The organism is Rhodoferax sp. ZS1R25 (assembly GCF_056521335.1).
This window is the reverse complement of the sequence record NZ_JBWMAZ010000001.1, coordinates 1,069,630-1,125,618: the sequence shown is the minus strand read 5'-3', so window position 1 is coordinate 1,125,618 and position 55,989 is coordinate 1,069,630. Positions and strand designations below refer to the sequence as shown.

The window sequence follows — 55,989 nt, the reverse complement described above, 5'->3', positions numbered from 1 at the left end:
AGCAGGCTGAGCTCCAGGCGCAGGGCATCGTCCAGCGTTCCCCCCCCCCAACTGCGCGAGCTGCAGGTCGGCCACGCCCACCGTGGCCAGCGTGCGGCGCAACTGGCTGGCCTGCACCATCACGGCCGCCATACCCTCCCGCCGCGCGTCGCTGAGCGACAGCGCCTGCAGCGCGGGGCCCGGCCACTCCGACACCGTGGCATTGATCTCCTGCAACCGGCCTACCGGATCGGCCAGCAGCTCCAGGCCTTCGCCCGTGAGTTCGCTCTGCGGGCGCAGGTGCTGCTGCACCCGCGCCACCATGCCAGCGTCGTAGCGGTGCTTGTTCATGCGCAACTGAACCCACAGCCGCATCTCGGGCGCATCGCGCCCGGACTCCAGCATGGAGGTCACCAACTCGCCCAGCGACAGAATGCGCCCCAGCGGGCCAATCGCGTCGCCCTGCAGGTTGCGCGGGTAGCCCGAGCCATCCAGAAATTCGTGGTGCTCTTTCACAGCCCGCACCAGCTCGCGCGGGTACTCGTGGTGGCGCTCGATCAACACGGTGGAGACCAGCGGGTGCGAGTACAGCTGGCGCCGCTGCTCGCGGGTGATGGCGTCTTCGGGGTTGAGCAGCAGTGGGTCCAGATGCAGCATGCCAATGTCGTGCAGCAGCCCGGCGGCGGCGGCCAGCCCCAAGTCGTAGCGCGACACCAGCACGGTCAAGCTCATCCAGGCGGCAAACAGCGCCATCTGCACCGAGTGGCGAAACAGCGCGGGCCGCACCTCGTTGGCCAGCAGCAGCTGGAAGGCCATGGGCTCAGGCAAGGTGAGCTTGTCCAGGCTGTCCAGCAGCAGGCTGCGGTGCTTGGGGTCGGCACCAATGCGTTCGAAAAAAGGCACCTCGCGCATGGCCTGCTCGGCGTGCTCGCGCAACACGGGGCCGGTAATGGTGTGGGGGCTGCTGACCGATTGCTCGATAGGGACCGGCAGCTTGTGCGCGATCAGGCGTTCGTAGAGATTCGCGTTGACCGCCACGCCTTTCTCCAGAATCTTCACGCCGCGGTCGTTGAAGATCGCCTCCGTGGTCACCACCGGGCATTTCTCGCCCAGCTCGGTCACAGCCTTGGTGAAGTGGTTGGCGTCAGCGCCTGCTTCGCTCATGCCATGTTTGTACCAGAGTCCCCTGCGCTTTCCCAGTACCCCAGGTCAAACCTACGTGCAAAAGGACCACGCCACACGCTATGATTTCAGGAGCTACTCGCGCAATGCGGACGGGGGCTAGCGCACTAAAACGAGCGCAGTCCCGAGTACGGTGCAGGCCGCGCCCCACCAGGCCCCGCGCGCTGGTGCACGCCCTAGGTGCCACCACAGCAGCGGCAGCACCAGCACGGGCGACACCGACGAAAGGATACCGACCATGCCCACGTCGCCATAGCGCAGGGCCAGCAGGATCAGGCTCATCCCCAGCCCCATGCCGATCATGCCGCTCAGCGCCACCCAGGCCAGCACGCGGGCGGAGAGCGCGTTGTGCGTGCGCGCCACACCTACGCCAGCCCAGAGCAACACCAGGTGCGCCACGCAGGTCGCGCCCACGCGCACCACCGTGGCGGTCACCGGGTCCACGCCCGAGGCCATGATGGGTTTGGCAATCAACGAGCCCAGCGCCTGGCACAGCGCGGCCAATAGACCCAGCGCCACCCCCAGAGGCCAATGGCCCCGGGTGACCTCCAGCGCATGCGATTCATTCTTGTGCGCGCCCAGCGCCACGGCCATCATCACGCCGCCCACCACCAGCGCACCACCTAGCAAGGCCTGTGCGCCCATGCGTTCGTCCAACACCATGAAGCCCAGCAAGGCACTGAAACAGGCGTGGGTGGCAAACAGCACACCAGTGCGGCGCGGGCCCAGCCGGTTCATGGAAGCGAACAGCGCGGTGTCCCCAACAAAAATGCCAATCAGCCCGCTGAACGCCAGCACACCCAAAGTGGCCCAGGACAGCGTGTGCCAGCCTCCGCTGGCCACCACCACGGGCAGCAGCATGAGGAACACCAGCCCCATGCGCCAACGCGTAAATGCAAACGCGCCCAGATGGCGCGCTTGCGGGGCCGACAGCAGCCCGGTGACGGCCCAGCAGGCCGCGGCCCCCAGGGCCAGCCAGTCGTACGACAGGGTCACGGTGCGGTCAAAAGAAGGGCCTAGGAGCTGAACAGGAAGTTCATCACGTCGCCATCCTTGACGACGTATTCCTTGCCTTCCGCGCGCATCTTGCCCGCATCCTTGGCGCCCTGCTCGCCCTTGTGGGCGATGAAGTCGTCAAACGCGATGGTCTGGGCGCGGATGTAGCCCTTCTCGAAATCGGTATGAATCACGCCAGCCGCTTGGGGCCCGGTGTCTCCCACATGGATCGTCCAGGCGCGCACTTCCTTCACACCGGCGGTGAAGTAGGTTTGCAGACCCAGCAGCGTGTACGCCGAGCGGATCAGGCGGTTCAGGCCGGGTTCAGATTGGCCCAGCTCTTGCAGAAATTCGAGCCGGTCGGCATCTTCCATTTCCGACAGTTCGGCTTCGATCTTGGCGCAGATGGCCACCACGGGCGCGTTCTGCTTGGCGGCAAAGGCTTTCAGGCGGTCCAGGAAGGGGTTGTTCTCAAAACCGTCTTCGGACACGTTGGCCACAAACATCGCGGGCTTGGCCGTGATCAGGAAAAACTGCTTCAAAAGCGGCTGCTCTTCCTTGCTGAAGTCCAGCGTGCGCACAGGCTTGGCCTCGTTCAGCGCGGCCTGGCATTTCTCCAGAATCGCCACCAGTTTGATGGATTCCTTGTCGCCCGAGCGGGCCAGCTTGGTCACGCGGTGCAGGGCTTTCTCCACCGCGCCCAGGTCGGCCAGGCACAGCTCGGTCTGGATCACTTCGATGTCGGCGATCGGGTCCACCTTGCCGGCCACGTGGATCACGTTGTCGTCTTCAAAGCAGCGCACCACATTGATGGTGGCATCGGTCTCGCGGATATGGGCCAGAAACTTGTTGCCCAGGCCTTCGCCGGTACTGGCACCGGCCACCAGGCCGGCAATGTCCACAAATTCCACGATCGCCGGCACGATGCGCTCGGGCTTGACGATGTCAGAGAGCTGTTGCAGCCGCGTATCGGGCACTTCCACCACGCCCACATTGGGCTCGATGGTGCAAAACGGATAGTTTTCTGCAGCAATGCCCGCCTTGGTCAGCGCGTTGAACAGGGTACTTTTCCCTACATTGGGCAGGCCTACAATGCCACACTTCAAACTCATAAAAAAACCTCTAAAAACTGGGTGACAAGTGTATGCCATACCTGCTTTCGCGCCCGCTGCTGGCCCTGGCACTATGGCTCGCCACCACTCTGACACCAGGCTGGGCGGCCACAACGACCAGCATGGACGCCCTGGTTCTGGGCAATGGCAATACCCAGTTCGAACTCGATGAACCGGTGCCCACCTGGCTGGACAACGGCCAGCGCACCACGGTGCAAGAGGTGTCCCGCAACCCCAAAAACTTCGTCCCCACGCCCGCGCTGCAGCGCCATGCGCTGACTGCGAACAACAGCCTCTGGATTCACCTGCGCCTGGTGCGCGCAGCCGGCAACACCGAGCGCTGGACGCTGAACATTCCCCTGCCCTTTGTGGACCAGGTGACGCTGTACCAGCGCCGCGCCGACGACAGCTGGGCGCCCCAGTCTGCGGGCGACCAGTTGCCCCAATCCGCCTGGGCCAAGCGCGGTCTGTACCCCGAATTTGATCTGGACCTGCCCAGCGGCGTGCCGCAAGACCTGTACCTGCAGGTGCGCAACTTCAAGCACCTGAGCATCCCGTTGCGGCTGGCCACCAGCCCCGAGCGCGAGGCCCAGCGCCTGCTGGAAACCACCAGCTTGGGGCTGGTGCTGGGGACGCTGATCACCCTGGCGGCGTTGTCCACCATCCGCTACCTGGAGTACCGCAACCGCTTTGACAGGACCGCCGCGCTCTACAGCCTGCTGATTGCCGCTTCAGTGGCGCAAATCAACGGCGTGCTCAACGCGCTGCTATGGAACAACATGACCACCTGGGCCGACTACGCGAACAGCGTGATGCCGGCCCTGGCCGTGGGCGCCTCGCTGCTGTTTGTGCGGCGGCTGTATGCACTGTCCACCCACTTTCACCATTACGACAAGGCCCTGGGTTTTCTGGCCTGGACCACGCTGGGTTCGGTACTGACCTTTGTGGTGCTGGACCGCCCGCTGGCCGACCAGTTGGGTGCCGCGGTGCTGTTTGTGGCTACTACCGCCGGGCTGGGCGCCACCATTCTGAGTTGGCGCGGCGGCTCGCAGATCGGCACCTGGCTGCTGTTGGCCTATGTGCCGCAGTTTCTGGTGCTGCTGCGCCTGGTGGCCGAGGCCTTTGGCCTGGTTCCCACCTTTTGGCAGCTGCGCTACCTGATGTCCATGGGCGTGGCGCTGTCGGTGCCCACGCTGATCTACGCCCTGAGCCGCGCCACCCACGACCGCAAGGAACTGGCTCTGCGCGCCGAACAATTGCCTACGCAGGATGCATTGACTGGCCTGCTCACCGAGCAGACCTTCCAGTCCCACCTGGAGGACGCCTACCAGCGGGCGGTGGACAACCGCGAACCCACCGCGCTGGTGCTGGTGAGCGTGATCAACCTCGAGCACATACGCGCCAGCATGGGCGACCCGATTGCCGAGCAGTGCCTGCTGCGGGCGGTGATAAAGCTGCACCGCATCCTGCGCGATGTGGACCCGGCCGCGCGCATGGGCACAGACCGCTTTGCCATGCTGCTCGAGGGAGTGTCCAACCGCCAGGCGCTGACCGAACGCCTGGTCAAACTGGTGGCATCCGGGTTGGTGCCGCTGCAGGGCTTGCAGCCCGAGGTGACACTGCAATTCCAGGCGGCCTGCGTGCTGCTGCATGACAACCCGGTGCCGGCCGATCGGGTGATGCAGGACCTGTCCGAAGTGCTGGCCGGCATCTCCCCGCGCACACGCCGCCCCATCCGTTTTCTGGAACCCGTGCCGACGCTGGCCGCCCCCCTGGGCAACCTGCCCGAAACCGCATGACCCTGTTCTTCCACGCCGCTCCCGCCCTGCGGGCCTTGCTGTTGACGACCCTGCTGGGGCTGCTGGCCGCAACGCCCTCGCTGCATGCCGCCGCCCCGTCGGGGAGCGACGGCGCAGTGCTGCCATTGAGCGGCACAGACCCCACGCCACAAGTGGGCGGCACCCTGGATGTGCTGATGGAGGCCGCCCCCAGCATGGGCATCGACGCCGTGGCCCGCAAAACACGCGGCAGCTTCTCACCCGCCCCGGCCGACACCGTGTTTGCCCTGAGCGAAGGCAAGACCCTCTGGATACGCCTGCGCCTGCAGCGCGACAGCATGGCCACGCCCGACTGGACGCTGCATGTGCCCCTGCCTTACCTGGACCACGCCGCCCTGTACCAGCTGGACCGCCGCGGCAGTTGGGTCGCGCAGATCGCGGGTGACACCAACGCCGTGGAGCGCTGGACCCGTCCCTCGCTCTACCCCGACTTCAGCATCAACCTGAGTGAGCCCGGCGTGCAGGAGCTGTTCTTAGAAGTGCGCAACTTCAAACCCATCGCGCTGCCCCTGCTGCTGGCCACCACCGCCGCGCGCGACCGCCAGCACGAGGTGGAATACGTGTGGCTGGGTGTGATGATGGGCGCGCTGCTGATGCTGATTGGCGTGTGCGGCATCCACTACCTGCAGGGCCGCAGCCGGGCCGAGGGCTGGTACACCGGCTACGCCACCCTGGTACTGCTGGTGGTCAGCACCACCACCGGCCTGGCGGGCATGTGGCTGTGGCCCAGCTCGCCCATGTGGGCCAACTACGCACACATGGCGCTGCCGATCGTGGGCGTGGGTGCCACCGTGCTGTTTGTGCGCCATATGTCGTCGCTGGACGTGGGCTTTCCGCGGCTGGCGCGCGCGTTGTATGCGTTTGGCCTGTCCGGCCTGCCCCTGGCGCTGCTGTGCGCGGCCATCGACCGGCGGATGGCCGACCATTTCAATGCGGCCTACCTGGCGGGCGGCCCCATCCTGGTGGTGACCGCCACCGCACTGGCCTGGCGGCGCGGTTACGCAGTGGGCAAATGGCTGTTCATGGCCTACCTGCCGCAGGGTTTGGCCGTGCTGTTCATGGCGGCGCAGGTGTTGCATCTGGTGCCTGCCTGGTGGGAGGCCCGCAACGTGATGGTGTTTTGCATTGCGCTGGCCGTGCCGCTGCTGCAGCAGGCGCTGCACACGCGTGCCCGCGAGCGCCGCGAGGCACAGGACCGTGCCGAGGCCCTGCCCACCCAGGATGCGCTGACCGGGCTGTTGACCGCGCCGCTGTTCCTGCAGCAGGTGGAAACCGCGCTGAACCGCGCCAGGCATGACCGCGAACCGTCGGCCATCGTGTTGGTGGATGTCGTGAACTTCAAATACCTGCGCGATTCGTATGGCGATGCGGTGGCCGAGCAATGCCTGCTGCGTGCTGCCGTCAAGCTGCACCGCGTGCTGCGCGATGTGGACCCGGCGGGCCGGGTGGGCACCTCACGCTTTGGCATGGTGCTGGACGGCGTGAGCAACCGCCAGGCGCTGACCGAGCGCATGGTGCGCCTGATTGCCTCGGGGTTGATTCCGCTGCCGGGCCTCAAGCCCGAGGTCACATTGCAGTTCCATGTGGCCTGCGTACTGTTGACCGAGGTGATCCCCGACAGCCAGCGCATCCTGGACGAGCTGGGTGAGGTGCTGAAAGGCATTTCGCCGCGCACCCGCCGCCCCATCCGCTTTCTGGATCCGGCCATGACCTCACCCTCGCCGCTCAGCACGCAGATGGGCCCAGCCAGCGAACAGCCAACTTAGCCGAACGCGTACCCAGCCTGCACCGCCTGGCCCACGCGCAGCACGGTGCCCGCGCCCTGGGTGACGATGGCATTCATGCCGAAGGTGATGGCGCCGCCCACCCGCGCGTCCTGCCGGTAGGCCTGCAATGCATCGCCCACGCCGGGATGGCTTTGGGCCGTCACGGGATCGATATTGGGGATCGGGCAGCGCGCGCAGGGTTTGACGAGTTGCAGCCGGGCGGCTACGCCACCAATCGCATCCAGACACTCCAGCGGGCCCCAATGGTCTTCGTCGTGCGCGGGCAGGCCTGCCAGCACCACGTTGGGCCGAAAACGCAGCATGCCCACGGCGGGGTGGTCCATCGCCGCCAGCCGGGTGTTGAGCTCGTCCATGGAACTGTCGGTAGTCACCAGCACCGGGTAACCATCGGCAAACTGTGTACTGGCGGCCACGCCCTCGGTCCATTTGGTGCTGCACGCGCGCTGCGCCGCGGGGTCAAAGCGCACCAGGCGGTGGGCAGGCGCACCCAAGAAAGCTTGCAGCCACTGACCCACCGCAGGCCCCATGTCCAGCGCGTCCACCGTGTCGTCCCACACCTGCACGCGGGTGGCAGCACCCTCGGCCTGCAAGGGCACGGAGACTTCAGGCATGCCGGGCGCGTGCAGCACCAGGGCATCGGCACGCAGCTCGGGGCGCACCAGCGCCATGCGTGCGCATTCGCGCTGGGTCACAAACAGGCCTTCTGCGTCCACCACCATCCAGTGGCGGTCCCACTGCAGGCCGGTCTCCAGCAGCACGGCCTGGTCGACCGCCAAGCCCGCAAAAGACTTCACGGGGTAAATCATCAGTTGGGCAATCTGCCCGCTCACATCGTTGGCGTCGTCGCTCATCGGGTCGTCCTTGTGGTTCAGCGCGCCATTGTGCATGGCCTCCTACAATGGCTGCATGGCCCAAACCTATGACATTTGTATCCGCGGCGCTGGCATTGTGGGGCGCACGCTGGCCCTGCATCTGGCGGCCAAGCGCCTGCGCGTGGCGCTGTGCGCCACCCCCAACTCGGCCAGTCCCTCCGCATCCGATGTACGTGCCTACGCGCTGAACCAGCCCGCCCGCGCCCTGCTGGAAGCCGTACGCTGCTGGCCGGCAGAGGCCCTGGCCACGCCGGTGCAACGCATGGAAGTGCATGGCGACGATGGCGCTACCGTGGTGTTCGATGCTGCCGACCAGGGCGTGGCCGCGCTGAACTGGATCGTGGATGTGCCCGCGCTGGAAGCCCAGCTGGCCGAGGCCGTGCGCTACCAGCCGCTGATCGAGCTGGTCGACACGCCCGCCCCGGCCACGCTAACCGTGGTGTGCGAAGGCCGCTCTAGCCGCACGCGCGAAGAACTGGGTGTGGAATTCGCTATCACGCCCTACGGCCAAACCGCGCTGGCGGCGCGCGTGGAATGCGCCCAGGGCCACGGCCAGGTGGCACGCCAGTGGTTTCACCAGGGCGAAATCCTCGCGTTGTTGCCGCTGGGCGGTCCGGGCGGGAACTTCTGCGCCGTGGTGTGGTCAGTCAGTCCTGAGCGCGCCCACACCTTGCAAGCCCTGCCCGACATGGAATTTTCTGAAACCCTGCACGCTGCCAGCCACGGTGCGCTGGGCAGCCTGACGCTGACCAGCCCCCGCCACACCTGGCCGCTGCAGCATGCGTTGGCCAGCCGCTGGAGCGGCAGCCACGCGGGCAGCACCTGGGTGTTGGCGGGTGACGCCGCCCACAATGTGCACCCGCTGGCCGGCCAGGGCCTGAACCTGGGCCTGGGCGATGTGGCTGAGCTGGTGCGCGTGCTGGACAGCCGCCCCTATTGGCGCAGTGTGGCCGACCCCAAGTTGCTGCGCGCCTACGAGCGCGCCCGCAAGGCCGACTTCGCCCTGGTAGGCGGTGCCGGCGATGCGCTGCAGCAGCTGTTTGCCCACCCCCATGCGGCAGCCCAGGGCCTGCGCAACTGGGGCATGCACCAGTTCAACACCTTTGGCGCCGTCAAACACTGGGTGGCCCACCGCGCCATGGGCACCCGCCCGCAGTGAGCCCGCTACCCTTCGCCTCCTTTTTTTGAGTACCACCCCATGAAAAAAATCTTCACCCTGCTCGCACTGGCTTTGACGTTAGGGGGCCTGGGCAGCAATGCGCTGGCCCAGGAGGCGGCGATCCGCGAGGCCATTGCCAAGCGCATTCCCCAGCTCAAGGACATTGACGAGGTACGCAAGACCGATATTCCCGGCATCTACGAAGTGCGGGTCAATGGCACCGAGATTTACTACACCGACGCCAAGGGCGACTACCTGTTCCAGGGCAACCTGTTTGCCACCAAAGGCAAAGACCTGCGCAACCTGACCGAAGAGCGCGTCAACAAGCTCACCGCGGTGAAGTTCGACCAGTTGCCGTTCAAAGACGCGTTCACCATCGTGCGCGGCAATGGCGCGCGCAAGGTAGCGGTGTTTGAAGACCCCAACTGCGGCTACTGCAAACGCTTCGAGCGCGACCTGCAGAAGGTGGACAACGTGACCATCTACATGTTCCTCTACCCCATCCTGGGCGCCGACTCGGGCGAGAAGTCCAAGGCCATCTGGTGCGCCAAAGACAAGGGCCTGGCCTGGCAGGACTGGATGCTGCGTGAACAAGCCGCCGCCCCCGCAGCAGCGATGTGCGATGTGGCCGCGCTGGGCCGCAACGTGGAATTTGGCAAGGCCTACCGCATCAGTGGCACGCCGACGCTGATCTTCCAGGACGGTAGCCGCGTGCCCGGCGCGATTGACGCCGCCCAGGTGGAAAAACACTTGGCCGCGACCAAGGGCTGAGCCAGACATGTGCAATCCGGGGCTGCAAGCCAGCCCCTATTCACTCCTGTTTTTATAGCTGCTCGCGCAGTATCCACAAGGGCTAGCGGCCTGTTTGACATGAAAACCACCTCCCCCACCCGAAAAACCGCTGCCCCCATCCACTACCAGGTCGAGGTGCTGGACCCGAGCACCCACCTGTTCCAGGTCACGCTGACCGTGCCCACTCCCGCGGCCACGCAGATCCTGCGGCTGCCTGTATGGATTCCGGGCAGCTACCTAGTGCGCGAATTTGCCAAGCACCTGCAAAGGCTGGAATGCCGCCAGGCCGGCAAGCGCGTGACCGTGTTGCAGCAGGACAAAACCACCTGGGACGTCACCTGCACACCCGGCACACCACTGCACGTGCAGTACGAGGTGTACGCGTTTGACAACTCGGTGCGCACGGCTTGGCTGGACGCCACGCGCGGTTTCTTCAACGGCACCAGCCTGTGCCTGCAGGTGGCCGGGCAGGCCGATGGCCCGCACACGCTGGCACTGGCGGCGAGCGATGCGCTGAAAGGCTGGAGCGTGGCCACCGGGCTGGAGCCGGTGCGCGTGACCAAGGCCGGTTTTGGCCTGTACCGCGCCGACAACTACGACACCCTGGTGGACTGCCCGGTGGAGATGGGCCCCTTCTGGAGCGGCAGCTTTGTGGCCTGCGGCATTGCGCACCGCTTTGTGGTGGCCGGTGCGCCGCCCAGCTTTGACGGCGCCCAGCTGCTGGCCGACACCCAGGCCATTTGCGAGGCCGAACTGCGCTTCTGGCATGGCGATGCAGTCGGCACTGACATCAAAAAAGTGAGCGCCTCGCGCAGGAAGGACGCGGGCCAAAGCCCGATTCCGTTTACACACTACGTCTTCATACTGAATGCCGTGCACGACGGCTCCGGTGGCCTGGAGCACAAAAACTCCACCGCCCTGATTTGTAACCGCAAAGACCTGCCGCGCCTGCCCCGCGCCACGCTGGCCCCCACCACGCACAAGCAGCCCGAGGGCTACACCACCCTCTTGGGCCTGATCAGCCACGAGTACTTCCACACCTGGAACGTCAAGCGCCTGCGCCCGGCCGAGCTGGCCACGTACGACTACACCCAAGAGAACTACACGCAGCTGCTGTGGTTCTTTGAAGGCTTCACCAGCTACTACGACGACCTGCTGCTGCGCCGTGCCAAGCGCATCGACAACGCCACCTACCTCAAGCTGCTGACCAAGACCATCAACCAGGTGAACCAGACACCGGGCCGCCTGGTGCAGAGCGTGGCGCAAAGCAGCTTTGACGCCTGGGTGAAGTACTACCGCCAGGATGAAAACACCGCCAACGCCACGGTGAGCTACTACACCAAGGGCTCGCTGGTGGGCCTGTGCCTGGACCTGACGCTGCGCGCCGAAGGCAAAACCACGCTGGATGCCGTGATGCGTGGCCTGTGGGCACGCTGCGCCGGCGGCCCCATGGCCGAAGCCGACCTGCTGGCCGTACTGCAGGAACTAGGTGGCCGTTCGTTCGCCAAAGAGATTGCGCACTGGGTGCACAGCACCAAGGAACTGCCCGTGGCCGAGCTGCTGGAGCAGCACGGGGTGCAGGTGAACCGCGAGCCCGACCAAGTGGCGCAACAGCTGGGCCTGCGCGTGAAGGAAAACGGTGGCCTGTTCATCCAGCAGGTGCTTCGCGGTGGCGTGGCCGAGAAAGCCGGTTTTGCGGCGGGCGATGAGTGGCTTGCCGTACAAACCGAGGGCGAGCCCTGGCGCATGCAGGTGCTGGACGATGTGACGCTGTACACCGGCAAGGCCAAGAAGGTCAGCGCGCTGGTGTCGCGGGACAAGCGTCTGATGAACCTCTCGTTGACGCTGCCCACCCCAACCACGGCCGTACGGCTCTCTATCCGCGACGCCGTGCCCGTCGCGAAGTGGCTGGATGGCAGCGCCTAACTGCCGGTGAACTTGGGCGCGCGTTTCTCCCGGAACGCGCGCACCCCTTCCACATAGTCATCCGTGCGCCCCATGGCGCTTTGGGCGTCGCGTTCGGCGTCCAGCTGCTGGTTCAGGGTGCGGGTTGCGCCGTCACGCAGCAAATGGCGCGTGGCGACCAGCGCCTGCGTGGGCATGGCCGCTAGACGCTGGGCCATCTGCAAGGCGGCAGACACGCAGTCGTCCGCCACGTCCCAGATCAACCCCCATTCCTTGGCCTGCGCGGCCAATAGCTTGTCGCCAGTCATCGCCAGCGCCAGCGCGCGGGGCATGCCCAGGCGCTGTGGCAAAAACCAGGTGCTGCCCGCATCGGGGATCAACCCGATTTTGCTGAAGGCCTGGATAAAGCTGGCGCCGGGTGCCGCAATGGCAATGTCACAAGCCAGCGCAAAGGACATGCCGGCGCCTGCAGCCACACCATTGACGGCCGCCACCGTGGGCATGCGCAGCGCCTGCAGGCGGCGCGCCGTCGGGTTAAAGGCCTGCTCGATGCTCACCCCGGGGTCGGGCCGCCCGGCCGGATGGGCGTCTGGGCCCAACTCACCCGTGTTGAGGTCGGCCCCGGCGCAAAAGCCACGCCCTGCCCCGGTGAGCACCGCGGCGCGAATGGCTGGGTTGGCCTCGGCCCGGTCCAGTGCGGCCCACAGCGCGTGGTGCATCTCGCGGGTAAAGGCGTTGAGCGCGGCCGGACGGTTCAGCGTGAGCAGGGCCACGCCGCCGTGCTCGGCGTAGAGAACCAAAGTTTCCGGGGTGCTGGTCGTACCAGTGTCAGTCATGTGCAAACCCTCTTCGCTATAGTGCCAGGACGCAAAAATCTGGAGACCCCATCATGAGCTACGAATGCATCACCACCCGTATCGAAGGCGACAAGGTTGCCGTCATCACGCTGAATCGCCCCAAGGCGCTGAACGCACTGAACGACCAGCTCATGGACGAGCTGGGCGCTGCGCTCAAGGGCTTTGACGCCGACCCGGCCATCGGCTGCATCGTGCTCACCGGCAGCGAAAAGGCCTTTGCTGCGGGCGCAGACATCACCGTGATGGCCAAGTTCAGCTTTGCCGACGCCTACAAGGGCGACTTCATCACCCGCAACTGGGAAACCATCCGCAGCGTGCGCAAGCCGGTGATTGCTGCCGTGAGCGGCTTCGCCCTGGGCGGTGGCTGCGAGCTGGCCATGATGTGCGACTTCATCATCGCCGCCGACAACGCCAAATTCGGCCAACCCGAGATCAAGCTGGGCATCATCCCCGGTGCCGGCGGTACCCAGCGCCTGCCGCGCGCCGTGGGCAAGGCCAAGGCGATGGACCTGGCCCTGACCGGCCGCATGATGGACGCCGCCGAGGCCGAACGCGCCGGGTTGGTCAGCCGTGTGGTGCCACTGGACAAGCTGCAAGACGAAGCCTTGGGCGCCGCGCTACAGATTTGCGCTTTCTCGCAAGTGGCTACGATGGCGGCCAAAGAGGCCGTGAACCGCGCGTTTGAGGGCACGTTGGCCGATGGCATCGTGTTCGAGCGCCGCCTGTTCCACGCGCTGTTTGCCACCGCCGACCAGAAGGAAGGCATGGACGCCTTTGTGAACAAGCGCGCGGCCCACTTTACCCACCAATAATTTTTAGTCTATAATTCTGGGCTCCGGTCGTATAGCTCAGTTGGTTAGAGCGCAGCATTCATAATGCTGATGTCGGTGGTTCAAATCCACCTACGACCACCACATTGGAAACCCGCAGTGCGCAAGCCCTGCGGGTTTTTTCTTGGGGCTTCTTGCGGCAATGGCTGGTCTGGCCGCGTTGGCTGAACGCCATCTGGGGTCTTTGCCAGGGCACTTAGCGCCTCCAGGTGGCGCTTGCTAGAGTCCGCGCCATGTCTGCCTCCATTGCCCCCACCGCCAGCCGCGCACTGGTCTGGTTCAAGCGCGATTTACGGGTGCATGACCACGCACCCTTGGTAGCTGCCCTTGCGCATACCGACGCACTGGGTCTTTTTGTGGTCGAACCCGAGTGGCTGCACAGCCCGGAATGTGACGCCAGCCATGTGGACTTTGCGCTGGCGTGTTTGGCAGAGCTGCGTGGCGCCCTGGCTGCGCGGGGCTTGCCGCTGCTGGTGCGCGTGGGCTCGGCCGTTGACGTGCTGGCGCAACTGCAAAAAGAGCTCGCCTTCACACACCTGCTCAGCCATGAAGAGACCGGCCCCGGCTGGTCGTATGTGCGGGACGTACAGGTAGCGGCCTGGTGCAAGTCCGTCCACATCCCCTGGCAAGAATTCACCCAAACCGGTGTGGTGCGTCGCCTACGTAGCCGCAGTGGCTGGGCACAGCGCTGGCAGGCGCGCATGGACGCGCCTTTGCACCTGCTGGACGGCGAGTTGACCCCGGCAGTGACGCTAGACCAACCCGAGTTACCCACACTGGCCAGCTTGGGGCTGCAAGCACACCCCAAGACCTTGCAGGCCGCGGGCGAAAAGGCCGCACGGCGCATGCTCAAAAGTTTTTTGCAGGTGCGCGGCTATGACTACCGCAAAGCGCTGTCCAGCCCCTTGAGCGCCGAAGAGGGCTGCAGCCGCCTGAGCCCGCACCTGGCCTTTGGCACGCTGTCCATGCGCACGGTGCACCAGGCCACCGAGGTGGCGATTGCCAACACGCCCGATGGCGCTTTCGCGTACGCACTGCGCGGCTTTGCCGGCCGACTGCGCTGGCACTGCCACTTCATGCAAAAGCTCGAAGACGAGCCGGACATTGAATTCCAGAACTTTACGCGCGCGTGCGATGGTTTGCGCGAGGCCGAATTCAACGATGCGCACTCTGCCGCCTGGTGCGAGGGCCGCACGGGCTACCCAATGGTGGACGCCTGCATGCGCTCGCTCATCGCCACCGGTTGGCTGAACTTTCGTATGCGGGCGATGCTGGTCAGCTTTGCCAGCTACCACCTGTGGCTGCATTGGCGGCAAACGGGCATTTTTTTGGCACGCCAGTTTCTGGACTACGAGCCCGGCATCCACTGGAGCCAGATGCAAATGCAAAGCGGCACCACGGGTATCAACACGCTGCGCATGTACTCGCCCACCAAGCAGGCGCAAGACCAGGACCCGGAAGGCCTGTTCATCCGGCGCTGGGTACCAGCGTTGGCCAAAGTACCCCTGCCTTACCTGGCCGAACCCTGGAAGATGGACATCAGCGTGCAGCGCATGGCAGGCTGTGTGATCGGCGTGGACTACCCGGCACCCATCGTGAACGACAAAGTAGCGATGAAGGCTGCCAAGGACCGGATGTACGGCTTGCGCAAGACCACGCAAGCCCGTGAAGAGGCGGGGGATGTGCAGGCACGCCACGGCTCGCGCAAAAGCGGCTTACCGCAGTCGGGGCAGCGGCGTAAAACCACACCCCGGCGCAAACAGGACGCGCCCGCCCCACCCTCGCTGCAAGGCGATCTGTTTGCCTGAGCGGCACCACCACGGCTATGAAAAACGACTTCAAAGGCAATAAACAGTCCCTGCCCAGCAAGCTGTGCGCGGTGTGCGGCCGCACCATGACCTGGCGCACGGCCTGGGCCAAAAACTGGGACTCGGTGCTGTACTGCTCGGACGCCTGCCGGGCGCACAAGACGGCCAAGAAAGCCCCATGAACCGGACCAACACCCTCCTGACACCGCTGCCCGCAACGCTCAGAAATCTGGTCATTGTGCTGGGCGACCAGCTCGACCTGGAATCGTCTGCACTGCAAGATTTCGATGCCACGCAAGACGTGGTGTGGATGGCCGAGGTAGCCGAAGAGTCCACCCATGTCTGGTCGGCCAAGCAACGCATTGCGGTGTTCTTGAGTGCCATGCGCCACTTTGCACAGGACTTGCAGGTGCGCGGCCTGCCATTGGTCTACACACGCCTCGACGATGCAAACAACCTGGGCACCTTGGCCCTGCAACTAACCCAAACCATCACCCAACTGCAACCCGCGGGACTCGTTCTGACCGCGCCCGGCGATTGGCGCGTGCTGCACAGCCTGCGCACGGTGGCGGCCCAACGCAAGTTACCGCTGGACCTGCGCGATGACACGCATTTCTTCAGCACGGTGCGCGAGTTTGCAGCGCATGCCAAAGGCCGCAAGCAGCTGCGCCTGGAGTACTGGTACCGCGGGTTGCGCCAGAAGCACGGCATTCTGATGGACGGCAAAGACCCAGTGGGTGGGCAATGGAACTTTGATGCCGACAACCGCGAGTCCTTCGGCAAGGCGGGCCCGCAAAATGTGCCGCCGCCCACACGGTTCGCGCCGGACAGCATCACGCAGGACGTCATGGCGTTCGTCAATACGAAGTTCGCCAGCCACCCGGGCACGCTTGCCAGTTTTGGCTGGCCGGTCACCCGTCCCCAAGCGCTGCTGGCTTTGCAAGCCTTTATCCAACAGCGTCTGCCGCTGTTCGGTGTGTATGAAGACGCCATGTGGGCCGGCGAGGCCTGGCTTTACCACTCGCACCTGAGCTGCGCGCTCAACCTCAAGCTACTGAACCCACGCGAAGTGGTGCTGGCCGCAGAGGACGCCTACCGTGCAGGCCATGCACCACTGGCTGCGGCGGAGGGGTTCATCCGCCAAATACTAGGCTGGCGCGAATACGTGCGCGGCATTTACTGGATGCAAATGCCCGAGTATTTGGGCCTGAATGCGCTGGACGCGCAGGCTGAATTACCCGACTGGTACTGGACGGGTGACACCGATATGGCCTGCCTGAAAGATGCCATCACACAAACCCTGGCGCACGGCTACGCCCACCATATCCAGCGCCTGATGGTGACCGGGCTGTACGCGCTGCTATTGGGGGTGAAGCCCCAGGCCGTGCATGCCTGGTACCTGAGTGTGTATGTGGACGCGGTGGAATGGGTGGAGCTGCCCAACACGCTGGGCATGGGCCAGTTTGGGGACGGCGGGCTGATGGCCAGCAAGCCCTATGTCGCCAGCGGCAAATACATCCAGCGCATGAGCAACCACTGCAAGGGATGCAAGTACGACCCCGCGCTGTCCACCGGTGCTACGGCCTGCCCCTACACCACGCTGTACTGGGATTTTCTGAACCGCCACGAGGTGCTGTTGAAGAAAAATCCCCGTATGGCCATGCAACTCAAAAACCTGGGGCGACTGGATGCGGCCGCGCGCGAAGCCATCAGCCTGCAAGCTGCTGCACACCGGCAAGCGCAACGGCCTGCTTGTCAAACCGGATGAACCTTTTCGAGCCCACACGACAAGCCGCCCATGCGCGCCTGGCGGCCGTTGACCCCGGCGCCTATGCCCGCACCCGCAATGCACTGGACGGTGCGGTCACCCGCTTGTCGCCCTACCTGACCCACGGCTTGCTGACGCTGCGTGAGGTGTACGAGGCCGTCAACGCACGCCATCCCTTGGACGCCCAACACAAGTTGGTCTTTGAACTGGGCTGGCGCGCCTACTACCGGCACGCGTGGGCGCACTTGGGCGATGGCATTCACGAATCCATCCACGCCGGGCTGCTGCCCGACGACGCGTACCAACCGGAGGTGCCCGCCGACGTGCGGGAGGCCCGTACCGGCATTCCCGCGATCGACCAGGCCGTGCGGGAGCTGTATGAGACAGGCTACGTGCACAACCACGCCCGCATGTGGCTGGCCAGCTATGTGGTGCACCTGCGCAAGGTGCACTGGCATGCCGGCGCACAGTGGATGCTGGGCCACCTGCTGGATGGCGACCTGGCCAGCAACCACCTGAGCTGGCAGTGGGTAGCAGGCACGGGCAGCAGCAAGCCCTACCTGTTCAACGCCGACAACGTGGCCAAGTACGCGCCCGCGCACTGGCATAGCCCAGGCACCGCCATTGACACCAGCTACGACGCATTGGATGCGCTGGCACGCAGCGCCGCGGTCATCGACACGCACCCGGATGCAAGCCAAGCCGATGCGGGCATCGCAGAGCCAGCGTTGCATGCCAAGCCCCACGGAACACCCGTGACTTACACGGGATTTGGCTTCGTCCTGGTGCACAGGGTGGGCCGGCGATGGCCGGGCGCGATGTCTGGCTGCACCACCCGTGGTCACTCCAGGCGGACACCGGCCTTGCGCCTGCGGGCGCGCTGCACGTGGGCGTAGGATTGGATAGCTGCCGCACCGCCACACCATGGAGTGCACGCCGCTGGGACTTTGTGACACGGGGGCTACAAGTGCAGACCGCGCACCTGTGGTGGGGCAGCGCGGAGCAGATGGCAACTGCTTTACAACACGCCAAGTCCGTGTCCTGGCATCCCGACCCGCATGTGGATGCCGCATTTCAGGCCCTTCAGATGCGGATACAAACCACACTGGGGCAACCCTCGGTGGGGCCGCGTGCCCGGCCCTGCTTGTTTGACCCAGTCGATGGGAACTGCAAAAGTTTTTCTGAATGGTGGAAGCGAACCTGCCTGAATCCGCAGCACGCGGTGCCGGCCCTGCCAAGCCATGAAGCCGCGGTAAAATAACGCCTCTTCATTACAGCCTCTGGATACACACCATGAACCGCTGCGCTTCTCTTTCCGCTCTGGCCCGCGCCTGCTGCATCGCCGCCTGCATGGCGGCGGCTGCCGGGCCCGCGCTGGCCCAGACCACTGCCGTGGTCTCGGTCCGCCAATTCTCCCCCAAAGCCGTGCGCGGCACCCTGAAGGTGGTGGCGCCGCCCGAGGTGGTGATGGACGGCAAAACAGACCGGTTGTCTCCGGGCTCACGCATCCGCGGAACCAACAACATGATGCTGATGTCCGCGGCATTGGTGGGCCAGACCATGGTGGTGAACTACACGCGTGAACCCAACGGCATGATCCACGACGTGTGGGTGCTCAGCGCCGACGAGATTCGCCTGCTACCCATGCCGGCCTCAGCGCCCGCCTTGCCCGTCACCACGCAGTAAGCGCCGCCGCGCTGCTTTTAAGCCCAATCGGCCTCTAGCCCTCGCGAACATTGCGCGAGCAGCTCCTTTATTCATAGCATTTCTCCGGGGTACGCCATGTCCAAAAAAGTCTTTATCAAAACCTTCGGTTGCCAGATGAACGAGTACGACTCGGACAAGATGGCCGACGTGCTGGGCGCCGCGCAAGGCTACGAGCCCACGCAAAATGTGGACGAGGCGGACCTGATTCTGTTCAACACCTGCTCGGTGCGCGAGAAGGCGCAAGAGAAGGTGTTCTCTGACCTGGGCCGCATCAAGCACCTGAAGAAAAAAGGCGTGCAGATTGGCGTGGGCGGATGCGTGGCCAGCCAGGAAGGCGCCGAGATCATCAAGCGCGCGCCCTATGTGGACGTGGTGTTTGGCCCGCAAACCCTGCACCGCCTGCCCGAGCTGCTGAACCAGCGCGCACTGCAAAACAAGCCGCAGGTAGACATCAGCTTCCCCGAGATCGAGAAGTTCGACCACCTGCCACCGGCCAAGGTGGACGGCGCCAGCGCGTTTGTGAGCATCATGGAAGGCTGCAGCAAATATTGCAGCTACTGCGTGGTGCCTTACACCCGAGGCGAGGAAGTGAACCGCCCGTTTGAAGACGTGCTGGTGGAGATCGCCGGCCTGGCCGACCAGGGCGTGAAGGAGGTGAACCTGCTGGGCCAGAACGTCAACGCGTGGCGCCATACCATGGGCGGCACCAACGAGATGGCCGACTTTGCGACGCTGCTGGAGTACGTGTCTGATATCCCGGGCATCGAGCGCATCCGCTACACCACCAGCCACCCTAACGAATTCACCCCCAGCCTGATTGCAGCCTACGACAAGCTGCCCAAATTGGTGAGCCACCTGCACCTGCCCGTGCAGCACGGCAGCGACAAGATTCTGATGGCGATGAAGCGCGGCTACACGGCCATGGAATACAAGAGCACCATCCGCAAGTTGCGCGCCATCCGGCCTGACATGTCGATCAGCTCGGACTTTATCGTTGGCTTCCCCGGTGAGACAGACGACGACTTCGCCAAGATGATGAAGCTGATTGCCGACATCGGCTTCGACAACTCCTTCAGCTTCATCTTCAGCCCCCGCCCCGGTACGCCCGCGGCCAACTTGCATGACGAAACGCCGCACGAGGTGAAGCTGGCGCGCCTGCAGGAGCTGCAAGCCGCCATCAACGCCAACATCGCCCGCATCAGTGACCAGCGTCTGGGCACCGTGCAGCGCATTCTGGTGGAAGGTGCCTCCAAGCGCGACAACGGCGAGCTGATGGGCCGCACCGAGTGCAACCGCGTGGTGAACTTCGCTGGCCAGCCGCGCCTGGTCGGGCAATTGGTGGATGTGCGTATCACCGAAACCCGCAGCTACACCCTGCGCGGTGAGGTGCTGACGCAGGAACTGGTGGGCGCCTGAAGGCGTAACAACCCCTTACAAAACACCCAAAGGCACATAGTCCGAAGGAGCCATCGCCGCCGGGCAGACCCGCAAGTTTCTTGAACATACTCAGCGTTCGTTTAATGGGAGCTTTCTGTATGTTCAAAAAAATTGCTGCTGGCGCTCTGCTGGCTGTCACCTTCGCCGCCGCACCTGCTTATGCAGCCGCCGTGCACGATGCCAACCTGTTCACCACCAACACGCTAGCCCCCAATGACGATGGATCCACCGGGCTAGTGTCCCTGGGTTTCAACGTCAACTTCTTTGGCCAGAGCTTCAGCAACCTGTATGTGAACAACAACGGCAACGTGACGTTCAACAGTGCGCTGCCTACGTACACCCCCTTCAACCTGCTGACCACCAACGTGCCCATGCTGGCCCCCTTCTTTGCGGACGTGGATACACGCCACGCCGACAGCGGCGTGACCCAGTACGGCCAGACCGTGTTGAACGGACACCAGACCTTTGGCGTGAACTGGCTCAATGTGGGCTACTACAACACCCAAGCGGACAAGACCAACAGCTTCCAGCTCATCGTGACCGACCGCTCGGACACCGGTGCCGGCAACTTTGACTTCCAGTTCAACTACGACAACGTGAGCTGGGAAACCGGCAGCGCCTCTTCCAGCGCAGGCGTGAACGGCTTTGGCGGAAAGTCGGCACGCGCTGGCTGGTCCAACGGCACCAATGCATCCTTTGAACTGGCAGGCTCCGCCGTGAACGGCGCCTTGCTCAATTCCGGCGGCAACGCCTTGATTGACCACAGCCTGAACTCCACCATCGACGGCCAGTACAACTTCCAGGTGCGCAACGGTGCGGTGATCCCCTCCGTGCCAGAACCCGAAACCTATGCCATGTTGCTGGCCGGCTTGGGCTTGATGGGTGCCGTGGCACGTCGCCGCGCGAAGGCCAGCAAGGCCTGATCGCTTCGCCAACTACAAGCGCATTGCGCCTGTAAAAAAGGGCTCCCTTGGGAGCCCTTTTGCGTGGCGGTGTCCGCAGCGATTACTTCGCGGCTTCGGCCTTCTTTTCCACGACCTTCTTGGCGTGGTGCTTGACCTTCTTCACCTTCTTCGCAGGTGTGGCGGGTGCAGCAACTGGTGCGGCGTCCTTCTTGGCTTCCACCTTGGCAGGTGCTGTGGCGGCAGCAGGGGCCGCAGCGGGTGCCTGAGCAAACGCACCCACAGAAATCAAGCCAGCGATCAGGGTTGCGAGAACTTTGTTCATGTCAGTAGCCTTTCAGGTTTTGAGATTCGCTCCAGTGTTTCTGGATGCCCTCCCACAACGGCGCCCTCGCACCGGGTGTTGACCGCCGCCATGTGAAGATAGGTAAAGCCGGACATTCACTCCGCAGGCACATACAACCCCAGATCCGCCTGTGCACCTAGCTCGCGTACAAAGAAGGCGGCGGGGTCAAAGCCTTCGTCGGCAAACTTCTTCTGCATCACCGCCTGCGCGGCAACCACCGCATCGGCGTTCACCCACTCCACCAGGTGCACGACGTTGAAATGCCCGGTGCCACCGGTCTGCGTCAACACCGAATCACGGATGCAGCCCGGCAAGACGCGCACGGCCTGCTGGATGTGCAGCATCTTGTCGAGAAAGGCAGGCAATGCGTCGGCAGGTACCGCGAACTTGTCGATGCGAAACACAGGGATAGTGGGGAGATGGGCCATGGAAAGTACTCCGGTCAATCGCAGGCGACATGCCCGCGGAACCACCACTCTAAAACCTCAAGTAAACTTGAGGTCAAGAGGTTTTTATGCCCACACCACTCGAACAAGCCGGAATCTTTCCCACACTCACCGTGGGCGAGGTCGCCAGGCGCAGCGGGGTGTCCGTCTCCACGCTGCATTTTTACGAAACCAAGGGCCTCATCAGCAGCCAGCGCAGTGAGGGCAACCAGCGCCGCTATGGGCGCGAGGTGCTGCGGCGGGTCGCCTTCGTCCGTGTGGCGCAGCGCGTAGGCATTGCACTGGCCGACATCGCTGTGGCGCTGGATACCCTGCCAGTCGGCAACGCGCCCAGCCGGACGGACTGGGAGCAACTGTCCACCGCCTGGCGGGCCCAACTGGACGAGCGCATGGCGCAACTGAAGAAGCTGAGAGATACGCTGGATGACTGCATCGGCTGCGGCTGCCTGTCCATCGACCGCTGCCGCCTGCGCAACCCCTACGACACGCTGGCCACCCAGGGGCCAGGACCGCAGCGGCTTTGGGTGAAACCCAAAACGCTATGAATTCAGGAGCTGCTCGCGCAACGAATACGGGGGCTAGAGGCCTATTCCACTAAAAATCAGTGCTCAGGCGGCTCTGCAGAGGCCCGACTTTCATGCGCGGTGAGCAAGGCACCCGCAGCACCACACACGGCGATCAACCCCATGCCCACCAGCGACCAGTGGTCGGGCACGTGGGAAAACAACAGCCAGCCGCCCAGCATGGCAAAGCCGATCTGCGCATACATATAGGGCATGAGCGTGGCCGCCGGCGCCCGCTTGAACGCCAGGATGAACAAAAAGTGGCCCACGGTACCCATCAGGCCCATCAACAGCAGCCCGCCCCAGAGTGCGGGGGCTGCGATTTCGGTCCACACCCAGGGCAGCACCAGCGTGGGCAAGATGGCCCCCACCCAGCCGGTGTAGAACTGCATGGTCATGGGGTCTTCGGTACGCGCCATGCGGCTGGTGAGCAGCTGAAAGCCCGCGTTCGCCGCGACAACGCCCACCGGAAACAACAGGGCCCACGTGAAATCCTGGCCACCTGGGCGCACGATGGTCAGCGTGCCAATGAATCCACCGACCACCAGCAACTTACGCAGGCGCGACACTGTTTCATGCAGCATGCGTGCCGCCAGCAAGGTCACCACAAGCGGCGTGAGCAGCACAATCGCCGTGAACTCACCCACCGGCATGTGCTTGAGGCTTAGAAAGGCCATCAGGCTGGTGGCGAGCAGCAAAACTCCACGCGCAATATGCAGCCTCAAGTGCCGGGTATGCAGCAGGGTCCGCCCGCGCCGGGGGTAGACCGCTACCGTGGTCGCCACCGCCTGGAACAGGTAGCGAAACCCAATCGCGACCAGCAGCGGCACGCCCAGAGACACCCATTTGGTCGTGGTGTCCAGCACCGCGAAGCAGGCCATGGCCAGAACGGCCAGGCCAATGCCAGCCAGTGTGTTGGTGCGTGCCGATGCGCTCAAAACGGCATCTTGGGCATACCCTTCATGCCGCCCAGGCGCTTCATCATCTTCATCATGCCGCCGCCCTTCATCTTCTTCATCATGTCCTGCATCTGCTCAAATTCCTTGAGCATGCGGTTCACTTCCTGCACCTGCACACCGGCGCCCGCAGCGATGCGGCGCTTGCGTGTGGCCTTGATCAGGTCGGGCTTGCGGCGCTCCAGGGGCGTCATGCTGTGGATGATGCCTTCCTTGCGCTTGATGTCTTTCTCGGCCTTGTCCATGTCGACCTGACCCGCCTTGGCCGCCATGGCGGCAGGCAGCTTATCCATGAGGCTGGAGAGTCCGCCCATCTGCTTCATCTGCTGAATCTGGGACAGGAAGTCGTTCAGATCGAACCCACCACCGCTCTTGACCTTGTCAGCCAGCTTCTTCGCGGCTTCGATGTCCACACCGGCGGTAACCTGCTCCACCAGCGCCACGATGTCGCCCATGCCCAGGATGCGGCCCGCATGGCGCTCGGCGTCAAACACCTCCAGGCCGTCGAGCTTTTCACTGGTACCGGCAAACTTGATGGGCGCACCGGTCACCTGGCGCACTGACAGCGCCGCACCACCACGCGAATCACCATCGGTCTTGGTCAGGATGATGCCGGTCAGCGGCAGCGCTTCCTTGAAGGCCTTGGCGGTGTTCACCGCGTCCTGGCCCTGCATGGCGTCCACCACGAACAGCGTCTCCACCGGGTTCAGCGCGGCATGCAGGTTCTTGATTTCCAGCATCAGCGCTTCGTCAATCGCCAGGCGGCCTGCGGTATCAACCAACAGCACGTCGAAGAAATGCTTTTTGGCGTAATCCAGTGCGGCACGGCCAATATCCACCGGGTTTTGGTCCGGTGTGCTGGGAAACCATTCGGCTCCGGCCTGGGCCGTCACGGTCTTGAGCTGCTCAATGGCGGCGGGGCGGTACACGTCGCCCGACACGGTCAGCACCTTCTTTTTGCGTTTCTCGATCAGGTGCTTGGCCAACTTACCGGTGGTAGTCGTTTTACCAGCCCCCTGCAAACCAGCCATCAAGATGACAGCGGGAGGCTGGGCCGCGAGGTTGATGTCGCTCACGCCCTCGCCCATGGTGGCCGCCAGCTCGCGGTTCACGATGCTGACCAGCACCTGGCCGGGCTGCAGGGAGCCCAGCACTTCCTGGCCCAGCGCCTTGTCTTTCACGCGGGCGATGAAATCGCGCACCACGGGCAGGGCCACGTCGGCCTCCAGCAGCGCCATGCGCACCTCGCGCAACATGTCGGTCACATTGCTTTCGGTGATGCGGCCTTGGCCACGCAGGTCTTTGACGAGGCGGGAGAGTTTGTCGGTGAGGGCGGAGGCCATAAGACGTATTCCGGCAAGCGGAACCTGTGGTGAGGGCCAGCCGGGGCTGGCAGGGAGCAAAACGCTAAACTGTGGACATGATTTTAGCCAGTGCGTCCCCCACCAGCCTGACCCTGTCGGTTTTGGCAGCCAGCGCTTACGCTTGGCCTGCTCTACGCGCCCAACGCCTGTCGGCCGGTACAGCCCGCGCGTGGGTGGCGGTGGCATGGCTACTGCACGGCGCGGCACTGGCCTGGAGCCTGTTCGGCGAGAGCCCGCACTTTGGTTTTGCCCCCGCACTGTCGGTCACGGCTTGGCTGGTGGCCGCAGTGTATGGCGTGGAGAGCCAAGTGTTCCCTCAACTGGAAACCCGCTGGGCACTGGCGGCCGTGGGCTCGGCGGCCGTGCTGTTGGCCTGTATTTTTCCGGGTGCCAGCCTGGTCGCCACGGCCTCGGTGTGGCTGCCGGTGCATTTGGCGTTTGGCGTGGCCTGCTATGGGCTGTTCGGCACGGCGGTGGTTCATGCCTGGTTCATGACGCGTGCCGAAGCCCGTATCCGCCAGGCGGCGGACCCCCACAGCGGGCTACCGCTGCTGACGCTGGAGCGCCTGACCTATCGCCTGGTCGGCGCTGGCTTTGCTCTGCTGACTGTCACGCTGGCTGTGGGCTACTGGTTTGGCGATGTGGTGTATGGGCCCACGCACGCTTGGCGCTGGGACCACAAAACCGTGTTCTCGCTGTTGTCGTGGATCACCTTTGCCGTGCTATTGGTCGGTCGTGCGCAGTTTGGCTGGCGTGGCAAGCGCGCGGTCGGCGTGCTGTATGCGGGCTCGGTATTGTTGTTTTTGGCCTATGTGGGCTCGCGCTTTGTGATGGAAATCATTCTGGGGCGGGTCGCGTGAAATACCTGCTCGTTTTCCTGGTCGTCTTTGTGGTGGCCTGGCGTTGGCGCAGTGCGCGGGATGGGCAGCACCAAAGCCGCGTTCAGCAAAAAGCCGCGCGGCTGTCGCAACCCACCGCCATGGTGGCCTGCCGCCGCTGCGGCGTACACCTGCCTGAGCAGGACGCGGTGCCGGGCGCGCACGGCAGCTACTGCAGCGCTGCACACCGCGCCGCTGCCGAAACCTGATGCCCAGCGACCACCCCGAGCACTCCTGGTTTGGCCCTGCCGCACTGGAAATAGGCCCGCTCCAGGACGGACACGACGACACCCAGGAGTTCGCCCGCCTGTGGCAGGGGTTCATGACGGCGCGCCTGACACTGGGCGTGGTGCTGCTGGTACTTCAAGGTGTGTTGTATGCCAGTGGCAACGCCCACAGCAAGGCCTTGGTCGGCGTCAGCGTTGCTTACTTCATCGGCACACTGGTGGCGCGGGTGTTTGCGCGACCACGCCCGCTGGGCCAGGCCTTCAACCGCGCCTGGGGCGTGCTGATCGGGCTGGATGTGCTGGCGTTTTCCGCGATGCAGCTGCTGCAGGGCAATACCCTTAACTACACCCCCCTGTTCGCACTGCCGATTCTGTTGGCCTCGGTGCTTGGGTCTTTGCGGTTGGCGCTGGGCACGGCGGCCGGCGTCACCATGCTGTTGCTGGGCGCCACGCTCTGGACGTATTTGTCCAGCCCGGCCGATGCCACGCCCTACCTGGTGCAAGCTGCCCTCAGCGGTGCGGGCTACTTTGTGATTGCACTGCTGGCGCACCAGCTGTCCTCACGGCTGGTCAGTGCCGGCAAGCGCGCACGCCTGAGCCAGCTGGCGGCCAATGTACAGCGCCAAGTGAACGAGCTGGTGATCGAGGCCCTGCCCGATGGCGTGATGATTGTGGACAACGCGGGCAATGTGCGCGCAGCCAACCCCGCTGCCCGCACCCTGCTGGGCACGCCGGTGGCCCTGCGCGCCAACACCTTTGACCTCAAGGGCGAACCCGCCTGGCACGCCCTGCTACAACTCACACGCCTGAGCATGGGCACCGGGCGCGGCCAACAGGCTGAAATCACCATCCGCCACGAAGGTGCCGGGCCACGCCGCGTGTTGGCACGTACGCGGCTGGCGGCACCCCAAGGCATTGGCCATGAAAGTCTCTGTGTGCTGTTTCTGCAAGACCAGCGCGAGCAGGAAGCCCGGTTGCGCACTGAAAAACTCGCCAGCATGGGCCGCCTGTCCACCGCCGTGGCGCATGAAATTCGCAACCCCTTGGCCGCCATTGCCCAAGCCAACGCTCTGCTGGACGAGGACATCACCGACCCAAGACAAAAGAAACTCACGGCCATGGTGGGCCAGAACGCCAAGCGGCTGGAAAAGATTGTGGACGACATCCTGAATGTCTCCCGCGTGCGCGGCTCGGGCCCGCTGCTGCAACCCGGGGCCGTTTTGCTCAATGAGCTGGTCCACCGCATTGCCAATGACTGGGCAGCCCAACATGGCCTGGACACTCTGGTGCACATCCACCTGACGGAGCAGGCCGCTTGGGTGCGCTTTGATGCCGACCACCTCCGCCAAGTCTTGGTCAACCTGCTGGACAACGCGCGGCGCTATGCCAGCAAGCGTGCGGGCAGCATCCAGGTATTCACCGTGGCGCATGCACAAGCGAGCAGCGTCTCGGTGTGGAGCGATGGTGCGCCCATGGACCAATCGGTGCAGCGCCACCTGTTCGAACCCTTCTTTTCTTCCGAGAGCCGCTCCAGCGGACTGGGCCTGTACATCTGCCGCGAACTCTGTGAACGCCATGGTGCAACGCTGGGCTACCAGCGCAGCCCACAGGCCCTGGAGGGTGCGATGACCGAAGGCAATGAATTCGTGATCGCACTGGCCCTTCCCGAGGCATCGGAGCCGCAGGACAATACCGACACACCATGGCAAACCACCCTGTACTGAGCGACGCCCGCATTCTGGTCATCGACGACGAGCCGGACTTGCGCACCCTCTATGAACTCACGCTACTGCGTGAGGGCTACCGCGTGGAAACCGCTGGCACAGTGCAGGACGCCAAGGACCAGTTGGCGCAGCAGCGCTTCGATGCGGTGATCACCGACATGCGCTTGCCCGACGGACTGGGTACCGACATCCTGAGCCAGTTGCGCGCCGAGCAGCGCCCCGAGCGCTGCATTGTCATCACCGCCTACGGCTCGGCCGAAAACGCCGTGGAATCCCTCAAAGCCGGTGCATTTGATTACCTGACCAAGCCGGTGGACCTGAAGCAGTTTCGCAGTGCCGTGGCCAACGCACTGCAGGGCGTCTCGTCCAACGCGCCCGCAGCAACCAGCGCCAAACCCAGTACCCCCAAAACAGGCAACGCAGTCGTCCACCCGTCCGGCCTCACCGCCTTGGACCGCCTCGCTGGCACCTCGGCCACCATGCAAAGTGTGAAAGAGCGCATTGTCAAAGTGGCGCGCAGCATGGCACCGGTGCTGGTACGCGGCGAATCGGGCACCGGCAAGGAGCTGGTGGCCAGCGCCGTGCACGCCAACAGCCACCGTGCCACGGGCCCCTGGGTCGCAGTCAACTGCAGCGCCATCCCCGAGAACCTGATGGAGGCCGAATTTTTTGGGGCCCGCAAAGGCGCCTACACCGGGGCTACGCAGGACCGCAGCGGCTTCTTCCAGGCGGCACACGGTGGCACCCTGTTTCTCGACGAGATTGGTGATCTGCCTCTGGCCATGCAATCCAAGCTGCTGCGCGCCATCCAGGAGCGCAATGTGCGCCCTCTGGGCTCACACCAGGAGGAGGCCGTGGACGTGCGCATCGTCAGCGCCACCCACAAGGACCTGAGCGTCGAAGTCCAGGCAGGGCGCTTTCGCCAGGATTTGTTTTACCGCCTGAACGTGATCGATATCTATATCCCGCCGCTGCGGGAGCGCTGTGAGGATTTGCCCGCTTTGTGTGGCGCCTTGTTGTCGCGTATCGCCCAGGAGTCAGGCTCAGCTGTAGCGCAGCTGTCACCCCACGCCATGGATCAGCTTGCACAACTGCCCCTGCAGGGCAATGTCCGGGAACTGGAAAACCTGCTGCACCGCGCCGTAGCACTCTCCGACGGCACCGTGCTGGAGCTCGACACCCACCCGCTGGCCACCAGCCCGGTACCGCTACGCACTGACAACGCAGATGCGCCCCAGACAGCCCCCGTCCCGCTGCAGGCAAGCGCCCCGCCGCCTGTCGCTGCACCCATTGAGATTCCTGAAGACTTGCAACGCCACCTGGATATGCAAGAGCGTGAAATCCTGGTGCGCACCCTCAAAGAGACGCGCTACAACCGCACGGTGGCGGCCCAGCGACTGGGCATCAGCCTGCGCCAGATACGCTACCGTATGGCGCGCCTGCAGATCGACGTGCCCCATGCCTCGGACGAAGCGCCGGATGCCTGATCAGCACACCGCGCTATGGCAGGACGGCTGGTACAGGTTCGCGCACCGCCTGGAGTCGCCCAACTTCGGCCCACGCCCGGCTTCGGCGCGGGTGGATCTCATCGTGCTGCACTCCATCAGCCTGCCACCGGGCCAGTACGGCACGGGCCAGGTGCAACGCCTGTTCACCAACACGCTGGACTGGAATGCGCACCCTTACTTCAAAAGCATCGAAGGGATGCAGGTATCGGCCCACTTCTTTGTGCAGCGCAACGGTGATATCTGGCAGTTTGTGAACTGTGATGCCCGCGCGTGGCACGCCGGCGTCTCCCACTACCGCGGCAGAGACAACTGCAACGACGACTCCGTTGGCATTGAACTGGAAGGACTGGAGGGCCACACCTTCGAGCCGGCGCAATACGAAGCCTTGCAGGCCTTGTGCCCAGCCATTGCCCAGCGCTATCCCATCCAGTACATCGCGGGGCATGAGCACATCGCGCCGGGACGCAAAGCCGACCCCGGGCCCGGTTTCGAATGGGCACAGCTGCACAAAAGCCTGGGGCTTCCAGACACCAGCTTTCCGGCCGACGCCCACAGTTTGGTAACGAAATAAAAATATTTCGGCGCCGTTTGGCGTCCCCGCAAAGTACGCATCCGTACACACCAAAGCAGCGCGCGTAGCAGCCATGCGCCCCGCAAGAGCAAATGCCCCCGGAAGGCGCATCAAATGGCGCTGCAGACGCGGAAAAGCCCGTCTGGCAAGGGCTTGCGATTGTGGCCTTGCGGCCACCTCACAAACAACCATGGCGGCACCACCCCACAAGCACGCGGTACACTACCGGTAGTGGCTTGTCACCACCCCAGACCCCAGATATAGTGTGCGCTGGTGAAGACGCACACTGACGAATTCGACCCCTACAGCGCCAGCCGGCGGGTCACCAGACGCACATAAAAACACTGATTTAGACGAGGAAATCATGCAATCCATTTCTACCGTAAGCCCCACCCCCACTGCCACCCTGCTGACTGCGCACAGCACGGCTTCGGCAGAAGGCGGTGCGGTCAACACCCTGGCCCACTACCAAATCATTCGCCGCAATGGCGCCGTGGTTCCGTTCGAGCCCAACAAAATTGCCGTTGCCCTGATGAAGGCCTTCCTGGCCGTGCACGGTACCCAGGGCGCGGCCTCGGCCAGCGTGCGCGAAACCGTGGACGGTTTGACCCAGCAGGTGATCCGCGCGCTGATGCGCTCGCGTCCAGGCGGCGGCACTTTCCCTATTGAAGACGTGCAGGACCAGGTGGAACTGGGACTGATGCGCGGCGGCCACCACGAGATCGCCCGCGCCTACGTGCTGTACCGCGAACGTCGCACGCAAGAACGCGCCAAGCAAGTGGCGCAAGCCGCCCCTGCCGTGCCCACCATCCATGTGCTCGAAGGCGGTCAACGCATTGCGCTGGACCTGAAACAGCTCCAGTCGCGCATTGAAACGGCCTGCTCGGGTCTGGGTGCCGATGTCAAGGCCGACCCCATCGTGGCTGAGACCATGCGCAACCTGTACGACGGTGTACCCATGGACGAGGTGTACAAAGCATCCATCCTGGCGGCCCGTACCCTGATCGAAAAAGACCCGGACTACACCTATGCCACCGCGCGTTTGCTGTTCCACACCATCTCCCGCGAAGTGTTGGGACGTGATGTGGCCCAGGCCGATATGCAGGAAGCGTACGCAGACTACTTCCCCGGCTTCATCAAGCGCGGCGTCGATGCCGAGTTGTTGGACGAAAAGCTGCTGCAGTTCGACCTGAAGCGTTTGGGCGCTGCCGTCAAGGCCAGCCGCGACCTGCAATTTGATTACCTCGGCCTGCAGACCCTGTATGACCGCTACTTCCTGCACGAAGGCAAAACCCGCATCGAGCTGCCCCAAGCCTTCTTCATGCGCGTGGCCATGGGTCTGTCACTCAACGAGATCGACCGCGAAGCCCGTGCCATCGAGTTCTATGAAGTGCTGTCCAGCTTTGACTTCATGTCCAGCACGCCCACGCTGTTCAACAGCGGCACCCTGCGCTCGCAGCTCTCCAGTTGCTACCTAACCACCGTGCCCGATGACCTGGACGGCATTTACGAGTCCATCAAGGAAAACGCGCTGCTGTCCAAATTTGCCGGCGGCCTGGGTAACGACTGGACCCGCGTGCGCGCACTGGGCTCCCACATCAAGGGCACCAACGGCGAATCCCAAGGCGTGGTGCCGTTCCTCAAAGTGGTGAACGACACCGCCGTTGCGGTGAACCAAGGCGGCAAGCGCAAAGGCGCGGTTTGTACCTACCTCGAATCGTGGCACTTGGACATCGAAGAGTTCCTAGAACTGCGCAAGAACACTGGCGATGATCGCCGCCGCACGCACGACATGAATACCGCCAACTGGATCCCCGATCTGTTCATGCGTCGCGTGATGGAAAAGGGCAGCTGGACTCTGTTCTCGCCTTCCAACGTGCCCGATCTGCATGACCTGTTTGGTGCGGACTTCGAAAAAGCCTATGTGGCTTATGAAGCCAAGGCCGCGCGTGGCGAGATCAAGCCTTCGCGCACCGTGGAGGCCAGCGACCTGTGGCGCAAGATGCTGACGATGCTGTTTGAAACCGGCCATCCTTGGATTACGTTCAAGGACGCCTGCAACGTGCGTTCGCCCCAACAACACGCTGGTGTCGTGCACTCCTCCAACCTGTGTACCGAGATCACGCTGAACACTAGCGACACCGAAACCGCAGTCTGCAACCTGGGCTCGGTCAACCTGCGCCAGCACTTGAAAGACGGCAAGCTGGACCACGACAAGCTCAAACGCACTATCTCCACGGCCATGCGCATGCTGGACAACGTGATCGACATCAACTACTACGCAGTGAAGAAGGCACGAGACTCGAACATGCGCCACCGCCCCGTGGGCCTGGGCGTCATGGCCTTCCAGGACAGCCTGTACGCACTGCGCATTCCTTACGCCAGCGACGCTGCCGTGCAGTTTGCTGACGAATCCATGGAGGCGATCAGCTACTACGCCTACTGGGCCTCGACCGAACTGGCCCGCGAACGTGGCCAGTACTCCAGCTTCAAGGGTTCGCTGTGGGACAAGGGCATCTTGCCACTTGACACCCTGGACATGCTGGCACAAGCCCGTGGTGGCTATGTGGAGGTCGATCGTTCCTCCACCCTGGACTGGGACGCGCTGCGCAAGAAAATCGCCGCGGACGGCATGCGCAACTCCAACTGCGTAGCCATTGCGCCGACTGCCACCATCTCCAACATCATCGGCGTGGATGCATCCATCGAGCCCTGCTTCGGCAACCTGTCGGTGAAGTCCAACCTGTCCGGTGAATTCACGGTCATCAACAGCTACTTGGTGCGTGACCTCAAGGCCCTGGGCCTGTGGGACGACGTGATGGTGATGGACCTGAAGCACTTCGACGGATCGCTGAGCCCCATCGACCGTGTGCCCCAAGAAATCAAGCAGCTGTACGCCACTGCGTTTGAAGTGGAAACCCGCTGGCTGGTGGAAGCCGCTGCACGTCGCCAGAAATGGATTGACCAAGCGCAGTCGCTGAACATCTACATGGCCGGTGCATCGGGCAAGAAGCTTGACGAGACCTACAAACTGGCATGGTTGCGCGGCCTGAAAACGACCTACTACCTCCGCACCATGTCCGCGACCCACGCAGAGAAATCTACCGTGACTGCGGGCCGCATGAACGCGGTGTCTTCTGGCAACGATGCACCAGGCTCCACCAAAATGTCCAGCGCATTGGAAGCCGCAGCGGCGGCGGCACATGCACAGATGGAGTTGGCCAGCCATGCGGCCACCGACATCAAGTTCTGCGGTGTAGATGACCCAACGTGCGAGTCCTGCCAGTAAGAAGAGAGGCGCATCGCAAGTCCGATTGCGATGCAATAGAGCAACACAAATTGGCAGCGAAATGCATGACTTCTTTTCATTTCATTTCGCTGCTCTCATAATCCGCTGATTGGAAACACCTATGTTGACCTGGGACGAAGAAGTCAAGCCCACATCGCCGACCAACTTTGCGCGCAACCCGTCTGAACAGCTGTCGGTTGCGCAGGCACCAGTCACCCCTGCTTCCGCACCCACTCCAGCGGCCGTGGCTGCCGTCATGCAGACCGGAACCCCACGCCGCATCCGCGCTGATGACAAGCGCATCATCAATGGCCAGACTGATGTGAACCAACTGGTTCCCTTCAAATACAAATGGGCCTGGGAAAAATACTTGGCCAGTTGCGCCAACCACTGGATGCCGCAAGAAGTCAACATGACACGCGACATCGCTTTGTGGAAAGACCCTAACGGCCTGACCGAAGACGAACGCCGTATCGTCAAGCGCAACCTCGGCTTCTTTGTGACCGCCGACTCGCTGGCTGCCAACAACATTGTGTTGGGCACCTACCGCCACATCACAGCCCCCGAGTGCCGCCAGTTCCTGCTGCGCCAGGCCTTTGAAGAAGCCATCCACACGCACGCCTACCAGTACATCGTGGAATCGCTGGGCCTGGACGAAAGCGAGATTTTCAACGCTTACAACGAAGTCCAGTCGATCCGCGACAAGGACGAGTTCCTGATTCCGTTCATCGCGGCCATCATGGACCCGAACTTCCACACCGGAACTGCCGAGACCGACCAGACCCTGCTCAAGTCGCTCATCGTGTTTGCCTGCCTGATGGAAGGCTTGTTCTTCTACGTGGGCTTCACACAGATCCTGGCACTGGGTCGCCAAAACAAGATGACAGGCGCTGCCGAGCAGTACCAGTACATCCTGCGCGACGAGTCCATGCACTGCAACTTTGGCATCGACCTGATCAACCAGCTCAAGCTGGAAAACCCCCACCTGTGGACGCCCGAGTTCAAGGCGGAGATCAAGGCCTTGTTCGAGAAAGCCGTGGAACTCGAATACCGCTACGCGGAAGACACCATGCCACGTGGCGTGCTGGGCATGAACGCGTCCATGTTCAAAGGCTATTTGCGCTACATCGCCAACCGCCGCGCCACCCAGATTGGTTTGGAGCCCTTGTTCCCGAACGAGGAAAACCCATTCCCCTGGATGAGCGAAATGATTGACTTGAAGAAGGAACGTAACTTCTTCGAAACCCGCGTGATCGAGTACCAATCGGGCGGCGCCCTGTCTTGGGATTGAAACGCTCACTATGTTTTCTAGAACTTCACGCCTCCAGCATCGCAGCACAGACTGCGAACTGGGTGCGTGTCACCGCGTTCATGTTGCTGGGACTGCGCCCAACAACATGAATCGCTTCTTGCATCCAACTGGCAAGAAGTGCTCTTTGTAAATTGATCAAGGAGAAAATCATGGCAACTGCAAAAAAACCGGCCGCAAAAAAGGCCGCTCCCGCGAAGAAAGCTGCACCCGCTAAGAAAGTAGCAGCAAAGAAGGCAGCTCCTGCTAAGAAAGCCGCTCCCGCCAAAAAGGTAGCAGCAAAGAAGGCAGCTCCTGCTAAGAAAGCCGCTCCCGCCAAAAAGGTAGCAGCAAAGAAGGCAGCTCCTGCCAAGAAAGCCGCTCCCGCCAAAAAGGTAGCAGCGAAGAAGGCAGCTCCTGCTAAGAAAGCCGCTCCCGCTAAAAAGGTAGCAGCGAAGAAGGCAGCTCCTGCAAAGAAAGCAGCAGCGAAAAAGGCTCCAGCGAAGAAAGCCGCTGTTGCCAAGAAGCCTGCAGCGAAGAAGCCCGTAGCCAAAAAAGCAGCGAAGAAGCCCGCTGCGAAGAAAGCCGCGAAAGCACCCGCTGCCAAAGCTGCACCTGCAGCCCCTGCGGCGCAAACTACGCTGAACCCGCAAGCGGCCTGGCCGTTTCCGACTTCCAGCAAGCCCTGAGCGTTTACGCGATAGGCACCAAAGCCCGATACCGCAAGGTCTCGGGCTTTTTTACGTCTGGCCGTCAGCCGAGATGTTCAGGGGTAGAACGCCAATAGGCGGTAGCCGGAAATGCGCTCCGTGTTGCCACTGGTTTTCACACTGATGGGCAATGAGGCAGACACTTCTGCTCCCGCCTCCAGAGTGTCCTTTTTGAAACCCAATTCAACAGGCTGCAGTACACGCCGAATCACGGCTTGGTCCTGCATGTCCGTCAAGGTGAGCTCCAACGAAGGCATGGCCAACGTGGTGGCCGCCGTGCTCTTGAGCGCAAAGTTCAGGCGGTACACATCCGAGCGCACCTTGGTGAACGCCGAGCTATCGATCACCACCGCATCGATCTGGCGCAGTGGCATCACCTGGCAGGCCATCCAATCGCACAAGGCCACTAGCGCGTCGCGGCTGGCGGGCTCGGTCGCCACAATGCGGTCACGCTCATGCACCACCACCTGCAGCCCCAAAGCACCAAGCAGCAACAAACTCAACAATGACAGGCCCACGCGCACACTGGTGTGCTGCCAGACGCTGGTGCGCCCCGCATGGCGCATGAATGAGAGCTTGGGGGCGTCAGAGACATCCACCGTTTTGACGCCGGCCTGCACGTAGCGGGGCTCGGAGGCGTCAGCATTTTTGGAGGCAGGTTTGACTTCCACGGTTTGTGCCGACGCCTTGTCGTAGGCAAACTCGCCAGGGCGGTGATCCAACAGCGCATCGACGGCGGGAGAAACCGCATCGAAATCGATGGACTCCACCTCGCCCTCGCGCATCACTTCCGACATCTCGCGCACCACGGCGTCAAACGACTCCACGGCTACGGGCGAATCTATCGGTTGGGGGGAAGGCTCTTGGGAGGCAAACCGCAGTGAGGAAGCCCAGTCTTGGTCAGCCTCTACGGCCTCATTGTTGGCTTCAGCCATTGCCGGACTCGCGGGAGGTTCCACCGCGGCAGGCGCCTCAACAGCAAGCGCGGCATCCTGGACCATATTGGCGTTCGCATCGAACACCTCATCGCACTGACCACAACGGACCCAACCGTCCGAAATGCGCAACTGGTCTGGCACGACCTTGAACATCGTGGCGCAGGCTGGGCATTGGGTAATCAGGCTCATCGCGTCACATTGTAGGGCCCGCACCCACGGGTTTTAGACAGTGGCCGTCATCAAAATCCAGCCATCCTCGTGGTCGGCCACCGACAGCTTGCAGTACGGTGCGTAGGCCACTTTCAGCTCGTCTTCCTGGCGCGCCAGAATACCCGCCAGCACCAGATGACCTCCAGGCAGCACATGCGAACACAGCAGCGGAGCCAACACCTTCAGGGGCGTAGCCAGGATGTTGGCCAGCACCAAGTCGTAAACGCCCGTGGCCAAATCCGGCAAACCGGCCTGCAGGCGCACGTTGTTGGCTTCAGCGTTCAAATCGGTGGACTGGACAGCCGCATCGTCAATGTCGACGGCAACCACTTGCTGCGCGCCAAACTTGGCCGCACCAATGGCCAGAATGCCAGAGCCACAGCCATAGTCGAGCACCCGTGCTTGGCCAGGATGCTGCGCAATCCAGCGCAGGCACATGCGGGTGGTAGGGTGGGTCCCGGTGCCAAAGGCCAGACCGGGGTCTAAGCGGATGACCTGCTTGGCCTGCGCGGGTGGCTCATGCCAAGTAGGCACAATCCAGAACTCGGGCGTGATCTCAACGGGTGCGAACTGCGACTGGGTCAATCGCACCCAGTCCTGGTCTGCCACCACGGCCACGCCCAATACCTCGCAGCCCTCAAAAAAGTCTTGTGCTTGCAGCAAGCGTGCGGCATCGTCCGCCAGGGCTTGGTCAGCAAACAAGGCAATCACGCGGGAACGCTGCCAGCCGTCCTTGGGGGGCGGCATGCCGGGCTCGCCAAACAGGGCTTGCTCAGCATCGGTCTGGGCGTCCGCGTCTTCCACGCTCACGCTCAAGGCGTCCAAGGCGTCCAGCGCATCGCTCAGGCTTTCGACCCGATCTTCGGGACACATCAAACGCAATTCAAACATGCAAACCCTTAGCGCTTGTGCTGTTCCAGCCAGTGTTCCAGGTAGTGGATGTTGGTCCCACCGTCCATGAACTTGGCGTCCACCATCAACTCGCGGTGCAGCGGAATATTGGTGTTGATACCTTCCACCACCGTCTCGGCCAGGGCCGTGCGCATGCGGGCCATGGCCTGCTCGCGGGTGTCGCCGTGCACAATGATTTTGCCGACCATGGAGTCGTAGTTGGGCGGCACAAAGTAGTTGGTATAGACATGCGAATCCACCCGCACGCCAGGGCCACCGGGGGCGTGCCACATGGTCACGCGGCCTGGAGAGGGCGTGAATTTGTAAGGGTCTTCAGCGTTCACGCGGCACTCGATCGCATGGCCACGCACCTCGATCTGACGCTGGGTAAACGGCAACTTTTCGCCCGCAGCCACCATGATCTGGGTTTTGACAATGTCAATGCCCGTCACCATCTCGGTCACCGGGTGCTCCACCTGCACGCGGGTGTTCATCTCAATGAAGTAGAACTCGCCGTCTTCGTAGAGGAACTCGAACGTGCCGGCACCGCGGTAGCCAATCTTCTTGCAGGCGGCAACACAGCGTTCACCGATGCGCTCGATCAGCTTGCGGTTGATGCCGGGCGCGGGGGACTCTTCCAGCACCTTTTGGTGGCGGCGCTGCATGGAGCAATCGCGCTCGCCTAGGTAGACCGCGTTCTTGTGCTTGTCCGCCAGGATCTGGATTTCAATATGGCGCGGGTTCTGGAGGAACTTCTCCATGTACACCGCAGGATTGCCAAATGCAGCGCCGGCTTCGGCCTTGGTCATGGCAACCGCGTTCACCAACGCAGCTTCGGTATGCACCACACGCATGCCGCGACCACCACCGCCACCAGCGGCTTTGATAATCACGGGGTAGCCCACGGCCTTGGCCATGCGGCGAATCTGCACGGGGTCGTCGGGCAGTTCGCCTTCAGAGCCTGGCACGCAAGGCACGCCGGCACGGATCATGGCCTGCTTGGCCGACACCTTGTCACCCATGATGCGGATGGACTCGGGCGTAGGGCCGATGAACTGGAAACCGCTTTTCTCGACGCGCTCGGCGAAGTCTGCGTTTTCGCTCAAAAAGCCATAGCCGGGGTGGATGGCCTCAGCGTCTGTCACCTCGGCAGCCGAGATGATGGCCGGCATATTGAGGTAGCTCTGCGCGGAAGGCGCGGGGCCAATACACACCGCCTCTTCGGCCAGCTTGACGTACTTGGCTTCGCGATCGGCCTCGGAATAGACCATAACCGCCTTGATACCCAGCTCGCGACACGCGCGCTGGATCCGCAAGGCAATCTCGCCACGGTTGGCGACCAGGATTTTCTTGAACATGGATGCGTGTGCTTATTCGATGATGAACAAAGGCTGGCCGTACTCAACCGCCTGCCCGTTTTCACACAGGATTTGGGTCACGGTGCCAGACTTGTCGGCTTCGATTTCGTTGAGGATCTTCATCGCCTCAATGATGCAAATGGTTTCGCCCAGCTTGATACTGTCACCCACCTCCACAAAAGGCTTGGCGCCCGGGGAGGATGAACGGTAGAACGTGCCCACCATGGGCGATTTGACGGCGTGGCCTGCAGGTGGAGCTTCTACCACCGGCGCAGCAACCACGGCGGGCGCTGTGGCTTGGGCTGGAGGGGCTGCATACACGGGTGCGGCGGCATAGCCTTGCACCATGGCGCCACCGCCCTTGACAATACGAACCTTGCCCTCGGCTTCGGTGATTTCCAGTTCCGACACATTGGAATCGGACACCAAGTCGATCAGGGTTTTGAGTTTGCGTAAATCCATGGAATCTCCAACAACCGATATTTGCGAAGCGGCGAATTTACCGCAAAAATGCAGTCATTTGCTGATAATTTTTATTATCTATATACAAAAGCGGTGATTTTCGAGCGCTGAGCTGACAAGCACAAGCAATGAAACAGACTGCAAAAGCAGGCCCCGCCTAGGCTGAGCGCTCTATTTTAACCCAGCCCATGCAGCCAGATCCTCGGGCAGCAGGCGACCCATCTTGCGCTGAATGACCGTGCCATCCGAAGCCACAGCCACCGAAAACGGCAGGCCGCCGGTCAAGTTCCCCAGCTCGCGCCCAAGCTCTGTGCCCGCCAAACCGGCCAGCACAACAGGAAAGTCCAGTGTCATTTTTTGCAGGAATTTCTGCACGGGCTCTTTCTTGTCGATGGCCAATCCCAGCACTTGCCAGCCGTTACCCTTGTTTTCGCGGTAAAAGCGATTGATGAGGGGCAACTCATCCACACAGGGTGGGCACCAGGTGGCCCAGAAATTCACCACCAGCGGGCGCCCTCGAAACGACGTCAAGGACACCACCTTGCCATCCGGCGTCTCCCAATGATGGGCCCAAAAGCCCGGCACGGGCTCAGCCACAGCGGCAGTAGGCGCCGCAGATTGCCGCCAGACCGCTGCGCCAATACCTGCCAACGCAGCGCCTATCGCCACACCGCCCAACAGCGTGCGGCGCGACACGGGTTCCGGCTCGGCAGGGGTAGGTAGCGGTTCAGTCATGGGCCACATCATGCAACAAGCGCCGCAAAGCGGCTACGTCGCCACGCGGGCGGCGGCCACGCGCATCGGGCTGCAGGGCACCGCGCACATCGTCCAGGTCGTAGACCAAGAGATGCACGCCAACCTGCTCATTCAAGGGCCGACACAGGGCATGCACGCTCAGCGCATCCACCATCTCACCATGCAGGCCGGACACGGAGCGGGCATCGAAGCGCACGCCGCCATCAATCAGCGCGATTTCGGCCGATTTAGGGTCATCGCAAAACAACTGCAGATAAATGTCGGAACGACGTGTGGCCGTGCCATGCCAGACGGCCCCACCCACATGGGGACGAAACGGGGCCAGGCGCACCATCCACTCCAGCGCCAACTCGCGCAGGGCGCGCAGCTCCTGGGGCTGGGTGTCCGCGCAAAACAGGGCGATGTACTCCTGCACCGCCGCTTCCAGCTGGTCGTTGTCCGGCAGGGCCGCGCGCGCCGACACACCCAGCTGCTTGACCGCACGGCGCTTGGCAGCGCCGTATTCCAGGCCTTCTTCCACCACCATGCGGGCGGCGGTGGCAGCGATTTCTTCTTTCAGGTCGTCCATCGCGCCATGGTACCGCGCGCCCTGCAACCCTGACGTCGCACCGGGATTGCTGCAATTTTGATAGCTGCTAGCGCACAGTTGATGGGGGCTGGAGGCCCAAAGGCTGCAAAACCACCCCGTCGCCGCCACGTAAAATAGCCCCATGCATATTCATATTCTTGGTATTTGTGGCACCTTCATGGGCGGTTTGGCCGCCCTGGCCCGCGAGGCCGGTCATCGCGTCACCGGTTGCGACGCGGGCGTCTACCCCCCCATGAGCGACCAGCTGCGCGCTCTGGGTATTGAACTCATCGAAGGCTTTGGTGCCGACCAGATGGCCCTGAAACCCGACATCTTCGTCATCGGCAACGTGGTGAGCCGCGCCCACCTGGCCGACGGCACGCCCAAGTTCCCGCTGATGGAAGCGATTCTGGACGCCGGCGCGCCTTACACCAGCGGTCCGCAGTGGCTGGCCGAACATGTGCTGCAAGGCCGCCACGTGCTGGCCGTAGCCGGCACCCATGGAAAAACCACCACCACCGCCATGCTGAGTTGGATCCTCGAAAGTGCCGGACTGCAGCCGGGATTCTTGGTAGGCGGCGTACCCATGAACTTTGGCATCTCCGCCCGCCTCGGTGGCGAGGTGGCTGCGCCTCCTGCGCAGGTCAAGGAGGAGCCCGCAAAGCGGGCGGGGGACACGGAGCAGGGGGTGCAGCCACCTCGCCGCCCTCACCCCCTCTTCGTGATCGAAGCCGACGAATACGACACCGCCTTCTTCGACAAACGCAGCAAATTTGTGCACTACCGCCCGCGCACCGCCGTGCTGAACAACCTGGAGTTCGACCACGCCGACATCTTTGACAACCTGGCCGCCATCGAGCGCCAGTTCCACCACCTGGTGCGTACCGTGCCCAGCACCGGGCGCGTGGTGGTCAACGGCGTGGAAGAAAGCCTGACCCGTGTGCTCCACCAGGGCTGCTGGAGCGAAGTACGCAGCTTTGGCGCCGCGGTGAGCGACTTCACCGCCGTGGGCGAGCCGCATGACTTTGCGGTGCACTACCAGGGCAAGCCGGTCGCCCAGGTGCAATGGGCACTGGGCGGCGTGCACAACCAGCTCAACGCACTGGCCGCCATCGCCGCGGCCGACCATGTGGGCGTTAGCCCGGCCATGGCAGCCAAAGCATTGGGCACGTTCGAGAACGTGAAGCGTCGCATGGAAGTGCGCGGCGAGGTGACTTTGCACATTGGCGGCGAACCCGTCACCGTGTACGACGACTTTGCCCACCACCCCACGGCCATCCACACCACCGTCAATGGCCTGCGCCGCAAAGTGGGGGCGGCGCGCATCCTGGCCGTGTTTGAGCCACGCTCCAACACGATGAAACTGGGCGCGATGAAAGCCCAACTCCCCTGGAGCCTGGAAGAAACCGACCTGGCGTTTTGCCACAGCGGCGGTTTGGGCTGGGACGCGGCGGATGCACTGGCGCCGATGGGCGCACGGGCCGTGATCTCGGACTCCATTGACGCGCTGGCCCGCCAGGTGGTGGCGCAAGCCCAGCCTGGTGACCACATCCTGTGCATGAGCAATGGCGGCTTTGGCGGCATCCATGCCAAACTGCTGGCATTGCTACAAGAAAAGTAGCACTCTGCCCAATGGATACGGGGGCTAACCCCCGATATACCTGCCAAGCTTGGGCTTGGTGCGTGCAGGCAGCTGCTGCGACGCAACAAAAAAGCACGACCGTGCCCGCTAAGATGCACCGCAAGGACCGCCGCTTTCCAGTTTGCACACCATGCCGAACGACACCCTTTCGAAGAGCAGCACCACCCAGATCAAGACATCGCAGTTCACCCCGCACGGCGTGGTGGAACTCTGGATGGACGGGCGCCTGATGCACTACGAAGCCACCGGCCCGTTCAACACCGAACTCGTCGACTGCCTGGCCATCGCCCAGAGAGACTATTTGCTGACGATGCGCCCGCAGGGGGCCTGGGTCAGCGTGTGCACTGTGGTGGGCAATGCGATGAGCAGCCCCGACGGGGTGGCGCGCTACGCCGAGATCATGGCCGGACCCAAGCCCGACAACATGATCCCCATAGCCACCGCGTTTGTGATTGCGCCGGATGTGGAAGGCGGGCGCATCATGGCGCCGCTTTTCACCAAAATCTATGCCGACATCGGCCGCCCGTTTCAAATCTTCGAAACCATGGCCGCCGCCCAGCTCTGGGCCGCCGCCCAGCTTGAACAGGCCGACACGGGCAAGGCCGCGCCGGCCTGAGCGCGGCTTATTTCAGCGCGCGGCGGGCCTTCACGGCGGCCGACAAGACCTCCAACGACGCGATGGAATCGTCCCAGCCCAGGCAGGCGTCGGTGATGCTCTTGCCGTATTCCAGCTGGGTGGCGTCATCCTTGCCAGGCGTGAACTTCTGGGCACCGGCATTCAGGTGGCTTTCCACCATCACACCGAACACACTCTTGGACCCACCGCGGATTTGACCCGCGATGTCCTTGGCCACGTCCAGCTGCTTCTCGTGCTGCTTGCTGCTGTTGGCGTGGCTGCAATCCACCATCAGGGTCTGGGGCAGCTTGGCCTTGGCCAGGTCGGCACAGGCAGCGGCCACATTGGCTGCGTCGTAGTTAGGCGTCTTGCCACCGCGCAGGATCACGTGGCAGTCCGGGTTGCCATGGGTTTGCACAATCGCCACCTGGCCGTTTTTGTGGACCGACAGGAAGTGGTGACCACCGGCCGCCGCCTGAATCGCGTCCGTCGCAATCTTGATGTTGCCGTCGGTGCCGTTCTTGAAGCCAATGGGGGCGGAGATGCCAGATGCCAACTCACGGTGCACCTGGCTCTCAGTCGTGCGTGCGCCGATCGCGCCCCAGGAGATCAGATCGCCCAGGTACTGCGGAGAAATCACGTCCAGGAACTCGCTGCCGGCGGGCAGGCCCAGGCGGTTGATCTCGATCAGCAGCTGGCGCGCAATGCGCAGGCCTTCGTCGATGCGGAAGCTCTCGTCCAGGTAGGGGTCGTTGATCAGGCCCTTCCAGCCGACGGTGGTGCGGGGTTTTTCGAAGTACACGCGCATCACGATTTCCAGCGTGTCCTTGTACTTCTCGCGCTCGGCCTTCAGGCGGCGGGCGTAGTCCAGCGCGGCCGCGGGGTCGTGGATGGAGCAGGGGCCGATGATGACCAGCAGGCGGTCGTCCTTGCCGGCCATGATGTTCTGGATGGCACCGCGGGTGTCGGTGATCAGGGACTCCACCGGCGTGCCGCGGATGGGGAAGAAGCGGATGAGGTGCTCAGGAGGTGGCAACACGGTGATGTCCTTGATGCGTTCGTCGTCGGTCTTGCTGGTGCGGTCGGCGGAATGGGACTGGCCGTACCAATCACCGGTGGCCGTGGCTTGTGCGTTCATGGGTTGCTCCTGAGGTCAAAGTTAAAGAGAAAAAGGCATAAAAAAACCGCCGGGAGTGCCGGCGGTTTTTGGGAAGATTCAGGACGTTTCTTTTGGGTACGTTCAGATCTCTCGACCGCCGGATGTGCGTGAGAACCAAAAGTAGCTAAAAAAGAAACGTGCGGAATGCATGGGGTTCAATGTAGCACAGGTTTCTGACAAGGCCTAAACAGCACGCTTCAGGCCGTGCCGCCCACGGTCAGTCCGTCAATGCGCAGCGTGGGCTGGCCCACACCCACGGGCACGCTCTGGCCTTCTTTGCCACAGGTGCCCACGCCGCTGTCGAGCTTCATGTCGTTGCCGATGAGGGAGACGCGCTTGAGGCACTCCGGGCCGCTGCCCACGATGGTGGCGCCCTTCACAGGGTATTGGATCTTGCCGTTCTCCACCCAGTAGGCTTCCGAGGCCGAGAACACGAACTTGCCGCTGGTGATGTCGACCTGGCCACCGCCGAAGTTGACCGCGTACAAGCCCTTCTTGATGCTCTTGACGATCTCCTCGGGCTCTTTGTCGCCACCCAGCATGTAGGTGTTGGTCATGCGTGGCATGGGCACGTGGGCGTAGCTCTCTCGCCGGCCGTTGCCCGTAGGTGCCACACCCATCAGGCGCGCATTCATGCTGTCCTGGATGTAGCCCTTCAGGATGCCGTCTTCGATCAGTACGTTGCGCTGGCTGGCGTTGCCTTCGTCGTCCACGTTGAGCGAGCCGCGGCGGTCGGCGATGGTGCCGTCGTCCAGCACGGTCACGCCCTTGGCGGCCACGCGCTGGCCAATGCGGCCACTGAAGGCGCTGCTGCCCTTGCGGTTGAAGTCGCCTTCCAGCCCGTGGCCAATGGCCTCGTGCAGCAGGATGCCGGGCCAGCCCGAACCCAGCACCACGGTCATTTCGCCGGCCGGTGCGGGGCGCGCGTCCAGGTTGGTCAGTGCCGCGTGCACGGCTTGGTTCACATACTCTTCAATCTGCGCGTCGGTGAAATAGGCCAGGCCAAAACGGCCGCCACCACCGCTGGAGCCCACTTCGCGCCGGCCTTTTTGCTCGGCGATCACCGTGACCGACAGGCGCACCAGGGGGCGCACATCGGCGGCCAGCGTGCCGTCGGCCCGCGCGACCATCACCACGTCGTATTCGCTGGCCAAACCGGCCATCACCTGGATGATGCGCGGGTCTTTGGCGCGCGCCAGCTTTTCCACCTTGCCCAGCAGTTCCACCTTGGTGGTGCTGTCCAGCGTGGAGATGGGGTCTAGGCCGGCGTAGAGCTTGCGGCCACCGGCGATCTTGGTGCTTGGCGTTTTGGTCCGCTTGGACTGGGCCGCGCTGGAGATGGTGCGCACGGTGCGCGCCGCGTCCAGCAGGCTGGCTTCGGAAATGTCATCCGAGTAGGCAAACGCGGTTTTCTCGCCGCTCACCGCGCGCACGCCAACGCCCTGGTCAATGCTGAAGGAGCCGGTTTTCACAATGCCCTCTTCCAGGCTCCAACCTTCGGAGCGCGTGTACTGGAAGTACAGGTCCGCCTCATCCACTTGGTGCGCCTTGATTTCGTTCAGGGCACGGGTGAGATGGCTCTCATCCAGACCAAACGGGGTTAGCAGCAGGGACTTGGCGGTAGCCAAGCGTTCGATGGTGGGTTCGCGAGAGATCATTCGGCCATTTTAGGCCGCTGCAGAAACTCCAGCAGGGCCCCGTCATCCAGCCCTTCCAACCCTGCGGCTACTGCGGCGGCAAACACCGCACTGGCATGGGCACCCAGCGGACCGGCAAAACCGGCGTGCGCCGCGGCCTCTTGCGCCAAGCGTGTGTCCTTGGCCAGCAGCGTCATGTGGGCGCGCGGCGCCAGGTCGCCCGCAATGGCGCGGCGCATGCGGTCACTGCCAATCCAGCTCTGGCCGCTGGACTGCTCCACCACGTCCAGCGTGCGGTTCAGGTCCAGCCCCATGCGGCCGGCCAGCGCCAAGACTTCGGCCGCACCCACGAGGTTGATGCCCGCCAGCAGGTTGTTGACCAGCTTGGTGCGCGCGCCGTCGCCCACGCGCTGGCTGATGCGAAACACCGTGTTAGAGAGCGCATCGAGCAATGGCTGCACGCGCGCCGCCACGGCGTCTTCGCCCGCCACCATCAGGCTCATGCTGCCATCGCACGCCCGTGCCGGGCCGCCAGACATGGGGGCGTCGATGGTGGCAATGCCGCGTTCGGCCAGTTGGGCGGCAATGGCTTCCACGTCCTGCGGCGCGATGGTGGGGCACAGCAGCACCACATGACCCGCAGGCAGATGCGGCGCCAGACCCTCCGGGCCGAACAGCACATCCCGGGTTTGCGCAGCGTCCACCACACAGACAATAGTTGCTATGGATTTGCTAGCTGCTTGCGCACTATCGACGGGGGCTAGCGCACCAAAAGGCACCAAAGCCTGCACCTTGGCAGCATCCACGTCATGCACCCACGGCGCCCAGCCCAGGCTGCCCAGGCGCTGCGCCATGGCGCCGCCCATATTCCCAACGCCCACGATCCCAACACGGAAGGCCATGTCAGCTTTGCACCAGCCGCTTGGAGTTCGAGATCGACATCAGGATCCCCAGCGCCAGGCCCAGCGTCACCATGGCGGTGCCGCCATAGCTGATGAAGGGCAGCGGCACGCCCACCACGGGCAGGATGCCGCTGACCATGCCCATGTTCACAAAGGCGTAGGTGAAGAAGATCATGGTGGCCGCCCCTGCCAGCAGGCGCGAGAACAGCGTGGGTGCCTCCAGCGCAATGGCCAGGCCGCGCAGCACCAGGAAGATAAAGGCCGAGATCAGTGCCAGCGTGCCGATCAGGCCAAACTCTTCGGAGAAGGCCGCGAAGATGAAGTCCGTGGTGCGTTCGGGGATGAACTCCAGGTGGGTCTGCGTGCCCTTCATGAAGCCCATGCCGGTGACGCCGCCAGAGCCGATGGCAATCATGCCCTGGATGATGTGGAAACCCTTGCCCAGCGGGTCGCGCGTGGGGTCCAGCAGCGTGCAGATACGCTGCTGCTGGTAGTCGTGCAGCACGGGCCAGCGCACGCCGTCGGCGCACAGTTGCGGCTCAAAAAAGACGATGAGTACGATGCCTACCAGGGCAATAGCCACGGGCGGGATCACCAGTTTCCAGCTCATGCCGGCGAAGAAGATCACCGACAGGCCCGCGGCCAGCACCAAGAGCGCGGTGCCCAGGTCGGGCTGTTTCATGATCAGGCCCACGGGCACGGCCAGCAAAATGCCGGCCACGCCAAAGTCCAGCGGGCGCAGTTGGCCCTCGCGCTTCTGGAACCACCAAGCCAGCATCAACGGCATGGCGATCTTGAGAATCTCGCTGGGCTGGATGGTCACACCCACATTGAGCCAGCGCCGCGCGCCCTTTTTGGTGATGCCGAAGATAGCCACCGCAATCAGCAGCGCTACGCCCACGGTGTACAGCGGCACGGCCACGGCCATCAGGCGCTGCGGCGGAATCTGCGCCACCACAAACATGATGGTGGCGGCGATCAGCATGTTGCGGCCATGGTCCTCAAAGCGGGTGCCATGGTCATAGCCCGACGAGTACATGGTCAGCATGCCCGCACACGCCAGCAGGAACACGGCAAACGCCAGCGGCCCGTCAAAACCCGCAAACCAGGGCGCAATGCGGTGGCGCAGGGGGACTTTTCCGAATTGGTACGACATCCCCGAATTATCCCGCCAACTATCATGGCCCCATGGCCTCCACCCCCACGATCTTCCCCACCACCCACCTTCTTTACCTGCACGGTTTCCGCTCTTCGCCCCACTCCACCAAGGCGCGTACGCTGGCCGCCCACATGGCGGCCCACCACCCGCAGGTGCACTGGTGGTGCCCACAGCTACCGCCCTCGCCCAAAGCGGCCATGGACCTGCTGCTGAACGGCATTGCCACCTGGCCGCGTGGCACGATGGCCGTCGTGGGTTCCTCGTTGGGTGGGTTTTATGCCACCCATGTGGCTGAACACATGGGTTGCCGGGCCGCGCTGGTCAACCCCGCGGTGAACCCGGCGCGCGACCTGGCCAAGTACATCGGCGAGCAAACCAGTTGGCATGACCCCGAAGAACGCTTTTTCTTCCGGCCCGAATACGTGGACGAGCTGCGCGCCCTGACCTGCGGCCCGCTGGCCCACCCCGAGCGGTACTTGGCCTTCATCGCCAAGGGCGACGAGGTACTGGACTGGCGCGAAATGCACGCACGGTATGCGGCAGGCTCCATGCGCCTGCTGGAGGGCGGCGACCACGCGCTGAGCGACTTCGACGATCACCTGAGTGAACTACTGCGGTTTATCGGCCTGGGGTAAGCTGGCCCCACCCCGCCCCCCACCAACGCCCCCTGAAAGGACCACCCATGACATCCCCCCTTTCCCGCCTGTTGCTGGGTCTGGCCACCGTGGCCGCCCTGGCCGGTTGCGCCACCCCACCGCCGCCCAGCCTGTACACCCGCCTGGGCGGCAAGCCCGCCATTGACGCCGTGGTGTCCGAGATGATTGACCGCACCGCGGCCGACCCGGTGACCAAGCGCAGTTTTGAGGGCATCAAGCTTGTCCCGTTGAAGGCCAGCATTGCCGACCTGGTCTGCCAGGCCAGCGGTGGGCCTTGCACCTACAAGGGTGACAGCATGAAGCTGGCGCACAAGGGCCTGGGCATCAGCACGGCCGAGTTCAACGGCCTGGTGGGCCACCTGGTGGCGGTGCTGAACAAGTACAACGTGCCCGCGGCCGAGCAGAAGGAACTGCTGGGCGCGCTAGGTCCGATGGCCCCGGACATCATCGAAAAGCCCTGATTCCGGCAGATAGAGACGCCCGGCCAGAGCCGGGTCGTTTTGCGGGGACAATCAGTCCCCTATGTTTGTACTGTTTGAAGAAGCCGGAAAGTTCATGGCCGGTCGGGTGCTGTCAGAGGCCGAAGCCTCTGCACAGGTGGAGCTGGATTCCGGCAAGCGCGTCAAGGTCAAAAGCGCCAATATCCTCATCAAGTTTGAAAAGCCCGCCCCGGCGGAGCTGGTCGCGGCCGCCCAGGCCCAGGCCCAGGCCATTGAGCTGGACATGGCCTATGAGTTTTCGCCCGACGAGGAATTCGGCTTTGCCGACCTGGCCCGCGACTATTTCTCAGCCCAGGCCACGCTGACCGAGCAGGCCGGCATGCTGTTCAAGCTGTTCGACACGCCGCACTACTTCCGCCGCGCCGGCAAGGGCCGTTTCAAGAAGGCCCCCGCCGACATCATTGCGCAGGCCCTGGCCGCGATTGAGAAAAAACGCGTGGTCGCCGAACAGATCGCCCAGTGGGCGACCGACCTGGGCGCGGGCACCTGCCCCGACGCGATCAAGGAGCAGCTCTACAAGATCCTGTTCAAGCCCGACAAAAACGCGCCTGAGTACAAGGCCGTGGTCGAGGCCAGCCGCGCCACCCACACCGCGCCGCTTGAACTGCTGCAAAAGGCCGGCGCCATTGCCTCGCCCTACCAGTTCCACTGGAAGCGCTTTCTGCTGGAAAACTTCCCCAAAGGCACAGGCTTCCCGGCCATCACCGCACCGGCCATTGCCGACGAGCTGCCGCTGGCACCCGTGCAGGCCTATTCCATCGACGATTCGCAAACCACCGAGATTGACGACGCGCTGAGCGTTCAGGGCCTGGGCAGCGGTACGGTCACCATCGGCATTCACATTGCCGCACCCGGCCTGGCCGTGTTGCCCGGCAGCCCCATCGACGTGCTGGGCCGCGCGCGCCTGTCCACGGTCTACATGCCGGGCTACAAGGTCACCATGCTGCCCGACGACGTGGTGCAGACCTACACGCTGCAGGAAGGGCGCGACTGCCCGGCCCTGTCGCTGTATGTGACGCTGGACGAAGCGACGCTGGAAATCAAGAGTAGCGAGACCAAGCTGGAGCGCGTGCCGATCGCGCACAACCTGCGCCACGACCAGCTCGATGCCGTGGTCACCGAGCCCTGGCTGCTGGAACCCGCGTTTGAGCATCAAAACACGCCACAGCCCTTGCCCGCATTGCGCGAGCAGCTATCATTTTTATACCGCCTGGCGCGTGACCTGAAGGCCAAACGCGAAGTGGTGCGCGGCAAACCGGAGACCTTCAACCGGCCGGACTACAACTTCCGGCTGGTACGTGAGGCCGGTGCACAAGGCACCGAACCGCAAGGCCATGAAGAGGTGCAAATCAGCATCCGCCAACGCGGCGCGCCGCTGGACCTGATCGTGGCCGAGGCCATGATCCTGGCCAACAGCACCTGGGGCAACCTGATGGCCGAGATGGGAGTGCCCGCCATCTACCGCAGCCAGGCCAGCCTGGCACCGGGCGTGAAGGTGCGCATGGGCACCAAGGCGCTGCCACACGCGGGCATTGGCGTCAAGAGTTACGCCTGGGCCACCTCGCCGCTTCGCCGTTACACCGATCTCGTGAACCAGTGGCAGATCATGGCCTGCGCGCGCCACGGCAAGACGGCGGCACTGGTCGCACCGTTCAAGCCCAAGGACGCGGAGCTGTTTGCCATCATCTCGGCCTTTGACACCGCCTACAGCGCGTACAACGGCTACCAGGGCGCCATGGAGCGCTTCTGGACGATGCGTTATGTGCAGCAGCACGGCATCACCGAACTGGTGGCCACGGTGTTCAAGGAGAACATGGTGCGCGCCGACGATATTCCGCTGGTGCTGCCCGTGATGGGCGCGCAAGGCCTGCCGCGCAACGCCAAGGTGCGCGTGAAGCTGGGCGAGATGGACCTGATCACGCTGGACGTGCACGGCACGGTGGTGGAGCGCCTGGACGCCCCCGTGGACACCGCCGCCCCCGAAGAGGACGAAGGCGACGACGAAGAGGTGGCCGGCCCGATCGCCATTGCCGTGGATGTGAGCGACGCGCCCGAGGGCGGCAGCGATAATTCTGCTTCGTGAACCTGCGCAACATCACCACACTTCAATGGGCCCTGGGTGCATCCATCGCGGTGCACGCGGTGCTGCTGACCGTGCGCTTTGTGGACCCCGAGGCGTTCAACCGCGTCTTTGAGGACAAGCCGCTGGAAGTGATTCTGGTGAATGCCAAGAGCAACGAGAAACCTGACAAGGCCCAGGCCATCGCGCAGACCAGCATGGCCGGCGGTGGTGATGTGGAAAAAGGCAGGGCTACCAGCCCACTGCCACCGTCCGCGCTGATGGACGTGGGCGACTCACTCCAGGAAGAATCGGCCCAGAAGCTGCAAACCCTGCAGGAGCAGCAAAACCTGCTGCTCGCCCAGGTAAAAAACCAGCTGGCCGCCTTGCCCCCACCCGACCCCAGCCAGCAGGCCAACAAGGCCGAGCAGGCTGACCGCGAAGAGAAACGCAAGCAGCTGATCAAGCTGCTGGCCGAGATCGAGCGGCGCATCAACATGGAAAACGCGCGGCCCAAGAAGCGCTATGTGAGCCCCGCGGTGCGCGAAGAGGTGTACGCCGTGTACTACGACGCGCTGCGCCGCGCCATCGAAGACCGTGGCACCGAAAACTTCCCGCAAAAGGCTGGCAAAAAACTCTATGGCGAGTTGACCATGATTGTTACGGTGAACTACGACGGCCGCGTAATCGACACCGACGTCGTACAAAGCTCTGGCAACCCCACGCTGGACAAACAGGCCGAAGCCATTGCCCGCACGGCCGGGCCGTTTGGCACCTTCAGCACGCCCATGCGCCGCCAGGCGGACCAGATTCTGGTGGTGTCTCGCTTCAAGTTCACGCGCGAAGAGACGCTGGAAGCCAAGGTGTCGGCCTCGCAATGAAGCACGTGCTGCGTTGGCTGGTGTTGTGCACCGTGGCCCTGGTGGGGCTGCAGTTGTACTTTGTCGCCCGCATCGCCGCCATGGCCGTGGTAGCACCGCAAAGCACGGCGTTTGAGCGTTCCGAGGCCTGGCGCGTCACCACCGAAAAAGGCGAGCTGCGCTGGCGCCAGGAATGGGTGGACTACGCGCAGATTTCCGACAACCTCAAGCGTGCGGTCATCGCGTCGGAAGACGACGGTTTCAGCCAGCACGATGGCGTGGACTGGGAGGCGCTGGAGAAGGCCTGGGCCAAGAATGCTAAGGCCGAACAGCGCGCCGAACTGCGTGCCCCCACCGGCAAGGCCCCGGCCAAGCCGCCCAAGATCGTGGGCGGTTCCACCATCACGCAGCAGCTGGCCAAGAATCTGTTTCTATCGGGCGAGCGCACGTTGGTGCGCAAAGGCCAGGAGTTTGTGTTGACGCTGTTGCTGGAACACTTGCTGAGCAAGGAACGCATTCTGGAGATTTACCTCAACAGTGTGGAGTGGGGTGAAGGCGTGTTTGGTGCGGAGGCTGCGGCCCAGCACTACTACCGCAAGCCCGCCAGCAAGCTCAACGCTTACGAGGCCGCGCGCCTGGCGGTGATGTTGCCGCGGCCCAAGTACTTTGAGAAGGTGCCCAACTCGGGCTACCTGGCCAGCCGCGCGGGGACCATCGTGGCGCGGATGTCTGACGCGCAGCTGCCTTAGTTTCTTTCGCCCGCATCGGGGCAGGGGTGAACACCGCCGCTCGTGTCCCCCGCCCGCTTTGCGGGCTCCTCCTTGACCTCGCTTTGGTGTTCACCCCTGCCCCGCTGCTCGAGTGCCATGCTCCCTCCCTCAAACACCCGGCTCCGGCGGGTGGGGTGCTCTGCGCAGTGAGGTCAAGGAGGAGGGCCCTCACGGCCCGGGGGACACGAACGGAGCAGAGTACCCCGCCTGCCGGAGCCAGCGAGAGAGAAAACCCCACCTCAAACAGCCACAACCCCTCTGTATCATCGCCGCCATGCTAGCCAAGATGATGAGTTACTTCCTGCTCGGTTTGATCCGGGTGCTGACCGGTGCACAGGCGCGCTGGCACGGCTGCCCGCCCAAGGCCGAACAGCGCATTTATTTTGCCAACCACCAAAGCCACGCCGACCTGGTGATGATCTGGGCCGCCCTGCCGCGCGAGCTGCGCCACATCACCCGTGCCATTGCCGCCAAAGACTACTGGACCAAGACGCCGTTCAAGAAATGGCTCACCACCGAAGTGTTCAACGTCATCTACGTCTCGCGCGACCGCAGCGCTGTGGAAGACCCGCTGGAGCCGCTGATCGAAGCACTCACCAACGGTGACTCCATCATCCTGTTCCCCGAAGGCACGCGCGGCCACTTTGAAGAACCGCAGGCCTTCAAGGCCGGGCTGTACAACCTCGCCACCAAATTTCCAAACGTGGTGCTGGTGCCCGCGTGGATCAACAACGTGCAGCACGTGCTGCCCAAAGGCGAGGTAGTGCCCGTGCCGGTGCTGTGCTCGGTGACCTTTGGGGCACCCATGCAGGTGCAGGCGGACGAAGAACGCCGCGCGTTTCTGGACCGGGCCCGCAGCGCCGTGATGGCCCTGCGCGAGGTGTAAGCCATGTACTTTTATTTGAAGAACCTCACAGCCACGCAGCAGATCGGCGCGCTGTTTCTCATCGTATTCGGGCTGCTGCTGCTGTCCAGCGTGGTGGCCTTGGTGCTTTCGCTGCGCGAATACGGTGACGATGCCGCGGGCGATTTGCGCCGCAAGGAGCTGAAGAACCTGGACGGCGTGATCCGCACCAGCTGGCTCATGATGTTTGTGTTCTGGATCGGCTGGGTGGCGGGTGACTGGGTCGCGCTCACGCTGTTCGGCCTGGTGTCCTTCTTCGCGCTGCGCGAATTTTTGACGCTCTCCCCCACGCGCCGTGGCGACCACCGCAGCCTGGTGCTGGCGTTCTTCGTGGTGCTGCCCATCCAATACTGGCTGGTGGGCACCGAGCACTTTGACATGTTCGCGGTGTTCATCCCGGTCTTTGTGTTCCTGGCGCTGCCGCTGACCAGCGCGCTGGCCAACGACCCGCTGCGCTTTCTGGAGCGCAACGCCAAGCTGCAGTGGGGCATCATGGTCTGCATCTACGGCATGAGCCATGTGCCCGCGCTGCTGATGCTGAACTTCCCCCACTACAACAACAAAAACGCCTTCATGGTGTTCTTCCTGGTGCTGGTGGTGCAGACCTGCATGGCTGTGCAGCACCTGGTCTCGCGCAAGCTGCAGCGCGCGCCGGTGGCGCCCGCCATCAGCCGCAGCTTCAACTGGCCCAGCTGGTGGATTGGTATTGGCGTGGCCAGCGTGTTTGGTGCTGCATTGGCCGGCATCACGCCCTGGGTACCGGGCACCGCGTTTGCATTCAGCTTCATTGCCTGCGTGGCGGGCTCCATGGGGCACTTTGTGATGAAGGCCCTGAAGCGCGACCGCGGCATTCCGAGCTGGGGCGACGAAGGCACGGGCGTCACGGGTGCCGGCGGCCTGCTGGACCGGGTGGATGCGCTGTGCTTTGCCGCACCGGTTTTCTTTCACTCGGCCAGGTGGTATTTTGACCTCTAGCCCCCGTGGATGCTGCGCGAGCAGCTTCTGAAACCATAGCATGCGAATCCTTGGCATTGACCCCGGCCTGCGCACCACCGGCTTTGGCCTGGTGGACGTGGTGGGCGCCGACGTGCGCTACGTGGCCAGCGGCACCATCGGTACCCAGCACCTGGACACGCGCGCCCTGCCCGAGCGCCTGAAGGTGCTGTTTGACGGCATCGGCGAGGTGGTGCAGCGCTACCAGCCCACCTGCGCGTCTATTGAAATCGTGTTCGTCAACGTCAACCCGCAGTCCACGCTGCTGCTGGGCCAGGCGCGTGGCGCGCTGATCACCGCGCTCGTCACCGCCAACCTGCCGGTGGCGGAGTACACCGCGCTGCAAATGAAGCAGGCGGTGGCCGGCCATGGCCGCGCACAGAAGGACCAGATCCAGGAAATGGTGAAACGCCTGCTCGGCCTGCCCGGCCTGCCAGGGCCGGATGCGGCCGACGCGCTGGGCCTGGCCATCACCCACGCGCATGCGGGCAAGGCCATGGCGCGGCTGGCTGCGGCCGATGGCTTGGGGGGCAACGGCAAGTCGTCCTACCGCGCCGGACGCAGCCGCTAGACGACCCCACAAACCACCCGACAAACCACGCACAGCGCAACCCGGTGTTTTCGCTAAGCGCTGTGTCAGACAAGGTTTGTAAGATGCTGTTACAAATTACACGCATCTCCGTTTCATGCCGATCACTGTTCTTCGCCCGCTGCGTGCCGCCCTGACGGGCCTGCTCCTCTGCGCCCCCCTGCTCTCCCCCGCGGCCACCGACCTGGTGGCCTACACCGAGGAATGGCCGCCTTACAACTACCAGGACAACGCGCAGGTCAAAGGCATCTCGTCCGACGTGTTGCGGGCTGCCTGCGAAGTAGCGCAGCTGCACTGCAGCCTGCAGCTCGTACCCTGGGCGCGCGCCTACAAAATCGTCAGCAACACGCCGAACACCGTGCTCTACACCACTGCGCGCAAACCGGCGCGCGAGGCCCTGTTTGTGTGGGTCGGCCCCATTCTGCCGCGCGCCACCTGGATCTACACCAAGGCCGAGCACGGCCCACTGCTCAAAGAGATCAAAGACTTGGGCCCATTGCGCGTGGGCGTGGTGCGCGAAGAGGCAGCGCAGGCCGACCTGCTACAGGCAGGCGTGCCCGCGACCGCGTTGGTGGAGGAAAGCTCCAACGCGGCGGTGCTGCGCATGCTGCTGGGGGACATCGTGGACGCCATGGTCGACACCGAGATTGGCATGGCCTGGAACCTGCGGGGCCTGGGTCGCCCGGCCAGCAGCGTGAGCAAGCAGCTCAAGCTCAGTGAAGACGGGGCCTACTACTTTGCACTCAGCCTGAAGTCCGACCCAACGAAAGTGCGCAAGCTGCAAGCCGCGGTGGACAAACTCAAACGTGATGGGCGCCTGGAGGCGATTGTGCGCAACTACGAACCCAGCATGTAGCGCTGGGTTACCGCGCCGAAGCCGGTGTCAGGCCTTGGTGTCCAGCAGGGCGCCGGCCATCTTGTTGCTGGTTTTGAAGACGGCCAGGTTGGCCATGAAGCTGTGCTTGGCCTGCAGCTGCGACACCACATCGGTCTCCAGCGCATTGCCCGCGGTTTCGGCCCGGCGCACCGAGGCTGTCACGCCACCCCCCGACTGCTCGGTTTGCACCGTTTCCTGGCGTTTGAAGCCTTCGGTGGCCAGATTGGCCACGTTGTGGGCGGTGGTATCAAGCTTGGTTTGGGCCGCGTTCATGCCCGAGAGAGCAATCGAAGACAAGGAGTTCATGGGGCAATCCTTTCGCGGCAGGGCCAGAGGTGGCTGCCCCTATTATGCAACCCGCTCCAGAATCAGCACGGTAAAAAATCCCCCCGCCGCCAGCAGGGTCCATTTCAGCGTGACCCAGCCGTAGCGCTTGAAGCGCGGATGGCCGGTGCCCACATAGAAGGCAAAGCACACCGCAGCGCCCAGCAGGCACAAGAGAATTAGCCAGCGAAATAGCAGCATGCGAGCGCCTGCCTACCACGCTCGCGCAGGCTGGGCAAAGCCGGCGGGCGCCTGCTTCACGTCTTCAAAGGTCACCACTTCCCAGCACTCGGGGTGGGCCTGCAACTCGCGCAGCAGCTTGTTGTTGAGCGCGTGGCCCGAGCGGCGTGCGCTGTAG

The 55,989-nt window shown here is 63.5% G+C and carries 54 protein-coding genes, 1 tRNA gene and 1 pseudogene (1 of these 56 only partly in view); 34 read left to right on the top strand and 22 right to left on the bottom strand.

Going from position 1 to position 55,989, the window contains the following annotated elements; all coding sequences use genetic code 11:
- Nucleotides 1-414 precede the first annotated feature (414 nt).
- The 3 genes and pseudogenes from AC097R_RS05325 to ychF all read right to left on the bottom strand — a co-directional run.
- Nucleotides 415-795: pseudogene (locus tag AC097R_RS05325) on the bottom strand (HD-GYP domain-containing protein); the annotation flags it as partial.
- A gap of 465 nt (nt 796-1,260) precedes the next feature.
- Nucleotides 1,261-2,157, bottom strand: a complete 897-nt coding sequence (locus tag AC097R_RS05320; protein WP_479596562.1) for a DMT family transporter — start codon at nt 2,155-2,157, stop codon at nt 1,261-1,263.
- 20 nt (nt 2,158-2,177) lie between these two features.
- Entirely contained in the window at nt 2,178-3,269 is a 1,092-nt protein-coding gene (gene ychF, locus AC097R_RS05315; RefSeq protein ID WP_479596561.1) for a redox-regulated ATPase YchF, read from the bottom strand.
- Between the two features lie 32 nt (nt 3,270-3,301).
- Here ychF and AC097R_RS05310 point away from each other — a divergent pair, with 32 nt between their 5' ends.
- Complete coding sequence (locus tag AC097R_RS05310) at nt 3,302-5,068, top strand: sensor domain-containing diguanylate cyclase (RefSeq protein WP_479596560.1); 1,767 nt, start codon at nt 3,302-3,304, stop codon at nt 5,066-5,068.
- Complete coding sequence (locus AC097R_RS05305) at nt 5,065-6,873, top strand: sensor domain-containing diguanylate cyclase (RefSeq protein ID WP_479596559.1); 1,809 nt, start codon at nt 5,065-5,067, stop codon at nt 6,871-6,873. The genes AC097R_RS05310 and AC097R_RS05305 overlap by 4 nt, the downstream gene beginning before the upstream one ends.
- Here AC097R_RS05305 and AC097R_RS05300 read toward each other — a convergent pair.
- Entirely contained in the window at nt 6,870-7,781 is a 912-nt protein-coding gene (locus AC097R_RS05300; RefSeq protein WP_479596558.1) for an MOSC domain-containing protein, read from the bottom strand. The genes AC097R_RS05305 and AC097R_RS05300 overlap by 4 nt on opposite strands.
- Before the next feature lie 19 nt (nt 7,782-7,800).
- On the opposite strand from AC097R_RS05300, the gene AC097R_RS05295 reads away from it, so the two are divergent.
- From AC097R_RS05295 to AC097R_RS05285, 3 genes are all read left to right on the top strand, one after another.
- Complete coding sequence (locus tag AC097R_RS05295; RefSeq protein WP_479596557.1) at nt 7,801-8,925, top strand: FAD-dependent monooxygenase; 1,125 nt, start codon at nt 7,801-7,803, stop codon at nt 8,923-8,925.
- A 39-nt stretch (nt 8,926-8,964) separates the two neighbouring features.
- The gene (locus tag AC097R_RS05290) at nt 8,965-9,696 is read left to right on the top strand and encodes a DsbC family protein (RefSeq protein WP_479596556.1); all 732 of its coding nucleotides are present in this window, start codon (nt 8,965-8,967) and stop codon (nt 9,694-9,696) included.
- Between the two features lie 99 nt (nt 9,697-9,795).
- Complete coding sequence (locus AC097R_RS05285) at nt 9,796-11,643, top strand: M61 family metallopeptidase (protein ID WP_479596555.1); 1,848 nt, start codon at nt 9,796-9,798, stop codon at nt 11,641-11,643.
- On the opposite strand, the gene AC097R_RS05280 is transcribed toward AC097R_RS05285, so the two are convergent.
- Entirely contained in the window at nt 11,640-12,458 is an 819-nt protein-coding gene (locus tag AC097R_RS05280; protein WP_479596554.1) for an enoyl-CoA hydratase-related protein, read from the bottom strand. The two genes, AC097R_RS05285 and AC097R_RS05280, sit on opposite strands and share 4 nt — an antisense overlap.
- 53 nt (nt 12,459-12,511) lie before the next feature.
- On the opposite strand from AC097R_RS05280, the gene AC097R_RS05275 reads away from it, so the two are divergent.
- The 9 genes from AC097R_RS05275 to AC097R_RS05235 all read left to right on the top strand — a co-directional run bounded on the left by AC097R_RS05275 (nt 12,512) and on the right by AC097R_RS05235 (nt 20,952).
- The gene (locus tag AC097R_RS05275; RefSeq protein ID WP_479596553.1) at nt 12,512-13,291 is read left to right on the top strand and encodes an enoyl-CoA hydratase; all 780 of its coding nucleotides are present in this window, start codon (nt 12,512-12,514) and stop codon (nt 13,289-13,291) included.
- Nucleotides 13,292-13,316: 25 nt separating this feature from the next.
- A tRNA-Met gene (locus AC097R_RS05270) sits at nt 13,317-13,393 on the top strand.
- A gap of 149 nt (nt 13,394-13,542) precedes the next feature.
- Nucleotides 13,543-15,117 carry a cryptochrome/deoxyribodipyrimidine photo-lyase family protein gene (locus AC097R_RS05265; protein WP_479596552.1) on the top strand — a complete coding sequence of 525 codons (1,575 nt, stop codon included), beginning with the start codon at nt 13,543-13,545 and terminating at the stop codon, nt 15,115-15,117.
- A gap of 17 nt (nt 15,118-15,134) precedes the next feature.
- On the top strand, nt 15,135-15,299 hold the full coding sequence (locus tag AC097R_RS05260; RefSeq protein ID WP_479596551.1) for a DUF2256 domain-containing protein: 165 nt from the start codon (nt 15,135-15,137) through the stop codon (nt 15,297-15,299).
- The gene (locus tag AC097R_RS05255) at nt 15,296-16,885 is read left to right on the top strand and encodes a cryptochrome/photolyase family protein (RefSeq protein ID WP_479596550.1); all 1,590 of its coding nucleotides are present in this window, start codon (nt 15,296-15,298) and stop codon (nt 16,883-16,885) included. Before AC097R_RS05260 ends, AC097R_RS05255 begins: the two co-directional genes overlap by 4 nt.
- Nucleotides 16,882-17,781: an FAD-binding domain-containing protein gene (locus AC097R_RS05250; RefSeq protein WP_479596549.1), complete on the top strand. Its 900-nt coding sequence runs from the start codon at nt 16,882-16,884 to the stop codon at nt 17,779-17,781. Before AC097R_RS05255 ends, AC097R_RS05250 begins: the two co-directional genes overlap by 4 nt.
- A gap of 397 nt (nt 17,782-18,178) precedes the next feature.
- On the top strand, nt 18,179-18,571 hold the full coding sequence (locus AC097R_RS05245; RefSeq protein WP_479596548.1) for a hypothetical protein: 393 nt from the start codon (nt 18,179-18,181) through the stop codon (nt 18,569-18,571).
- Between the two features lie 96 nt (nt 18,572-18,667).
- Nucleotides 18,668-20,008: a tRNA (N6-isopentenyl adenosine(37)-C2)-methylthiotransferase MiaB gene (gene miaB, locus AC097R_RS05240; RefSeq protein ID WP_479596547.1), complete on the top strand. Its 1,341-nt coding sequence runs from the start codon at nt 18,668-18,670 to the stop codon at nt 20,006-20,008.
- A 119-nt stretch (nt 20,009-20,127) separates the two neighbouring features.
- Nucleotides 20,128-20,952, top strand: a complete 825-nt coding sequence (locus AC097R_RS05235; protein WP_479596546.1) for a nidogen-like domain-containing protein — start codon at nt 20,128-20,130, stop codon at nt 20,950-20,952.
- 82 nt (nt 20,953-21,034) lie between these two features.
- Here the strand turns inward: AC097R_RS05235 and AC097R_RS05230 are convergent, their stop codons facing one another.
- Both AC097R_RS05230 and AC097R_RS05225 read right to left on the bottom strand, forming a co-directional pair.
- Nucleotides 21,035-21,256: a cell envelope biogenesis protein TolA gene (locus tag AC097R_RS05230; protein ID WP_479596545.1), complete on the bottom strand. Its 222-nt coding sequence runs from the start codon at nt 21,254-21,256 to the stop codon at nt 21,035-21,037.
- 116 nt (nt 21,257-21,372) lie between these two features.
- Nucleotides 21,373-21,705: an antibiotic biosynthesis monooxygenase gene (locus AC097R_RS05225; protein ID WP_479596544.1), complete on the bottom strand. Its 333-nt coding sequence runs from the start codon at nt 21,703-21,705 to the stop codon at nt 21,373-21,375.
- A gap of 86 nt (nt 21,706-21,791) precedes the next feature.
- Here AC097R_RS05225 and soxR point away from each other — a divergent pair, with 86 nt between their 5' ends.
- Complete coding sequence (soxR, locus tag AC097R_RS05220) at nt 21,792-22,268, top strand: redox-sensitive transcriptional activator SoxR (protein ID WP_479596543.1); 477 nt, start codon at nt 21,792-21,794, stop codon at nt 22,266-22,268.
- Between the two features lie 56 nt (nt 22,269-22,324).
- Here the strand turns inward: soxR and AC097R_RS05215 are convergent, their stop codons facing one another.
- Together AC097R_RS05215 and ffh are read right to left on the bottom strand one after the other, a co-directional pair.
- Nucleotides 22,325-23,224, bottom strand: coding sequence for a DMT family transporter (locus tag AC097R_RS05215; protein ID WP_479596542.1), 900 nt, complete (start codon nt 23,222-23,224; stop codon nt 22,325-22,327).
- On the bottom strand, nt 23,221-24,585 hold the full coding sequence (gene ffh, locus AC097R_RS05210; RefSeq protein WP_479596541.1) for a signal recognition particle protein: 1,365 nt from the start codon (nt 24,583-24,585) through the stop codon (nt 23,221-23,223). Before ffh ends, AC097R_RS05215 begins: the two co-directional genes overlap by 4 nt.
- Before the next feature lie 77 nt (nt 24,586-24,662).
- On the opposite strand from ffh, the gene AC097R_RS05205 reads away from it, so the two are divergent.
- The 8 genes from AC097R_RS05205 (at nt 24,663) to AC097R_RS05170 (ending at nt 34,780) form a co-directional block, all read left to right on the top strand.
- Entirely contained in the window at nt 24,663-25,466 is an 804-nt protein-coding gene (locus AC097R_RS05205; RefSeq protein ID WP_479596540.1) for a cytochrome C assembly family protein, read from the top strand.
- Nucleotides 25,463-25,693 carry a PP0621 family protein gene (locus tag AC097R_RS05200; protein WP_479596539.1) on the top strand — a complete coding sequence of 77 codons (231 nt, stop codon included), beginning with the start codon at nt 25,463-25,465 and terminating at the stop codon, nt 25,691-25,693. The genes AC097R_RS05205 and AC097R_RS05200 overlap by 4 nt, the downstream gene beginning before the upstream one ends.
- A complete protein-coding gene (locus AC097R_RS05195) occupies nt 25,693-27,435 on the top strand; it encodes a sensor histidine kinase (protein WP_479596538.1) in 1,743 nt (580 codons plus the stop codon). Before AC097R_RS05200 ends, AC097R_RS05195 begins: the two co-directional genes overlap by 1 nt.
- Nucleotides 27,414-28,922, top strand: coding sequence for a sigma-54-dependent transcriptional regulator (locus tag AC097R_RS05190; protein WP_479596537.1), 1,509 nt, complete (start codon nt 27,414-27,416; stop codon nt 28,920-28,922). The genes AC097R_RS05195 and AC097R_RS05190 overlap by 22 nt, the downstream gene beginning before the upstream one ends.
- Entirely contained in the window at nt 28,915-29,514 is a 600-nt protein-coding gene (ampD, locus tag AC097R_RS05185) for a 1,6-anhydro-N-acetylmuramyl-L-alanine amidase AmpD (protein WP_479596536.1), read from the top strand. The genes AC097R_RS05190 and ampD overlap by 8 nt, the downstream gene beginning before the upstream one ends.
- A 364-nt stretch (nt 29,515-29,878) precedes the next feature.
- Entirely contained in the window at nt 29,879-32,803 is a 2,925-nt protein-coding gene (locus AC097R_RS05180) for a ribonucleoside-diphosphate reductase subunit alpha (protein WP_479596535.1), read from the top strand.
- A gap of 121 nt (nt 32,804-32,924) precedes the next feature.
- On the top strand, nt 32,925-34,094 hold the full coding sequence (locus tag AC097R_RS05175; RefSeq protein WP_479596534.1) for a ribonucleotide-diphosphate reductase subunit beta: 1,170 nt from the start codon (nt 32,925-32,927) through the stop codon (nt 34,092-34,094).
- 170 nt (nt 34,095-34,264) lie between these two features.
- Nucleotides 34,265-34,780 carry a histone H1-like DNA-binding protein gene (locus AC097R_RS05170; protein WP_310340298.1) on the top strand — a complete coding sequence of 172 codons (516 nt, stop codon included), beginning with the start codon at nt 34,265-34,267 and terminating at the stop codon, nt 34,778-34,780.
- A 77-nt stretch (nt 34,781-34,857) separates the two neighbouring features.
- Here the strand turns inward: AC097R_RS05170 and AC097R_RS05165 are convergent, their stop codons facing one another.
- From AC097R_RS05165 to AC097R_RS05140, 6 genes are all read right to left on the bottom strand, one after another.
- Nucleotides 34,858-35,928, bottom strand: a complete 1,071-nt coding sequence (locus AC097R_RS05165; RefSeq protein ID WP_479596533.1) for a zinc-ribbon and DUF3426 domain-containing protein — start codon at nt 35,926-35,928, stop codon at nt 34,858-34,860.
- Between the two features lie 33 nt (nt 35,929-35,961).
- A complete protein-coding gene (prmA, locus tag AC097R_RS05160; protein ID WP_479596532.1) occupies nt 35,962-36,840 on the bottom strand; it encodes a 50S ribosomal protein L11 methyltransferase in 879 nt (292 codons plus the stop codon).
- A gap of 8 nt (nt 36,841-36,848) precedes the next feature.
- On the bottom strand, nt 36,849-38,198 hold the full coding sequence (accC, locus tag AC097R_RS05155; RefSeq protein ID WP_477890599.1) for an acetyl-CoA carboxylase biotin carboxylase subunit: 1,350 nt from the start codon (nt 38,196-38,198) through the stop codon (nt 36,849-36,851).
- Nucleotides 38,199-38,210: 12 nt separating this feature from the next.
- Nucleotides 38,211-38,660: an acetyl-CoA carboxylase biotin carboxyl carrier protein gene (gene accB, locus AC097R_RS05150; protein ID WP_479596531.1), complete on the bottom strand. Its 450-nt coding sequence runs from the start codon at nt 38,658-38,660 to the stop codon at nt 38,211-38,213.
- A gap of 171 nt (nt 38,661-38,831) precedes the next feature.
- Complete coding sequence (locus tag AC097R_RS05145; RefSeq protein ID WP_479596530.1) at nt 38,832-39,395, bottom strand: TlpA disulfide reductase family protein; 564 nt, start codon at nt 39,393-39,395, stop codon at nt 38,832-38,834.
- Nucleotides 39,388-39,984 (bottom strand): hypothetical protein, encoded by a 597-nt coding sequence (locus AC097R_RS05140; protein ID WP_479596529.1) that lies wholly within the window; start codon nt 39,982-39,984, stop codon nt 39,388-39,390. Before AC097R_RS05140 ends, AC097R_RS05145 begins: the two co-directional genes overlap by 8 nt.
- A 142-nt stretch (nt 39,985-40,126) precedes the next feature.
- Between AC097R_RS05140 and mpl the strand changes: the two genes are divergently transcribed.
- Nucleotides 40,127-41,605, top strand: a complete 1,479-nt coding sequence (gene mpl, locus AC097R_RS05135; protein ID WP_479596528.1) for a UDP-N-acetylmuramate:L-alanyl-gamma-D-glutamyl-meso-diaminopimelate ligase — start codon at nt 40,127-40,129, stop codon at nt 41,603-41,605.
- A gap of 151 nt (nt 41,606-41,756) precedes the next feature.
- Nucleotides 41,757-42,242: a hypothetical protein gene (locus AC097R_RS05130; RefSeq protein ID WP_479596527.1), complete on the top strand. Its 486-nt coding sequence runs from the start codon at nt 41,757-41,759 to the stop codon at nt 42,240-42,242.
- Nucleotides 42,243-42,249: 7 nt separating this feature from the next.
- On the opposite strand, the gene AC097R_RS05125 is transcribed toward AC097R_RS05130, so the two are convergent.
- From AC097R_RS05125 to rodA, 4 genes are all read right to left on the bottom strand, one after another.
- Nucleotides 42,250-43,380, bottom strand: coding sequence for a 3-deoxy-7-phosphoheptulonate synthase (locus AC097R_RS05125; protein WP_479596526.1), 1,131 nt, complete (start codon nt 43,378-43,380; stop codon nt 42,250-42,252).
- A gap of 218 nt (nt 43,381-43,598) precedes the next feature.
- Nucleotides 43,599-45,059, bottom strand: coding sequence for a metalloprotease TldD (gene tldD / locus AC097R_RS05120; RefSeq protein WP_479596525.1), 1,461 nt, complete (start codon nt 45,057-45,059; stop codon nt 43,599-43,601).
- Nucleotides 45,056-45,940 (bottom strand): NAD(P)-dependent oxidoreductase, encoded by an 885-nt coding sequence (locus AC097R_RS05115; protein ID WP_479596524.1) that lies wholly within the window; start codon nt 45,938-45,940, stop codon nt 45,056-45,058. The genes tldD and AC097R_RS05115 overlap by 4 nt, the downstream gene beginning before the upstream one ends.
- Before the next feature lies 1 nt (nt 45,941).
- Nucleotides 45,942-47,096, bottom strand: a complete 1,155-nt coding sequence (rodA, locus tag AC097R_RS05110; RefSeq protein ID WP_479596523.1) for a rod shape-determining protein RodA — start codon at nt 47,094-47,096, stop codon at nt 45,942-45,944.
- A gap of 32 nt (nt 47,097-47,128) precedes the next feature.
- Between rodA and AC097R_RS05105 the strand changes: the two genes are divergently transcribed.
- The 9 genes from AC097R_RS05105 to AC097R_RS05065 all read left to right on the top strand — a co-directional run bounded on the left by AC097R_RS05105 (nt 47,129) and on the right by AC097R_RS05065 (nt 55,286).
- Nucleotides 47,129-47,734, top strand: a complete 606-nt coding sequence (locus tag AC097R_RS05105; RefSeq protein ID WP_479596522.1) for a YqiA/YcfP family alpha/beta fold hydrolase — start codon at nt 47,129-47,131, stop codon at nt 47,732-47,734.
- A 47-nt stretch (nt 47,735-47,781) separates the two neighbouring features.
- Nucleotides 47,782-48,216: a group I truncated hemoglobin gene (locus tag AC097R_RS05100; protein ID WP_479596521.1), complete on the top strand. Its 435-nt coding sequence runs from the start codon at nt 47,782-47,784 to the stop codon at nt 48,214-48,216.
- Between the two features lie 61 nt (nt 48,217-48,277).
- The gene (locus AC097R_RS05095; protein ID WP_479596520.1) at nt 48,278-50,338 is read left to right on the top strand and encodes a ribonuclease catalytic domain-containing protein; all 2,061 of its coding nucleotides are present in this window, start codon (nt 48,278-48,280) and stop codon (nt 50,336-50,338) included.
- Nucleotides 50,335-51,195: an energy transducer TonB gene (locus AC097R_RS05090; protein ID WP_479596519.1), complete on the top strand. Its 861-nt coding sequence runs from the start codon at nt 50,335-50,337 to the stop codon at nt 51,193-51,195. The genes AC097R_RS05095 and AC097R_RS05090 overlap by 4 nt, the downstream gene beginning before the upstream one ends.
- Complete coding sequence (gene mtgA, locus AC097R_RS05085; protein ID WP_479596518.1) at nt 51,192-51,923, top strand: monofunctional biosynthetic peptidoglycan transglycosylase; 732 nt, start codon at nt 51,192-51,194, stop codon at nt 51,921-51,923. Before AC097R_RS05090 ends, mtgA begins: the two co-directional genes overlap by 4 nt.
- A 295-nt stretch (nt 51,924-52,218) precedes the next feature.
- Nucleotides 52,219-52,830: a lysophospholipid acyltransferase family protein gene (locus tag AC097R_RS05080; RefSeq protein WP_479596517.1), complete on the top strand. Its 612-nt coding sequence runs from the start codon at nt 52,219-52,221 to the stop codon at nt 52,828-52,830.
- 3 nt (nt 52,831-52,833) lie between these two features.
- A complete protein-coding gene (locus AC097R_RS05075) occupies nt 52,834-53,823 on the top strand; it encodes a phosphatidate cytidylyltransferase (RefSeq protein ID WP_479596516.1) in 990 nt (329 codons plus the stop codon).
- 40 nt (nt 53,824-53,863) lie between these two features.
- Entirely contained in the window at nt 53,864-54,412 is a 549-nt protein-coding gene (gene ruvC, locus AC097R_RS05070) for a crossover junction endodeoxyribonuclease RuvC (protein ID WP_479596515.1), read from the top strand.
- 115 nt (nt 54,413-54,527) lie between these two features.
- On the top strand, nt 54,528-55,286 hold the full coding sequence (locus AC097R_RS05065) for a substrate-binding periplasmic protein (RefSeq protein ID WP_479596514.1): 759 nt from the start codon (nt 54,528-54,530) through the stop codon (nt 55,284-55,286).
- Nucleotides 55,287-55,313: 27 nt separating this feature from the next.
- On the opposite strand, the gene AC097R_RS05060 is transcribed toward AC097R_RS05065, so the two are convergent.
- The 3 genes in view from AC097R_RS05060 to lpxC are tightly spaced (at most 42 nt apart) and all read right to left on the bottom strand, a layout consistent with a single transcriptional unit that may run on beyond the window.
- Nucleotides 55,314-55,613 (bottom strand): flagellar basal body protein, encoded by a 300-nt coding sequence (locus AC097R_RS05060; protein WP_477890565.1) that lies wholly within the window; start codon nt 55,611-55,613, stop codon nt 55,314-55,316.
- 42 nt (nt 55,614-55,655) lie between these two features.
- Nucleotides 55,656-55,832 (bottom strand): hypothetical protein, encoded by a 177-nt coding sequence (locus tag AC097R_RS05055; protein WP_479596513.1) that lies wholly within the window; start codon nt 55,830-55,832, stop codon nt 55,656-55,658.
- A 12-nt stretch (nt 55,833-55,844) separates the two neighbouring features.
- On the bottom strand, nt 55,845-55,989 hold the end of the coding sequence (lpxC, locus tag AC097R_RS05050; RefSeq protein WP_479596512.1) for a UDP-3-O-acyl-N-acetylglucosamine deacetylase. The gene runs 779 nt beyond the window's last position; the window shows 145 of its 924 coding nt (coding positions 780-924); its start codon lies beyond the right edge, outside the window; the stop codon is at nt 55,845-55,847.

Bases quoted from the DNA above. Each gene is read 5' to 3' on its own strand.
- AC097R_RS05095 (WP_479596520.1), top strand. From the start codon at position 48,278: ATGTTTGTACTGTTTGAAGAAGCCGGAAAGTTCATGGCCGGTCGGGTG.
- ychF (WP_479596561.1), bottom strand. From the start codon at position 3,269: ATGAGTTTGAAGTGTGGCATTGTAGGCCTGCCCAATGTAGGGAAAAGT.
- AC097R_RS05100 (WP_479596521.1), top strand. From the start codon at position 47,782: ATGACATCCCCCCTTTCCCGCCTGTTGCTGGGTCTGGCCACCGTGGCC.
- AC097R_RS05060 (WP_477890565.1), bottom strand. From the start codon at position 55,613: ATGAACTCCTTGTCTTCGATTGCTCTCTCGGGCATGAACGCGGCCCAA.
- AC097R_RS05065 (WP_479596514.1), top strand. From the start codon at position 54,528: ATGCCGATCACTGTTCTTCGCCCGCTGCGTGCCGCCCTGACGGGCCTG.
- AC097R_RS05310 (WP_479596560.1), top strand. From the start codon at position 3,302: ATGCCATACCTGCTTTCGCGCCCGCTGCTGGCCCTGGCACTATGGCTC.
- soxR (WP_479596543.1), top strand. From the start codon at position 21,792: ATGCCCACACCACTCGAACAAGCCGGAATCTTTCCCACACTCACCGTG.
- AC097R_RS05285 (WP_479596555.1), top strand. From the start codon at position 9,796: ATGAAAACCACCTCCCCCACCCGAAAAACCGCTGCCCCCATCCACTAC.
- AC097R_RS05225 (WP_479596544.1), bottom strand. From the start codon at position 21,705: ATGGCCCATCTCCCCACTATCCCTGTGTTTCGCATCGACAAGTTCGCG.
- AC097R_RS05235 (WP_479596546.1), top strand. From the start codon at position 20,128: ATGTTCAAAAAAATTGCTGCTGGCGCTCTGCTGGCTGTCACCTTCGCC.
- AC097R_RS05290 (WP_479596556.1), top strand. From the start codon at position 8,965: ATGAAAAAAATCTTCACCCTGCTCGCACTGGCTTTGACGTTAGGGGGC.
- AC097R_RS05080 (WP_479596517.1), top strand. From the start codon at position 52,219: ATGCTAGCCAAGATGATGAGTTACTTCCTGCTCGGTTTGATCCGGGTG.
- AC097R_RS05145 (WP_479596530.1), bottom strand. From the start codon at position 39,395: ATGACTGAACCGCTACCTACCCCTGCCGAGCCGGAACCCGTGTCGCGC.
- AC097R_RS05105 (WP_479596522.1), top strand. From the start codon at position 47,129: ATGGCCTCCACCCCCACGATCTTCCCCACCACCCACCTTCTTTACCTG.
- mpl (WP_479596528.1), top strand. From the start codon at position 40,127: ATGCATATTCATATTCTTGGTATTTGTGGCACCTTCATGGGCGGTTTG.
- AC097R_RS05305 (WP_479596559.1), top strand. From the start codon at position 5,065: ATGACCCTGTTCTTCCACGCCGCTCCCGCCCTGCGGGCCTTGCTGTTG.
- AC097R_RS05205 (WP_479596540.1), top strand. From the start codon at position 24,663: ATGATTTTAGCCAGTGCGTCCCCCACCAGCCTGACCCTGTCGGTTTTG.
- ffh (WP_479596541.1), bottom strand. From the start codon at position 24,585: ATGGCCTCCGCCCTCACCGACAAACTCTCCCGCCTCGTCAAAGACCTG.
- AC097R_RS05125 (WP_479596526.1), bottom strand. From the start codon at position 43,380: ATGAACGCACAAGCCACGGCCACCGGTGATTGGTACGGCCAGTCCCAT.
- AC097R_RS05075 (WP_479596516.1), top strand. From the start codon at position 52,834: ATGTACTTTTATTTGAAGAACCTCACAGCCACGCAGCAGATCGGCGCG.
- AC097R_RS05245 (WP_479596548.1), top strand. From the start codon at position 18,179: ATGAACCGCTGCGCTTCTCTTTCCGCTCTGGCCCGCGCCTGCTGCATC.
- AC097R_RS05300 (WP_479596558.1), bottom strand. From the start codon at position 7,781: ATGCACAATGGCGCGCTGAACCACAAGGACGACCCGATGAGCGACGAC.
- AC097R_RS05130 (WP_479596527.1), top strand. From the start codon at position 41,757: ATGCCGAACGACACCCTTTCGAAGAGCAGCACCACCCAGATCAAGACA.
- AC097R_RS05180 (WP_479596535.1), top strand. From the start codon at position 29,879: ATGCAATCCATTTCTACCGTAAGCCCCACCCCCACTGCCACCCTGCTG.
- ampD (WP_479596536.1), top strand. From the start codon at position 28,915: ATGCCTGATCAGCACACCGCGCTATGGCAGGACGGCTGGTACAGGTTC.
- AC097R_RS05190 (WP_479596537.1), top strand. From the start codon at position 27,414: ATGGCAAACCACCCTGTACTGAGCGACGCCCGCATTCTGGTCATCGAC.
- AC097R_RS05140 (WP_479596529.1), bottom strand. From the start codon at position 39,984: ATGGACGACCTGAAAGAAGAAATCGCTGCCACCGCCGCCCGCATGGTG.
- AC097R_RS05295 (WP_479596557.1), top strand. From the start codon at position 7,801: ATGGCCCAAACCTATGACATTTGTATCCGCGGCGCTGGCATTGTGGGG.
- ruvC (WP_479596515.1), top strand. From the start codon at position 53,864: ATGCGAATCCTTGGCATTGACCCCGGCCTGCGCACCACCGGCTTTGGC.
- AC097R_RS05115 (WP_479596524.1), bottom strand. From the start codon at position 45,940: ATGGCCTTCCGTGTTGGGATCGTGGGCGTTGGGAATATGGGCGGCGCC.
- AC097R_RS05260 (WP_479596551.1), top strand. From the start codon at position 15,135: ATGAAAAACGACTTCAAAGGCAATAAACAGTCCCTGCCCAGCAAGCTG.
- AC097R_RS05230 (WP_479596545.1), bottom strand. From the start codon at position 21,256: ATGAACAAAGTTCTCGCAACCCTGATCGCTGGCTTGATTTCTGTGGGT.
- prmA (WP_479596532.1), bottom strand. From the start codon at position 36,840: ATGTTTGAATTGCGTTTGATGTGTCCCGAAGATCGGGTCGAAAGCCTG.
- AC097R_RS05280 (WP_479596554.1), bottom strand. From the start codon at position 12,458: ATGACTGACACTGGTACGACCAGCACCCCGGAAACTTTGGTTCTCTAC.
- accB (WP_479596531.1), bottom strand. From the start codon at position 38,660: ATGGATTTACGCAAACTCAAAACCCTGATCGACTTGGTGTCCGATTCC.
- AC097R_RS05275 (WP_479596553.1), top strand. From the start codon at position 12,512: ATGAGCTACGAATGCATCACCACCCGTATCGAAGGCGACAAGGTTGCC.
- AC097R_RS05055 (WP_479596513.1), bottom strand. From the start codon at position 55,832: ATGCTGCTATTTCGCTGGCTAATTCTCTTGTGCCTGCTGGGCGCTGCG.
- AC097R_RS05195 (WP_479596538.1), top strand. From the start codon at position 25,693: ATGCCCAGCGACCACCCCGAGCACTCCTGGTTTGGCCCTGCCGCACTG.
- AC097R_RS05170 (WP_310340298.1), top strand. From the start codon at position 34,265: ATGGCAACTGCAAAAAAACCGGCCGCAAAAAAGGCCGCTCCCGCGAAG.
- tldD (WP_479596525.1), bottom strand. From the start codon at position 45,059: ATGATCTCTCGCGAACCCACCATCGAACGCTTGGCTACCGCCAAGTCC.
- miaB (WP_479596547.1), top strand. From the start codon at position 18,668: ATGTCCAAAAAAGTCTTTATCAAAACCTTCGGTTGCCAGATGAACGAG.
- accC (WP_477890599.1), bottom strand. From the start codon at position 38,198: ATGTTCAAGAAAATCCTGGTCGCCAACCGTGGCGAGATTGCCTTGCGG.
- rodA (WP_479596523.1), bottom strand. From the start codon at position 47,096: ATGTCGTACCAATTCGGAAAAGTCCCCCTGCGCCACCGCATTGCGCCC.
- AC097R_RS05175 (WP_479596534.1), top strand. From the start codon at position 32,925: ATGTTGACCTGGGACGAAGAAGTCAAGCCCACATCGCCGACCAACTTT.
- AC097R_RS05265 (WP_479596552.1), top strand. From the start codon at position 13,543: ATGTCTGCCTCCATTGCCCCCACCGCCAGCCGCGCACTGGTCTGGTTC.
- mtgA (WP_479596518.1), top strand. From the start codon at position 51,192: ATGAAGCACGTGCTGCGTTGGCTGGTGTTGTGCACCGTGGCCCTGGTG.
- AC097R_RS05165 (WP_479596533.1), bottom strand. From the start codon at position 35,928: ATGAGCCTGATTACCCAATGCCCAGCCTGCGCCACGATGTTCAAGGTC.
- AC097R_RS05255 (WP_479596550.1), top strand. From the start codon at position 15,296: ATGAACCGGACCAACACCCTCCTGACACCGCTGCCCGCAACGCTCAGA.
- AC097R_RS05250 (WP_479596549.1), top strand. From the start codon at position 16,882: ATGAACCTTTTCGAGCCCACACGACAAGCCGCCCATGCGCGCCTGGCG.